At 73.3% G+C, this 53,930-nt stretch carries 56 protein-coding genes and 1 pseudogene (1 of these 57 running past the window's edge); 26 read left to right on the forward strand and 31 right to left on the reverse strand.

Going from position 1 to position 53,930, the window contains the following annotated elements; genetic code table 11:
- From ACZ7JZ_RS00755 to ACZ7JZ_RS00770, 4 genes are all read right to left on the reverse strand, one after another.
- Positions 1-919: the 5' portion of an FG-GAP repeat domain-containing protein gene (locus ACZ7JZ_RS00755; protein ID WP_470931727.1), read on the reverse strand. The gene continues 596 nt to the left of window position 1, outside the view; only the first 919 of its 1,515 coding nucleotides appear in the window; it begins with the start codon at positions 917-919; its stop codon lies off the left edge, out of view.
- A 232-nt stretch (positions 920-1,151) separates the two neighbouring features.
- Complete coding sequence (locus ACZ7JZ_RS00760; protein WP_470931729.1) at positions 1,152-1,403, reverse strand: hypothetical protein; 252 nt, start codon at positions 1,401-1,403, stop codon at positions 1,152-1,154.
- Positions 1,400-1,897 carry a sigma factor-like helix-turn-helix DNA-binding protein gene (locus tag ACZ7JZ_RS00765; protein ID WP_470931731.1) on the reverse strand — a complete coding sequence of 166 codons (498 nt, stop codon included), beginning with the start codon at positions 1,895-1,897 and terminating at the stop codon, positions 1,400-1,402. Before ACZ7JZ_RS00765 ends, ACZ7JZ_RS00760 begins: the two co-directional genes overlap by 4 nt.
- Before the next feature lie 78 nt (positions 1,898-1,975).
- Positions 1,976-2,497, reverse strand: coding sequence for a MarR family winged helix-turn-helix transcriptional regulator (locus ACZ7JZ_RS00770; RefSeq protein ID WP_470931733.1), 522 nt, complete (start codon positions 2,495-2,497; stop codon positions 1,976-1,978).
- 267 nt (positions 2,498-2,764) lie between these two features.
- On the opposite strand from ACZ7JZ_RS00770, the gene ilvA reads away from it, so the two are divergent.
- From ilvA to ACZ7JZ_RS00785, 3 genes are all read left to right on the forward strand, one after another.
- Positions 2,765-3,997, forward strand: a complete 1,233-nt coding sequence (ilvA, locus tag ACZ7JZ_RS00775; protein ID WP_470931735.1) for a threonine ammonia-lyase — start codon at positions 2,765-2,767, stop codon at positions 3,995-3,997.
- Positions 3,998-4,157: 160 nt separating this feature from the next.
- Entirely contained in the window at positions 4,158-5,153 is a 996-nt protein-coding gene (locus ACZ7JZ_RS00780) for an ATP-binding cassette domain-containing protein (RefSeq protein ID WP_470931737.1), read from the forward strand.
- A complete protein-coding gene (locus ACZ7JZ_RS00785) occupies positions 5,150-6,010 on the forward strand; it encodes an ABC transporter permease (RefSeq protein WP_470931739.1) in 861 nt (286 codons plus the stop codon). Before ACZ7JZ_RS00780 ends, ACZ7JZ_RS00785 begins: the two co-directional genes overlap by 4 nt.
- Before the next feature lie 93 nt (positions 6,011-6,103).
- Here the strand turns inward: ACZ7JZ_RS00785 and greA are convergent, their stop codons facing one another.
- The 3 genes from greA to ACZ7JZ_RS00800 all read right to left on the reverse strand — a co-directional run bounded on the left by greA (position 6,104) and on the right by ACZ7JZ_RS00800 (position 8,632).
- Positions 6,104-6,601 (reverse strand): transcription elongation factor GreA, encoded by a 498-nt coding sequence (gene greA / locus ACZ7JZ_RS00790; protein ID WP_470931741.1) that lies wholly within the window; start codon positions 6,599-6,601, stop codon positions 6,104-6,106.
- Positions 6,602-6,764: 163 nt separating this feature from the next.
- The gene (locus ACZ7JZ_RS00795) at positions 6,765-7,913 is read right to left on the reverse strand and encodes a cystathionine gamma-synthase (RefSeq protein ID WP_470931743.1); all 1,149 of its coding nucleotides are present in this window, start codon (positions 7,911-7,913) and stop codon (positions 6,765-6,767) included.
- A 41-nt stretch (positions 7,914-7,954) separates the two neighbouring features.
- Positions 7,955-8,632 carry a hypothetical protein gene (locus ACZ7JZ_RS00800; RefSeq protein ID WP_470931745.1) on the reverse strand — a complete coding sequence of 226 codons (678 nt, stop codon included), beginning with the start codon at positions 8,630-8,632 and terminating at the stop codon, positions 7,955-7,957.
- 159 nt (positions 8,633-8,791) lie between these two features.
- On the opposite strand from ACZ7JZ_RS00800, the gene ACZ7JZ_RS00805 reads away from it, so the two are divergent.
- Together ACZ7JZ_RS00805 and msrA are read left to right on the forward strand one after the other, a co-directional pair.
- Positions 8,792-9,898: a hypothetical protein gene (locus ACZ7JZ_RS00805; RefSeq protein ID WP_470931747.1), complete on the forward strand. Its 1,107-nt coding sequence runs from the start codon at positions 8,792-8,794 to the stop codon at positions 9,896-9,898.
- Positions 9,899-10,017: 119 nt separating this feature from the next.
- Positions 10,018-10,689, forward strand: coding sequence for a peptide-methionine (S)-S-oxide reductase MsrA (gene msrA / locus ACZ7JZ_RS00810; protein WP_470931749.1), 672 nt, complete (start codon positions 10,018-10,020; stop codon positions 10,687-10,689).
- A gap of 151 nt (positions 10,690-10,840) precedes the next feature.
- Here msrA and ACZ7JZ_RS00815 read toward each other — a convergent pair whose 3' ends face one another.
- The gene (locus tag ACZ7JZ_RS00815; RefSeq protein WP_470931751.1) at positions 10,841-12,325 is read right to left on the reverse strand and encodes a recombinase family protein; all 1,485 of its coding nucleotides are present in this window, start codon (positions 12,323-12,325) and stop codon (positions 10,841-10,843) included.
- 57 nt (positions 12,326-12,382) lie between these two features.
- Between ACZ7JZ_RS00815 and ACZ7JZ_RS00820 the strand changes: the two are divergent.
- A pseudogene (locus ACZ7JZ_RS00820) lies at positions 12,383-12,484 on the forward strand (peptide-methionine (S)-S-oxide reductase MsrA); the annotation flags it as partial.
- Between the two features lie 52 nt (positions 12,485-12,536).
- On the opposite strand, the gene ACZ7JZ_RS00825 reads toward ACZ7JZ_RS00820, so the two are convergent.
- Positions 12,537-13,583 carry an NAD(P)-dependent alcohol dehydrogenase gene (locus tag ACZ7JZ_RS00825; RefSeq protein WP_470931753.1) on the reverse strand — a complete coding sequence of 349 codons (1,047 nt, stop codon included), beginning with the start codon at positions 13,581-13,583 and terminating at the stop codon, positions 12,537-12,539.
- A gap of 174 nt (positions 13,584-13,757) precedes the next feature.
- Between ACZ7JZ_RS00825 and ACZ7JZ_RS00830 the strand changes: the two genes are divergently transcribed.
- Together ACZ7JZ_RS00830 and ACZ7JZ_RS00835 are read left to right on the forward strand one after the other, a co-directional pair.
- A complete protein-coding gene (locus tag ACZ7JZ_RS00830) occupies positions 13,758-14,612 on the forward strand; it encodes a helix-turn-helix transcriptional regulator (protein WP_470931755.1) in 855 nt (284 codons plus the stop codon).
- Complete coding sequence (locus ACZ7JZ_RS00835; protein ID WP_470931757.1) at positions 14,609-15,061, forward strand: GNAT family N-acetyltransferase; 453 nt, start codon at positions 14,609-14,611, stop codon at positions 15,059-15,061. The genes ACZ7JZ_RS00830 and ACZ7JZ_RS00835 overlap by 4 nt, the downstream gene beginning before the upstream one ends.
- Before the next feature lie 63 nt (positions 15,062-15,124).
- Here ACZ7JZ_RS00835 and ACZ7JZ_RS00840 read toward each other — a convergent pair whose 3' ends face one another.
- The 3 genes from ACZ7JZ_RS00840 to ACZ7JZ_RS00850 all read right to left on the reverse strand — a co-directional run bounded on the left by ACZ7JZ_RS00840 (position 15,125) and on the right by ACZ7JZ_RS00850 (position 18,039).
- The gene (locus ACZ7JZ_RS00840; protein WP_470931759.1) at positions 15,125-16,156 is read right to left on the reverse strand and encodes a GNAT family N-acetyltransferase; all 1,032 of its coding nucleotides are present in this window, start codon (positions 16,154-16,156) and stop codon (positions 15,125-15,127) included.
- A gap of 190 nt (positions 16,157-16,346) precedes the next feature.
- Positions 16,347-17,615 carry a L,D-transpeptidase gene (locus ACZ7JZ_RS00845; protein ID WP_470931761.1) on the reverse strand — a complete coding sequence of 423 codons (1,269 nt, stop codon included), beginning with the start codon at positions 17,613-17,615 and terminating at the stop codon, positions 16,347-16,349.
- 133 nt (positions 17,616-17,748) lie between these two features.
- Entirely contained in the window at positions 17,749-18,039 is a 291-nt protein-coding gene (locus ACZ7JZ_RS00850; protein WP_470931763.1) for a hypothetical protein, read from the reverse strand.
- Positions 18,040-18,194: 155 nt separating this feature from the next.
- Between ACZ7JZ_RS00850 and ACZ7JZ_RS00855 the strand changes: the two genes are divergently transcribed.
- The gene (locus ACZ7JZ_RS00855) at positions 18,195-18,476 is read left to right on the forward strand and encodes an LPXTG cell wall anchor domain-containing protein (protein WP_470931765.1); all 282 of its coding nucleotides are present in this window, start codon (positions 18,195-18,197) and stop codon (positions 18,474-18,476) included.
- Positions 18,477-18,694: 218 nt separating this feature from the next.
- Here the strand turns inward: ACZ7JZ_RS00855 and hutH are convergent, their stop codons facing one another.
- The 5 genes from hutH to ACZ7JZ_RS00880 all read right to left on the reverse strand — a co-directional run bounded on the left by hutH (position 18,695) and on the right by ACZ7JZ_RS00880 (position 24,672).
- A complete protein-coding gene (gene hutH, locus ACZ7JZ_RS00860; RefSeq protein WP_470932423.1) occupies positions 18,695-20,236 on the reverse strand; it encodes a histidine ammonia-lyase in 1,542 nt (513 codons plus the stop codon).
- Between the two features lie 186 nt (positions 20,237-20,422).
- The gene (locus tag ACZ7JZ_RS00865; protein ID WP_470931767.1) at positions 20,423-21,526 is read right to left on the reverse strand and encodes a GGDEF domain-containing protein; all 1,104 of its coding nucleotides are present in this window, start codon (positions 21,524-21,526) and stop codon (positions 20,423-20,425) included.
- A 94-nt stretch (positions 21,527-21,620) separates the two neighbouring features.
- Positions 21,621-22,481, reverse strand: coding sequence for an enoyl-CoA hydratase/isomerase family protein (locus ACZ7JZ_RS00870; protein WP_470931769.1), 861 nt, complete (start codon positions 22,479-22,481; stop codon positions 21,621-21,623).
- Between the two features lie 25 nt (positions 22,482-22,506).
- The gene (locus ACZ7JZ_RS00875; RefSeq protein ID WP_470931771.1) at positions 22,507-23,673 is read right to left on the reverse strand and encodes an adenylate/guanylate cyclase domain-containing protein; all 1,167 of its coding nucleotides are present in this window, start codon (positions 23,671-23,673) and stop codon (positions 22,507-22,509) included.
- A gap of 120 nt (positions 23,674-23,793) precedes the next feature.
- Positions 23,794-24,672, reverse strand: a complete 879-nt coding sequence (locus ACZ7JZ_RS00880) for a biotin--[acetyl-CoA-carboxylase] ligase (protein ID WP_470931773.1) — start codon at positions 24,670-24,672, stop codon at positions 23,794-23,796.
- A 120-nt stretch (positions 24,673-24,792) separates the two neighbouring features.
- Here ACZ7JZ_RS00880 and ACZ7JZ_RS00885 point away from each other — a divergent pair, with 120 nt between their 5' ends.
- The 4 genes from ACZ7JZ_RS00885 (at position 24,793) to ACZ7JZ_RS00900 (ending at position 27,533) form a co-directional block, all read left to right on the forward strand.
- Positions 24,793-26,403 (forward strand): acyl-CoA carboxylase subunit beta, encoded by a 1,611-nt coding sequence (locus ACZ7JZ_RS00885; RefSeq protein ID WP_470931775.1) that lies wholly within the window; start codon positions 24,793-24,795, stop codon positions 26,401-26,403.
- 16 nt (positions 26,404-26,419) lie between these two features.
- Complete coding sequence (locus ACZ7JZ_RS00890) at positions 26,420-26,626, forward strand: acyl-CoA carboxylase subunit epsilon (protein WP_470931777.1); 207 nt, start codon at positions 26,420-26,422, stop codon at positions 26,624-26,626.
- A gap of 140 nt (positions 26,627-26,766) precedes the next feature.
- Entirely contained in the window at positions 26,767-26,892 is a 126-nt protein-coding gene (gene mmpB, locus ACZ7JZ_RS00895) for a morphogenic membrane protein MmpB (protein ID WP_470931779.1), read from the forward strand.
- A gap of 32 nt (positions 26,893-26,924) precedes the next feature.
- On the forward strand, positions 26,925-27,533 hold the full coding sequence (locus tag ACZ7JZ_RS00900) for a nucleoside triphosphate pyrophosphatase (protein WP_470931781.1): 609 nt from the start codon (positions 26,925-26,927) through the stop codon (positions 27,531-27,533).
- A gap of 92 nt (positions 27,534-27,625) precedes the next feature.
- On the opposite strand, the gene ACZ7JZ_RS00905 is transcribed toward ACZ7JZ_RS00900, so the two are convergent.
- Complete coding sequence (locus ACZ7JZ_RS00905) at positions 27,626-28,093, reverse strand: hypothetical protein (RefSeq protein ID WP_470931783.1); 468 nt, start codon at positions 28,091-28,093, stop codon at positions 27,626-27,628.
- A gap of 375 nt (positions 28,094-28,468) precedes the next feature.
- Between ACZ7JZ_RS00905 and ACZ7JZ_RS00910 the strand changes: the two genes are divergently transcribed.
- Positions 28,469-30,232, forward strand: a complete 1,764-nt coding sequence (locus tag ACZ7JZ_RS00910; protein WP_470931785.1) for an acetyl/propionyl/methylcrotonyl-CoA carboxylase subunit alpha — start codon at positions 28,469-28,471, stop codon at positions 30,230-30,232.
- A 106-nt stretch (positions 30,233-30,338) separates the two neighbouring features.
- On the opposite strand, the gene ACZ7JZ_RS00915 is transcribed toward ACZ7JZ_RS00910, so the two are convergent.
- Together ACZ7JZ_RS00915 and ACZ7JZ_RS00920 are read right to left on the reverse strand one after the other, a co-directional pair.
- Positions 30,339-31,289, reverse strand: coding sequence for a DeoR/GlpR family DNA-binding transcription regulator (locus tag ACZ7JZ_RS00915; protein ID WP_470931787.1), 951 nt, complete (start codon positions 31,287-31,289; stop codon positions 30,339-30,341).
- A gap of 187 nt (positions 31,290-31,476) precedes the next feature.
- Positions 31,477-32,904, reverse strand: a complete 1,428-nt coding sequence (locus tag ACZ7JZ_RS00920; RefSeq protein WP_470931789.1) for an NAD(P)H-quinone dehydrogenase — start codon at positions 32,902-32,904, stop codon at positions 31,477-31,479.
- A gap of 173 nt (positions 32,905-33,077) precedes the next feature.
- Here ACZ7JZ_RS00920 and ACZ7JZ_RS00925 point away from each other — a divergent pair, with 173 nt between their 5' ends.
- From ACZ7JZ_RS00925 to ACZ7JZ_RS00940, 4 genes are all read left to right on the forward strand, one after another.
- On the forward strand, positions 33,078-33,515 hold the full coding sequence (locus ACZ7JZ_RS00925; protein ID WP_470931791.1) for a gamma-glutamylcyclotransferase family protein: 438 nt from the start codon (positions 33,078-33,080) through the stop codon (positions 33,513-33,515).
- A 139-nt stretch (positions 33,516-33,654) separates the two neighbouring features.
- A complete protein-coding gene (locus ACZ7JZ_RS00930; RefSeq protein ID WP_470931793.1) occupies positions 33,655-34,461 on the forward strand; it encodes a purine-nucleoside phosphorylase in 807 nt (268 codons plus the stop codon).
- 47 nt (positions 34,462-34,508) lie between these two features.
- Positions 34,509-36,176, forward strand: coding sequence for a phospho-sugar mutase (locus ACZ7JZ_RS00935; protein WP_470931795.1), 1,668 nt, complete (start codon positions 34,509-34,511; stop codon positions 36,174-36,176).
- A gap of 140 nt (positions 36,177-36,316) precedes the next feature.
- Positions 36,317-36,751 (forward strand): CBS domain-containing protein, encoded by a 435-nt coding sequence (locus tag ACZ7JZ_RS00940; protein WP_470931797.1) that lies wholly within the window; start codon positions 36,317-36,319, stop codon positions 36,749-36,751.
- 104 nt (positions 36,752-36,855) lie between these two features.
- Here the strand turns inward: ACZ7JZ_RS00940 and ACZ7JZ_RS00945 are convergent, their stop codons facing one another.
- Genes ACZ7JZ_RS00945 through afsQ1 form a run of 3 tightly spaced genes read right to left on the reverse strand, consistent with a single transcriptional unit; the run spans position 36,856 to position 39,661 of the window.
- The gene (locus tag ACZ7JZ_RS00945; protein ID WP_470931799.1) at positions 36,856-37,512 is read right to left on the reverse strand and encodes a hypothetical protein; all 657 of its coding nucleotides are present in this window, start codon (positions 37,510-37,512) and stop codon (positions 36,856-36,858) included.
- The gene (locus ACZ7JZ_RS00950) at positions 37,509-38,987 is read right to left on the reverse strand and encodes a sensor histidine kinase (protein ID WP_470931801.1); all 1,479 of its coding nucleotides are present in this window, start codon (positions 38,985-38,987) and stop codon (positions 37,509-37,511) included. Before ACZ7JZ_RS00950 ends, ACZ7JZ_RS00945 begins: the two co-directional genes overlap by 4 nt.
- Positions 38,984-39,661 carry a two-component system response regulator AfsQ1 gene (gene afsQ1, locus ACZ7JZ_RS00955; RefSeq protein ID WP_470931803.1) on the reverse strand — a complete coding sequence of 226 codons (678 nt, stop codon included), beginning with the start codon at positions 39,659-39,661 and terminating at the stop codon, positions 38,984-38,986. Before afsQ1 ends, ACZ7JZ_RS00950 begins: the two co-directional genes overlap by 4 nt.
- A gap of 166 nt (positions 39,662-39,827) precedes the next feature.
- Here afsQ1 and ACZ7JZ_RS00960 point away from each other — a divergent pair, with 166 nt between their 5' ends.
- A complete protein-coding gene (locus ACZ7JZ_RS00960; RefSeq protein WP_470931805.1) occupies positions 39,828-40,553 on the forward strand; it encodes a SigE family RNA polymerase sigma factor in 726 nt (241 codons plus the stop codon).
- Between the two features lie 141 nt (positions 40,554-40,694).
- On the opposite strand, the gene ACZ7JZ_RS00965 is transcribed toward ACZ7JZ_RS00960, so the two are convergent.
- The gene (locus ACZ7JZ_RS00965; protein WP_470931807.1) at positions 40,695-41,417 is read right to left on the reverse strand and encodes a uridine kinase; all 723 of its coding nucleotides are present in this window, start codon (positions 41,415-41,417) and stop codon (positions 40,695-40,697) included.
- A gap of 54 nt (positions 41,418-41,471) precedes the next feature.
- Here ACZ7JZ_RS00965 and ACZ7JZ_RS00970 point away from each other — a divergent pair, with 54 nt between their 5' ends.
- Positions 41,472-41,831 (forward strand): hypothetical protein, encoded by a 360-nt coding sequence (locus ACZ7JZ_RS00970; protein ID WP_470931809.1) that lies wholly within the window; start codon positions 41,472-41,474, stop codon positions 41,829-41,831.
- 86 nt (positions 41,832-41,917) lie between these two features.
- Here ACZ7JZ_RS00970 and ACZ7JZ_RS00975 read toward each other — a convergent pair whose 3' ends face one another.
- The 3 genes from ACZ7JZ_RS00975 to deoC are packed head-to-tail and all read right to left on the reverse strand — an operon-like array spanning position 41,918 to position 45,217.
- Entirely contained in the window at positions 41,918-42,814 is an 897-nt protein-coding gene (locus ACZ7JZ_RS00975) for an aldehyde dehydrogenase family protein (RefSeq protein WP_470931811.1), read from the reverse strand.
- Positions 42,807-44,243 carry an aldehyde dehydrogenase family protein gene (locus tag ACZ7JZ_RS00980; RefSeq protein ID WP_470931813.1) on the reverse strand — a complete coding sequence of 479 codons (1,437 nt, stop codon included), beginning with the start codon at positions 44,241-44,243 and terminating at the stop codon, positions 42,807-42,809. Before ACZ7JZ_RS00980 ends, ACZ7JZ_RS00975 begins: the two co-directional genes overlap by 8 nt.
- Before the next feature lie 5 nt (positions 44,244-44,248).
- The gene (deoC, locus tag ACZ7JZ_RS00985; RefSeq protein ID WP_470931815.1) at positions 44,249-45,217 is read right to left on the reverse strand and encodes a deoxyribose-phosphate aldolase; all 969 of its coding nucleotides are present in this window, start codon (positions 45,215-45,217) and stop codon (positions 44,249-44,251) included.
- Between the two features lie 150 nt (positions 45,218-45,367).
- Between deoC and ACZ7JZ_RS00990 the strand changes: the two genes are divergently transcribed.
- The 4 genes from ACZ7JZ_RS00990 to ACZ7JZ_RS01005 all read left to right on the forward strand — a co-directional run bounded on the left by ACZ7JZ_RS00990 (position 45,368) and on the right by ACZ7JZ_RS01005 (position 47,814).
- A complete protein-coding gene (locus ACZ7JZ_RS00990; protein WP_470931817.1) occupies positions 45,368-45,721 on the forward strand; it encodes a hypothetical protein in 354 nt (117 codons plus the stop codon).
- 547 nt (positions 45,722-46,268) lie between these two features.
- Positions 46,269-46,883, forward strand: coding sequence for a PH domain-containing protein (locus ACZ7JZ_RS00995; RefSeq protein WP_470931819.1), 615 nt, complete (start codon positions 46,269-46,271; stop codon positions 46,881-46,883).
- Positions 46,884-46,974: 91 nt separating this feature from the next.
- Entirely contained in the window at positions 46,975-47,568 is a 594-nt protein-coding gene (locus tag ACZ7JZ_RS01000; protein WP_470931821.1) for a VanZ family protein, read from the forward strand.
- Positions 47,569-47,604: 36 nt separating this feature from the next.
- Positions 47,605-47,814 carry a PspC domain-containing protein gene (locus ACZ7JZ_RS01005; RefSeq protein ID WP_470931823.1) on the forward strand — a complete coding sequence of 70 codons (210 nt, stop codon included), beginning with the start codon at positions 47,605-47,607 and terminating at the stop codon, positions 47,812-47,814.
- Between the two features lie 58 nt (positions 47,815-47,872).
- On the opposite strand, the gene ACZ7JZ_RS01010 is transcribed toward ACZ7JZ_RS01005, so the two are convergent.
- The 3 genes from ACZ7JZ_RS01010 to ACZ7JZ_RS01020 all read right to left on the reverse strand — a co-directional run bounded on the left by ACZ7JZ_RS01010 (position 47,873) and on the right by ACZ7JZ_RS01020 (position 50,360).
- Complete coding sequence (locus ACZ7JZ_RS01010) at positions 47,873-48,652, reverse strand: hypothetical protein (protein WP_470931825.1); 780 nt, start codon at positions 48,650-48,652, stop codon at positions 47,873-47,875.
- Between the two features lie 129 nt (positions 48,653-48,781).
- Entirely contained in the window at positions 48,782-49,072 is a 291-nt protein-coding gene (locus tag ACZ7JZ_RS01015) for a hypothetical protein (protein WP_470931827.1), read from the reverse strand.
- A 139-nt stretch (positions 49,073-49,211) separates the two neighbouring features.
- Positions 49,212-50,360: an adenosine deaminase gene (locus ACZ7JZ_RS01020; RefSeq protein WP_470931829.1), complete on the reverse strand. Its 1,149-nt coding sequence runs from the start codon at positions 50,358-50,360 to the stop codon at positions 49,212-49,214.
- A 114-nt stretch (positions 50,361-50,474) separates the two neighbouring features.
- On the opposite strand from ACZ7JZ_RS01020, the gene ACZ7JZ_RS01025 reads away from it, so the two are divergent.
- The gene (locus ACZ7JZ_RS01025; protein WP_470931831.1) at positions 50,475-51,173 is read left to right on the forward strand and encodes an alpha/beta hydrolase; all 699 of its coding nucleotides are present in this window, start codon (positions 50,475-50,477) and stop codon (positions 51,171-51,173) included.
- Between the two features lie 37 nt (positions 51,174-51,210).
- Here the strand turns inward: ACZ7JZ_RS01025 and ACZ7JZ_RS01030 are convergent, their stop codons facing one another.
- Positions 51,211-52,407, reverse strand: a complete 1,197-nt coding sequence (locus ACZ7JZ_RS01030) for an ATP-grasp domain-containing protein (protein ID WP_470931833.1) — start codon at positions 52,405-52,407, stop codon at positions 51,211-51,213.
- A gap of 138 nt (positions 52,408-52,545) precedes the next feature.
- On the opposite strand from ACZ7JZ_RS01030, the gene ACZ7JZ_RS01035 reads away from it, so the two are divergent.
- A complete protein-coding gene (locus ACZ7JZ_RS01035) occupies positions 52,546-53,568 on the forward strand; it encodes a LuxR C-terminal-related transcriptional regulator (RefSeq protein ID WP_470931835.1) in 1,023 nt (340 codons plus the stop codon).
- The last annotated feature ends 362 nt before the right edge of the window (positions 53,569-53,930 follow it).

The following is a 53,930-nucleotide window of genomic DNA, read 5'->3' on the forward strand; positions in this document are numbered from 1 at the left end:
TGCAGGTGGTGGCCCCCTTCACCGCGCATTCGACGGTGAGCAGGTCGCGGCCCTTCGCGTACCCGCTGTCGGTGCGCCGGTCCAGGTCCCCGGGGCTGAGCAGCGCGCTCACCCCGGACCAGCCCGTGGCGAGGTCCCGCCGGGCGTACGACCAGGGGGAGCCCAGGCCGTCGCCCGGGAAGAGGCGGAGCCTGCCGTTGGCGAGGCGGACCACGAAGTCCTCGTAGCCGTCCGGAGCTCCGCCCTTCAGGCCGGTGAAGTCGCCCCCGTGGGCCACGAGCGCGCCGCCCCAGCCGCTGCCGCCGACCGCGACGCCCGCCTTGACCCTGCCGGTCCCGTTGCCCGCGTAGAAGAGCAGCTTCCCGGCCTTGTCGGTGGCGACCAGGTCGGCGAAGCCGTCTCCGTTGAGGTCCCCGTGCAGGTCGCCGTGCGGGCGGCCGTCGGCGGGGGTGCGGCCGGGCGCGTAGACGAACTCGGGGGCCGCGGTGCCGATCCGGAAGTCCTGCTGGGTGCTCGGGACCGGGTTGCCGGCCGTGTCGTACGCGAGCACGCTGAGCGAGTCGCCCGGATAGGACACCGGTGTCACGGTGATCAGGGCGCTGCGCTCGCCAGCCGCGACCGGCGTCCAGGTGCCGCCCTCACAGGGCTTGGCGCCCGTGGGCAGGGGCCGGTTGGTCACCCAGCAGAAGCCGGAGAGCTTCGCGGCCGTGCTGCCCAGCTTGAGCGCGACGGGCTTGCGGGCCGGGTACCGCAGCGCGAGCGCCGAGCCGTCCGCCTCGGTGACGGTGGTGACGGCCGGGTCGGCCGCGGCGGCGGCCGGGGCGACGGCGGTCAGGGCCGCCGCGGGGAAGGCCAGGGCGAGGAGCGCCGTCAGCGGGCGGCGCAGGGCGCCGCGGCGGCGCGGAGTGGGCGTGGTCATGCGGGGCTACCTACCGGGGTGCAACAGCCGCACGGCTGCAAATCGATCAAAGTCAGCCGAGTATGCGGTGCAGGTCCGGACCTTGAACAGGACTTTTCTGCGCCCTATGTGACAGCCCCTGGAGGAACCGATCGCCTATGCGAACGTTTGCCCCGATATCGGGGAGCTCACTCCGGGCGCCTTCACGGCCCCTCACGGCCCCTCACGGCCCCTCACGGCCCCTCACGGCCCCTCACGGCCCCTCGACGGATGGTGCGATCGTGGACGGGGGAAGGGTCCAGGGTTCGGTCAGGGCGGCCCAGACGGTGAAGGCGGTGGCTGCGGCCGCCAGGAGGAGCCACGCCGTGCGGCGCAGGGCGCGGCGGCGGCGCAGGAGGCGGTGGCCGCGGGCTGCGGCCTGGGCGGCGAGGTCCGGGGGGACCGGCGGGTGGGGGCCCTCCATGAGGGCTCTCACCTGGGTTTCGCGGTGGCGTGAGCTGCTCATGCGGCCCGCCTCTGCACGCCGGGTACGGAGGCCAGGGCGCGGGCGTACATCGCGCGGACGCGCTCCGGCGGCAGGCCCAGCTGGGCTGCGGCCGTCTCCTCGGCCACGCCCTCGTAGAGCCGCAGGACCAGGACCAGGCGCAGGCGGGGTGTGAGCCCGGAGAGCGGGCCACCGCGGGGGCGGTGGTGGCGCCAGGCGGCGCGGGCGAAGGCCGTGCACAGCTCCTGGCGGGTGTGGGCGTACGGGTCGTCGCCGCGGAGCCGGTCCCACCGGGAGTACGTGCGGGCCAGGGCGTCGCGCAGGAGGGTGCGGGCGGCCGGGTTGGCCGCGGCGGGCTCGGTGGTCAGCAGGGTCGCGGCGTGCAGCAGCCGGGGGGCGGCGCCGGCGACGAAGGCCGCGAACTCCCCTTCGCGGGCCCTGCGTTCACCGTAGGGGCGGCCCCGGCGCCCCTGGTCCTGCCGGCGGCCCTGGTGGCCGCTCCCCCGTACCGTCACGCCCCCATTGGGCGGGAGCCGGGGAGGGTTGGTCAAGGGTCTGGAGCGAGGGTGATCGGGAGGGCCGTCGACCAGTGGTCAGGAGGGCTGCGGCTGGTCCTGGGGGTCGGAGGGGGCGGCGCCCATGCGCTCGGCCAGGGAGAGGTTGAAGCGGGTGAGGAGCGTGGTGAAGGACTCGCGCTCGTCCTCCGACCAGTCCTCGGTCACCTGGGCCATCAGCGCGCGGCGCGAGGACCGCACCTCCTCCAGGCGGGCCAGTCCGCGCGGGGAGAGCGCGAGGACCACCGCACGGCCGTCCTCCGGGTGCGAGGTGCGCTTGACCAGGCCGGTGTCCACCAGCGGGGCGACCTGCCGGGTCACGGTCGAGGAGTCGATGCCCATGCCCGCGGCCAGCGCCTTCACGCCCATCGGGCCCTCCAGGTCCAGCCGGTTGAGCAGCAGGTACGCGGCGCGGTCCATGGAGTTGCGGGCCTGGCCGACACCGCCCAGCCGGGTCTGCTCGGCACGGCGGGCGAAGACCGCCACCTGGTGCTGGAGTGCGTCGAGGAGGCCGGCTTCGGCGGCCGCAGGCACGTCGGGGTGGGCCGGGGAGGAGGGCATGGCCAGGGGCTCTCTTCATACTGCGGGGGACAAGGTTGGGGGACAGAGTACGCGGCGCGGCTGCGACCCGTACCTCCCGCGGGCAATCCTGTGGAAACTCCGTAGGTACGGCACGTTTTGCCGCACGGGAAGGGGCTGTTGGAGCCTCGTACCGGTACGCGCAGCCGTGCCCGCAACCGGGCACGACCGGGCACGACCGGCCCCTTCCGCACCCGCTCCGCACTCGCGGCGCGCGCCGCGGGGCGGGACGGCTGGGAGACTGGCGGCATGAGCTACGCACGGCCCACCCCCCTCCCTTCGGTGATCATCGACGACGTCCGGGGAGCCCAGAAGATGCTGTCCGGGATCGCCCGGGTGACCCCGATGGAGGGCAGCCGCCACCTCTCCTCGCTCGTCGGCTCCCCGGTGCACCTGAAGTGCGAGAACCTCCAGCGCACCGGGTCCTTCAAGCTGCGCGGCGCGTACGTGCGCATCGCCGGCCTCACGCCGGTGCAGCGGGCCTTCGGGGTGGTCGCGGCCAGTGCGGGCAACCACGCGCAGGGCGTGGCGCTGGCGTCCTCCCTGCTGGGGGTGCGGTCCACCGTGTTCATGCCGGCCGGGGCCCCGCTGCCGAAGGTGGCCGCGACCCGCGACTACGGCGCCGAGGTCCGCCTGCACGGCACGGTCGTCGACGAGACCCTGGCCGCCGCGCAGGAGTACGCGGAGAGCACCGGGGCGGTGTTCATCCACCCCTTCGACCACCACGACATCATCGCGGGCCAGGGCACCGTCGGCCTGGAGGTCCTGGAGCAGTGCCCGGAGGTGCGCACCATCGTCGTGGGCGTGGGCGGGGGCGGCCTGGCCGCCGGGATCGCGGTGGCGGTGAAGGCGCTGCGCCCGGACGTGCGGGTGGTCGGGGTGCAGGCCGCGGGCGCGGCCGCGTACCCGCCCTCGCTGTCCGCGGGCCACCCGGTGTCCGTGGACGCGCCGGCGACCATGGCCGACGGGATCAAGGTCGGCCGGCCCGGGGACGTACCGTTCAAGATCATCTCGGAGCTGCTGGACGAGGTGGTGACCGTCGGCGAGGACGCGCTGTCGACGGCGCTGCTGCTGTGCCTGGAGCGGGCGAAGCTGCTGGTCGAGCCGGCCGGGTGCAGTCCGGTCGCGGCCCTGCTCGCCGAGCCGGAGCGGTTCGGCGGCGGGCCGGTGGTCGCTGTCCTGTCCGGCGGGAACGTGGACCCGCTCCTCCTCCAGCGGATCCTGCGCCACGGCATGGCCTCCGCGGGCCGCTACCTCTCGCTGCGGCTGCGGGTCGCGGACCGGCCCGGGGCCCTGGCGGGGCTGCTGGGGGTGCTGTCGACGGTGGACGCGAACGTCCTCGACGTGAGCCACGTGCGGACCGATCCGCGGCTGGGCCTGACCGAGGTGGAGGTGGAGCTGCACCTGGAGACCAAGGGCCCGGAGCACTGCGCGGAGGTCGCGCGGTCGCTGCACGCGGCGGGATACCAGGTCATGTCCTGACCCGGCCGCCCCGGCCGACCGGATACCCGTCCGACCCGTCCGACCCGTCCGCCTCCTCCACCACTCCCCCGCCTCCTTTCCCGTAAAAGCCGGGCGGGAAAGTAGCGGCGCCCATACGATTTGCCTAGGAAACACCCAATTCACAAGGGGAGGATCCTTTATGCCAGGCGCGATCTACGCCGAGGGACTGGTGAAGACCTTCGGCGAGGTACGGGCGCTGGACGGAGTGGACCTCGACGTCCCCGAGGGCACCGTGCTGGGGCTCCTCGGGCCCAACGGCGCGGGCAAGACCACGACCGTACGCGTCCTGACCACGCTCCTCCAGCCCGACAGCGGCCGCGCGGTCGTCGCCGGGATCGACGTGCTGAAGCAGCCGAACGAGGTCCGCCGCTCCATCGGGCTGTCCGGCCAGTTCGCGGCCGTGGACGAGTACCTCACCGGCCGCGAGAACCTCCAGATGGTCGGCCAGCTCTACCAGATGCGCGCCCGGGAGGCGAAGGTGCGGGCCGGCGAGCTGCTGGAGCGCTTCAACCTCGCCGAGGCCGCCGACCGGCCCGCCAAGACCTACTCGGGCGGCATGCGCCGCCGCCTCGACCTGGCCGCGGCCCTGGTCGTCCGCCCGCCCGTGATGTTCATGGACGAGCCGACCACCGGCCTCGACCCGCGCAACCGGCAGGCCCTCTGGGACGTGATCGAGGAGCTCGTCGCGGGCGGCACCACCCTCCTGCTCACCACCCAGTACCTGGAGGAGGCCGACCGGCTCGCCCACGACATCTGCGTGGTCGACCACGGCAGGGTGATCGCCCGCGGCACGTCCGACCAGCTCAAGGCCCAGACGGGCGGCGAGCGCGTCGAGGTCGTCGTGCACGACCGCGGGCACGTCGCCACCGCCCGCGAGGTGCTGGCCGGCTTCGGCAGGGGCGAGGCCACCCTCGAGGAGCACACCCGCAAGCTGACCGTCCCGGTCGCCGGCGGGGCCAAGCTCCTCGCCGAGGTCATCCGCGAGCTCGACTCCCGCGGGATCGAGATCGACGACATCGGCCTGCGCCGCCCCACCCTGGACGACGTGTTCATCTCCCTCACCGGCCATGCGACCGCCCTCACGGAGGACGAGGACACGGGCCCGGCCGGGAACCGGAAGGAGGACGGCGCGTGACCGCCGCGACCACGACCCCCGCCGAGCCCGCCGCCCCGCGCCCGCGCGGGGGGATCGCCCAGTCCGTAGCGGACTCCCTGGTGATCGCGAAGCGGAACCTGATCCGGATGTCCCGGATCCCCGAGATGATCATCTTCGGCGTGATCCAGCCGGTGATGTTCGTCGTGCTGTTCAGCTACGTGTTCGGCGGCTCGATCAGCGTGGAGGGCAACACCTCCCCGCAGGCCTACCGCGAGTTCCTGATGGCCGGCATCTTCGCCCAGACCGTCACCTTCGCCACCGCCGGCGCCGGCGCGGGCATCGCCGACGATATGCACAAGGGCCTGATCGACCGGTTCCGGTCCCTGCCGATGGCCCGCGGCGCGGTCCTCACCGGCCGCACCCTGGCCGACCTCGTGCAGACCACGCTCACCCTGGTCGTGCTCGCCGTGGTCGCCCTGATCGTGGGCTGGCGCACCCACACCTCCTTCCTGGAGGTGCTGGCCGGCTTCGCCCTGCTGCTCCTGCTCGGGTACGCGTTCTCCTGGATCGGCGCCCTGATCGGGCTGTCCGTGCGGACCCCGGAGGCGGCCACCTCGGGCGGACTGATCTGGCTGTTCCCGCTGACGTTCATCTCGAACGCCTTCGTCCCCTCCGACAACATGCCGACGTTCCTGCGGCACATCGCGGAGTGGAACCCCTTCAGCGCCACCGTGCAGGCCGCCCGCGAGCTCTTCGGGAACCTGCCCCCGGGGTACGAGGCACCGGCCGCGTGGCCCATGCAGCACCCCGTGGCCGCATCCGTCCTGTGGTCGCTGGTGATCATCGTGGTCTTCCGGACCCTGGCCGTCCGCAAGTACCGCTCGGCCACCGTGTGAGGCGTCCGGCGCCCGCCCGCAGCGGGTACGCCGGTGCCCCCGGACCCGCGAGGGGTCCGGGGGCACCGGCATCCGTGCGCGCTGCGGTCCGGCTCAGCCGGTGTACGGCTTCACGTCGAGGATCTTGACCATCGCCGTCTTGCCGTTGGGCAGCTCGTACTGGGCCTCCTCGCCGATCCGCTTGCCGTCCACGCCCTTGCCCAGCGGGGACTGCGGGGAGTACGTGTCGATGTCCGAGGACGCGTACTCGCGGGAGGCCAGCAGGAAGGACATCGTGTCGTCCGGGTCGCCGTCGAAGGCGATGGTGACGACGGTGCCGGGGGCCACGGTGCCGTCGGACTCCGGGGCCTCGCCGACCTTGGCGTTCTCCAGCAGCTGCGTCAGCTGCCGGACCCGCAGCTCCTGCTTGCCCTGCTCCTCCTTGGCGGCGTGGTAACCGCCGTTCTCCCGCAGGTCACCCTCTTCACGGGCCGCCGCGATCTTCGCCGCGATCTCGGTGCGGGCGGGACCAGACAGGTACTCCAGCTCGGCCTTGAGCTGGTCGTAGGCGTCCTGGGTCAGCCAGGTGACGCTCTCGCTCGTCTGGGTCACAGGTGCTCCTCGTCGGTACATGGAATACATAGCCGCCAGCTGTGGGCGAAACCACGAGCCTAACAATCGGCGACGGAAAGGGGGAGCACATAAGCCGTACGAACTACGTCATGGCCATATGCTCCCCCATCCGTCGGCCCGGGGTCCGCCGGGCCGGGACGCGTCAGCCGAGGGCCTGCGTCAGGTCCGCGATCAGGTCGTCGGCGTTCTCGATGCCCACGGACAGGCGCACCAGGTCCGCCGGGACCTCCAGCTCCGAGCCCGCCACCGAGGCGTGCGTCATCCGCCCGGGGTGCTCGATCAGGGATTCGACACCGCCCAGCGACTCGCCGAGGGTGAACAGCTGTGCGCGGTTGCAGACCTCGACCGCCGCCTCCTCGCCGCCCGCGACCCGGAAGGAGACCATCCCGCCGAAGGAGCGCATCTGCTTGGCGGCGACCTCGTGCCCCGGGTGCTCCGGCAGCCCCGGGTAGAGCACGCGGGTCACCTTCGGGTGGCGGGTCAGCATGTCCGCCACGCGCGTGGCGTTCTCGCTGTGGCGGTCCATGCGGACCGCGAGGGTCTTGATGCCGCGCAGCACGATCCACGAGTCGAAGGGGCCGGCCACCGCGCCCATGGCGTTCTGGTGGTAGGCCAGCTCCTCGCCGAGGGCCGCGTCCGCCGTCACCAGCGCGCCGCCGACCACGTCGGAGTGCCCGCCCATGTACTTCGTCAGGGAGTGCACGACCACGTCCGCGCCCAGCGCCAGCGGCTGCTGGAGGTACGGGGAGGCGAAGGTGTTGTCGACGACCAGCTTCGCGCCCGCCGTGCGCGCCACGTCCGCGAGGGCCGCGATATCGCTGATCCCGAGGAGCGGGTTCGAGGGGGTCTCGACCCAGATCGCCTTCGTACGGCCGGTCACCGCGGCCCGTACCGCCGCCGGGTCGGAGGTGTCGGCCACCGACCACTCCACGCCCCAGCGGGCGACGACCTTCGCGAACAGGCGGAAGGTGCCGCCGTAGGCGTCGTTGGGGATGACCACGTGGTCGCCGGGGGCGAGCAGGGTGCGCAGGAGGCAGTCCTCGGCCGCCAGGCCCGAGGCGAAGGCGAGGCCGCGGCGGCCGCCCTCCAGCGCGGCGAGGTTCTCCTCCAGCGCGGTACGGGTGGGGTTGGCGCTGCGGCTGTACTCGTAGCCGCCGCGCAGACCGCCGACACCGTCCTGCTTGTACGTGGAGACCTGGTAGATCGGGGGGACGACCGCACCGGTGAGCGGGTCCGCCGTGTTGCCCGCATGAATGGCGCGGGTCTCGAAACTCTGCTGCTCGTGGCTCATGGTCAGAGCCTATGCCGCCGCGAGCAGCAGGGCCCGCCCCGTCAGCCCCAGGCGTGCAGGAAGTCCGCGGCGGGGGTTGCCCCGAGAACGCGGGCGGCGCGGGCGAGGGCCCGGTCCTCCGCCCCGTCGGCGTAGTCCGCCTCCCCGTCCTCCCCGCTCCCGTCGGCGTCGGCGTCCTGGTCTTCGTAGTCCTCGTCGGAGCCCTCATCCGAGCCCTCGTCGGACTCCTCCTCGGCGTCCGCCTCGTCCGCTTCCTCGGCCTCACCCGGCTCTTCGGCCTCTTCGGCCTCCTCGGCCTCTTCGACGCCCTCGGTCCCCTCCTCCGCCGGCTCCTCCGCCTCCGCGGGCTCCTCCGCCGGCTCCTTCTCGTCGGGGTGCACGAAGCGGACGGACTTGGCCTCCGTGTACTCGTCGAGTTCCGCGGCCTCCTCCGGCGCCAGTTCCAGGACCGCGTCCCCCGTGCACTTCTTCTTCGGGTAGACGAGGGCCGTCATCGCGGTGCGGTTGTGCAGGCGGTCGGCGAACTGCCCGTCCGGGAGCCCGCCGAAGTCGTGGCAGGTGTCCTGGCGGGGGTTGGCGATGCGGACCGCGATGTCCTTGGAGGACCCGGGGTAGCTGTACGTGAAGGTCCCGTTGTCGGCGGCGGAGGCGGCGCCCGGCAGCGCGGCGGCGATCACCAGGGCTCCGAAGGTCGCGGTCACAGCGTGGCGCATGGTCATGGCGCGAAGTTAAGGGCGCATAAGAAAGCAGAAACGATGCTGCGCAGCGCCGCGTCCACGAGTTCCCCCGTTGGGGCCTGACGGCGCCACCGCCGCCCCGCCGCCCGCAGCGCCCCGGGCCCGCCCCGCGGAGCTGCGGGGATGTGGAACGCTTGAGGCATGGAGATTCTGTGGTTCCTGTTCGCGATGGGCATGCTGGCGGCCGTCCTCGTCCCGTACCTCCGCCGCCGGCGCGGCGGGATCCGGCTGGTGTCCCCGGGCGCGCCCGACGCCGCCGACCCGGCCTCCTACGGCTTCGTACGGCAGGAGCTCCTCGACATCCGCGTGCCGGGCCCGGACCAGGACCTGATGGACGTGCTCGGCCTGGTGCAGAGCAGCCGGGACTGGCGGGCGGCCTCCCAGCTGCTGGCCGGCACCCCCAAGGACGGGGAGGTCCGCTGGCAGCGCGTACAGGCCTTCGCGGGCGCCGCGGCCCTGGAGCTGTCGCAGCAGCCCGGCACCGGCGCCGGCTGGCTGCGGGCCTGGCGGCTGGAGTCCCCGAAGGACGCGGGCGGCGCGCAGGTGCACGCCGAGTTCCTGGTGCAGCAGGCCTGGCGGGCCTCGGGCGGCGTGGGCTCCGACGACCACCGGATCATCCTCGAAGAGGCCCGTACGGCCTGCGGTGACGCGGCGCTGCTCGCGCCCGGCGACCCGGTCCCGTACATCACGGAGCTGGCGGTCGCCCGCGGGCTGGCGTACCCGGAGCCGCAGTTCGACGAGCTGTGGGCCAAGATCCTCGACCGCGCCCCGCGGCACATGGGGGCGCACCTGGCGGCCCTGCACTACTGGTGCGAGAAGTGGCACGGCTCGCGCGGGCAGGCCGACGCCTTCGCGCACGCCGCCGCGGCCCGCGCCCCGCAGGGGTCCCTGCTGGCCGCGCTCCCGCTGTTCGCGGTCTTCGAGCACCTGCCGGAGATCACGCTCTCGCAGAACTTCTACCAGAGCGCCGTGGTCACCCGGGCGATGGACGGGGCGCTGTACGCCGCCCAGTCCGCGCGCGCCGACGACCCGGTGCTGGCGCACGTGCGCCACCTGCTGCTGTTCTTCCTGGTGCGGGCCGAGCGGTGGGCGGAGGCCATGGAGCAGCTGAAGCGGGTGGACGGGTACGTCGGCGCCCTGCCCTGGTCGCACAGCCCGGACCCGGCGGCGGAGTACGCCGTGTACCGCGCCCTGGCCGTGGCCGGGTACGAGGCGAACGGCGGCTCCCCGGCGACCCTGTCGCGCTGAGGCGCGGGATACGGGCGGGCGGCCCCCGTCTTCCCGGCGGGCGGGGGCGGGAATCAGCCCCGCCCCCCGCACGTTGTACGACTGCCGCCCGCACCACAGGACCGCCCCGAGGAGCACCCATGCTGTACGGCCGCCGCACCCCCGAGCTGCCCACGCCCGAGCAGGCCCTCAAGGGCCGCCCGTTCCCGGACTTCGAGCTCCCGGCGGCCCACACGGTCCTCGGCAACCCGCTCGCCGGGCCGTACCCGCCCCACCTGGAGACGGCCGACTTCGGCCTGGGCTGCTTCTGGGGCGCCGAGCGCAAGTTCTGGCAGACGCCGGGCGTCTGGACCACCCTGGTCGGCTACCAGGGCGGGTACACGCAGAACCCGTCGTACGAGGAGGTCTGCTCGGGCCTGACCGGGCACACCGAGGTGGTCCGCGTGGTCTTCGACCCCTCGCTCGTCTCCTACGAGGCCCTGCTGAAGGTGTTCTGGGAGAACCACGACCCCACCCAGGGCTTCCGCCAGGGCAACGACGTCGGCACGCAGTACCGCTCGGCCGTCTACACCCACTCCGAGGCCCAGCAGCAGACCGCCGAGGCCTCCCGGGCCGCCTACGGGCAGGCCCTGGCCGCCGCGGGCCACCGGTCCCCCGTGACCACGACGGTCCTCCCGGCCGCCGACCGCCCCTTCTGGCCTGCGGAGCCTTACCACCAGCAGTACCTGGACCGCAACATCAACGGCTACTGCGGCATCGGCGGGACGGGCGTGGCGTGCCCGATCGGCATCGCCGAGGCTCCTGGGGAGTGACCGACGCCCCTCTCCCGACCCGGCGCACGAGCGGCTGACCAGGCACCGGCATGCCCACAGGCGTGCCGGGCCGATGCTGCCGCCGGTGCTGAAAGCGGTCTGCGGGGGGCACCAGCCGGATGACCGTGCCCCTTTCCGTTTCAGCTCCCTGTCAGTCGCGCCACTTCGGGACCAGCAGGTCAGGGTTGAAGGGGCGTCGGCCTCCGCCGCCCACCGGCAGGACGATCACCGCGTGCAGTGCCTCCCTGATCAGGGCTCGCTTCTGCGTGAGGTCCAGCCCGCCGCAGGTCCAGCGCTCGCGTACGTCGCCCGTGACCCGGGCCGCACGCTGCTGGTTGAGGACGTGGCGCGTACGGTCCGCACGTAGTTCCTTGACCAGAGATTCCATCCTCTGGCTCTCAGGGAAGAACAACTCATCCGAGATCTGGTCCTCCTGCCAAGCCTGGAGGAGCTTGCGCTGCTTCCGCGTCAAGCGTTCCAGTTCGTCTTCCCCGGTCCATTTCTCGTCCGCGTGCGTCGTCCTGGCCGCCCGTTCCTCCAGCTTCGCCAGAACCGCCTCCGTGATGAATTCGTCAATCTTGGCACCGTTGCGTCCCGTGCCACCGCACCCGCCCATTTCCTTGCTCGGACACTGGTAGAGATAGCCGCCGGAGAGATCCGGCCGCGCGGTTGCACGGAGGGGCGCGTTACAGATCTGGCCGTCCCCACCGGGCTTTCCGCAACGGAGAATTCCGGTCAGCAGGTACGACGGGGTGCGGTAGTCCGTGACCGTCCCGTCGGACTTCAGGTTGGGACCGACTCGGGCCGAGAAGACGGCATCGATGGCCATCCACTCCTTCGGGGTGATGATCGGCTCCCAGCGACCCACAACCGGCACACCGTTGGCATCGCGGACCAGCTCGCCGTTGTGCTTCCGCCAGCCACACAGCCGCGGGTTCCACAGTGCGAGCTTCAGCGAGCGGCTCGCCCACTCCTTGTCGTTGATCGTGCGGACGCCTGCCTCCCGCCACTCGCGGAGGATCGAGTGCATGGACTTGCCCGCGATCACCTCACGGGCACCCTTCGCCAGCCACGCCGCTTCCTCAGGCTCCAGCGTGAGCTTGTCGTCCTTCCAACCGAACGGACGCTTGCCGCCTACCGGGATGCCCAGCTCCGCGCGGGCGCGGTGAGAGCGGCGCGCACGCCGCTGCATCTTGCGCACCTCCATCTTGGAGATGACGACGCCGAAGAGGCCCATGGACTCCACGTCCTCGCTATAGAGGTTCTTCGACCCCTTGGCGTCGGCGTAGACGCGCCCTTCCTCGTACGTGAGCGCGTCCACGAACCGTTCGTAGTCGCCCGCCCGGCGCGTGAGCCGATCGTCCGCGACCACGATGACGCCGCGTACGGGCTGCCCGTCCGGCATGTGCCCTGACTTGAGCGCCTTCACCATGGCCTCGAAGTCCGGGCGCACCACACCCGCCTTCGCCGCCGACAGGTCGTTGTCGGTGTAGCGGTGGACGATCGTCCAGCCGAGACGGGCCGCAGTCTCCCCGTTCACCTTGTGCTGGTCCTCGACGCCGCGGCCGTCCCCGGCCGTGTCGGCGGAGATACGCGCGTACGAGACCACCGGGATCGCCGGTGCCGCTCCGCTCACTTCCCACCCCTTTACGAAGAGTCACTAATTCTACGCAATGAGAAGTGGAATGACCCGCAGTACTTGGACAAGAACCCCGGCGGCTACTGCGGGATCGGCGGGACGGGCGTCTCCTGCCCGGTAGGCGTGGCCGGGGTGCCCGCGGCCCCGGAGGAGTAGGCCGGGCACCCCGGCCCTGCCGTCGCCTGGCGGGCAGACGGGCGTCAGACGGTCAGATCGTCGAGGCGTCGATCACGAAGCGGTAGCGGACGTCGCTGTTGACGACGCGCTCGTACGCCTCGTTGATCTGGTCGGCGCGGATCAGCTCGATCTCCGAGCCGAGACCGTGCTCCGCACAGAAGTCCAGCATCTCCTGGGTCTCCGCGATCCCGCCGATCATGGATCCGGCGAGGGACTTGCGGCCGCCGATCACCGAGAACAGGTTGAGGGAGACCGGCTCCTCGGGGGCGCCGACGTTGACGAGGACCCCGTCGGCCTTCAGCAGGCCGAGGTAGGCGTCCAGCGCGAGGGGGGCGGAGACGGTGGAGACCACCAGGTCGAAGGCCCCGGCCAGGTCCTCGAAGGTCTTCGGGTCGCTGGTGGCGCGGTAGTCCGAGGCGCCGAGCCGCAGCCCGTCCTCCTTCTTGCGCAGGGACTGCGAGAGGACGGTGACCTCGGCCCCGAGCGCGGCCGCGATCTTCACGCCCATGTGCCCGAGCCCGCCCAGGCCCACGACGGCGACCTTCTTGCCGGGTCCGGCCTTCCAGTGCCGCAGCGGGGAGTACAGGGTGATGCCGGCGCACAGCAGCGGGGCCGCCGTGTCGAGCGGGAGGGCCTCGGGGATGCGGACCGCGTAGTTCTCGTCGACGACGATGTGCGTGGAGTAGCCGCCGTACGTCGGCTCGCCGCTGCGGTCCCGGCCGTTGTACGTACCGGTCATGCCCTCGGTGCAGAACTGCTCCTGCCCGGCGAGGCAGTACGCGCAGGTGCGGCAGGAGTCGACGAAGCAGCCGACGCCGACCCGGTCCCCGGCCGCGTACCGGGTGACCTCCGGGCCGGTGGCCGCGACGATCCCGGCGATCTCGTGGCCGGGCACCATCGGGTAGATGCCCTCGCCCCAGCCGTCGCGGGCCTGGTGGATGTCGGAGTGGCAGATGCCGGAGTACTTGATCTCGATCAGGACGTCGTGCGCACCGAGCGGGCGGCGCGGGACGGTGGTGCGCTCCAGCGGCGCCTTCGGAGCGGGTGCGGCGTAGGCGGCAACGGAGGTGACGGACATTCCGGGGGCTCCTCGTCAGCAGGGCTCGCGGGACTCGGGTGCGAGCTGTCGGAAACGATGCCGCAGGGGCGGGCGCGGGCCCAGACTCCTGCCGCGCGTACGACTGCTGGTCCTACCCCTGGCAGGGTCAGGATCACCCCCGCGCGCCCCGTGCGGCCCGGCGATACTTTCCCCATGGATCAGCGAGCCGAACTGGGTGAGTTCCTCCGCTCCCGCCGCGCCCGCCTGCAGCCGGCGGACGTGGGCCTGCCGGACTTCGGCCGGCACCGGCGCGTGCCGGGGCTGCGCCGCGAGGAGCTGGCCCAGCTCGCCGGGGTGTCGGTGGCGTACTACACGCGCCTCGAGCAGGGGAACGGGCAGAACGTGTCCGCCGAGGTGCTGGACTCGATCGCGCGGGCCCTGCGGCTCGACGGGGCCGAGCGGGACCACCTGACGCACCTGGCGAAGCCGAAGGCCCGGCGCAAGCGGGTCAGCAGCCGCCCGCAGCAGGTGCGTCCGGAGCTGCTGACCCTGCTGGAGGCCATGGAGGGCGTCCCGGCGTACGTGCTGGGGCGGCGGCTGGACGTGATCGGCTGGAACCGCATGGCGCGGGCCGTGTTCGGGGACTTCGCGGCCATGCCCGCCGAGGACCGCAACCTCGCCCGGCTGGTCTTCCTCGATCCGGCCGCTGGCGACCTGTTCGCGGAGTGGGAGTGCCAGGCCTGCTACGTGGTCAGCCATCTGCGGCTGTACGCGGGCTGCCATCCCGACGATCCCCGGCTGTCGGCGCTGGTCGGCGAACTGTCCGTGAAGAACGCCGAGTTCAGGACCCTGTGGGCGGCCCATACGGTGGCCAGCAAGACCCACGGGACAAAGCAGTTGCGCCACCCCCTGGTGGGTGAGCTCTCCTTGTCCTTCGAAACTTTCAACCTGCCCGACGACACCGAGCAGTCGCTGGTCGTCTTCCACGCCGAGCCGGGCTCCCCCTCGGCCGACGCCCTGCGGCTGCTGTCCTCGTGGGGCGTGGACACGGAGGCCCTGAGCCTGTGAGCGGCTTCTCCCTCTCCCCCGCCACCGGTGCGGACGCCGCGGAGCTCGCGGAGGTGTGGCTGCGCGCGTACGGTGCGGCGCTGCCCACCGTGCGCCGGGCGCACTCGGACGAGGAGGTGCACGGCTGGTTCCGGCACGTGGTGGTGCCCTCCGGGAGCGCCTGGACCGCGCGGGACGGGCAGGGCGCGGCCGTCGGGGTGATGGTGCTGGAGGACGGGGTGGTCGAGCAGTTGTACGTGGCGCCGGAGCGGCGCGGGCAGGGGCTGGGCGACCTGTTCGTGGCGCTGGCGAAGGAGCGCTCGCCGCAGGGGCTGGAGCTGTGGACCTTCCAGGTCAACGGTCCGGCGCGGCGGTTCTACGAGCGGCACGGCTTCACGGCGGCGGAGCACACGGACGGCTCGGGCAACGAGGAGCGGGAGCCGGACGTCCGCTACGTGTGGGCCCCGTAGGACCCGTGAGGGCTCTGGGGCCCCGTAACGGACGCCCGGTGCCGGGCAGGCCGACCGGCCGGCTCAGAGGGCGAGCTGGAAGTACCCGCAGGCGCGCTCGCGGACGTATCCGAGGCGCTCGTTGATGGCGAGCATCGCCGTGTTCCCGTCGGCGACGGTGGTGGCGAGGGTGCGGACGCCGGGGTGGCGGTCGGCCAGTTCGGCGGTCATCCGCAGTTTCACGGCCCGGCCGAGGCCGTGGCCGCGGTGGGCGGGGACGACCACGGTGTCGTACTGGACCGCCCGCCCGGTGTCCGGCTCGGGCAGCACCACCTCGGTGTACGCGGCCACGTCGCCGGCCGGGGTGAGCGCGGCCACGGTGTACATGCGGCCGCCGCGGTCGAGGACCAGGCGGGCGGCGGAGCGGAGCCGTTCGGCGTCCCAGCGGACGGTCTGCTCGTCGAGGTCGCCGGTGGGGGCGTCCGCCATGGCCCCGTGGGCCGCCGCCGCCGCGTCGGCGAGCTCGTCGGGGACGATGCCGGGCCAGCCGGTGAAGCGGTAGCCCGCGGGTTCGGCGACGGCGGCCGCGGCCTCGCGCAGTCCCGGCCGGCCGAGGTCCTGCACGTACCAGGCGAGCGGCAGCACGTTCTCGAAGCCGAGGCGGCGGGCGAAGGCCTCGCCGGGGCCGCCGAGGTCCACGAGGGCGGACACGGACGTGCGCCCGTCGGCGGCCAGTTCCTCCCGCAGCCGCTCCCACAGGGCGGTGGCCGCGCCGCGGCGGCGGGCCTGCGGTCGGACGGCGAGGAGGTCCAGGAAGGCGGTGTGGAGGTTGCCCGGGTCGGAGTAGAGCAGCAGGGCCGCCACCGCGTCGTACGCCGTGCCGCCCGCGCCCTCCGCACCGCCCGTGCCCTCGGGGGCCTCGACGGCCAGGCACAGGGCCCGGCCGCGCGCGGGCGGGACCCGCAGCCGGCCGGCGGTCTCGACCCGGCCGGGGGCGGGGAGGCCGGGGAGGTGCCCCAGGTCGTGGGCGTGGGCGGCGGTCGTGACGGCGAGCCAGGCCTCGACCTCGGGGTCGGAGGGCGGTGCACCGAGCACGGTGATCTTCGGATCGCTCATGCACCCGACCCTACGCAGGGCGGGCGCCGGACCGCGCGGCCGGTGCACGCCGGGCGGCCGGATCGCGCCGGGAGGCTCTGGACGGGGGCCGGGCCGCGCCGGAGCGCGCCCCCCGAAACACCGGCGGCGGGACCCCGGCCCGGGTGGGCAGGGGTCCCGCCGGCGGCGGAGTGGCGGGGTGCGGGCCGGATCAGACGGCCGAGCCGGCCTTCCAGGCGGACCAGTCCATGTTCCAGCCGTTGAGGCCGTTGTCCGGCTGGATCTGCTTGTCCGGGGAGTTCTGGACGGTCACCACGTCACCGATGAGGGAGTTCTCGTAGAACCACGCCGCCTCGGTGTTGGGGTCGTTGGCGCCCTTGGTGTCGTTCAGGCCCACGCAGCCGTGGCTGGTGTTGACGCTGCCGAAGATCGAGTCGGATCCCCAGTAGTTGCCGTGGATGAAGGTGCCGGAGGTCGACAGCCGCATCGCGTGGGGCACGTCCTTGATGTCGTACTCGCCCTTGCCGTCGGCGTCGGTGAAGCCGACCGTGGCGCCGTTCATCCGGGTCTCCTTGAACTTCTCGGAGATCACCATCTGGCCGTTGTACGTCGGGGTCTCCGGCGAGCCCGCGGAGATCGGGATGGTCTTGACGACCTGTCCGTCGCGCGTGACCGTCATCTTCTTGGTCTTCGCGTCGACCACGGAGACCTGGCTGCGGCCGATGTTGAAGGTGGCCGTGCGCTCCTGGACCCCGTAGACGCCGGGGGCGCCCTCGACCCCGTCCAGGGACATCTTCATGGTGACGGTGGAGTTGGCCTTCCAGTACTCCTCCGGGCGGAAGTCGAGCCGCTGGGAGTTGAACCAGTGGCCGACGACCTCCTGGCCGCCGGTGGTGTTCACCGTGATCGCGGACTGGACGGCCTTGCGGTCCTTGATCGGCTTGTCGAAGGTGATCGACACGGGCATGCCGACGCCGACCTTGGAGCCGTCCTCCGGCGTGAACGTGCCGATGAAGCTGTTCTCCGGCGAGACGGTGGTGAAGGAGCTGTTCTCGTGGGCCTCGCGGCCCTCGGCGTCCTTGGCGGTGGCGGCCAGCGTGTACTTGGTCGCGCGCTTCAGCTTGTCCTTCGGCTCCCACTTCTTGCCGTCGGCGGAGATCTCGCCCTCGACGGCGGTGCCGTCGGCGGTCTTCATCTCGACCTTGGTGAGGGTGCCCTCCTCGACGGTGACGAGCGCGGAGCTGTTGATGCCCACGTTGGTCTTGCCGTTCTCCGGCTTGATGGCTATTCGGGCCTTCGAGGCGTCCTGGGCCGCCGCCGCATCGGCGTCCGCCTGCGACTTCCTGCCCGGGTCCGATGCCCCGCCCTTCGTGTCACCGTCGCTGCACGCCGTCAGCACCAGTACGCCGCCGAGCAGGGCGGAAGCCGCCGCCAGGGCCCTGCGCCGCCGCTTGCTGTCCGTCCTCACACGCTTCTCCATCGTTGCCGATTCACCCCAAGCATCCCCGGGCAGGGAGTCGCAAGACCTCCCTGCCTCGTTGTGACAACGCACGTGCGCACGGTTTCGGTTCCACGTCCGGACGGATGTGGGCCATCCCACGGCCGCTCCGCGGCTACCGGTCGTCCTCCGCGCTGTCTCCCCCATCTTCCTCGTCGAGGTCCCACTCCATCGACTCGGGGTCGTATTCGACGGGCTCGGTGCTCCAGGAGGCCTGGGCCAGTTCCACACCGGGGACCTCGGAGACCAGGTCGAAGGGGTCGACCAGGTAGGCGAGGGCTTCCGCTTCGTCTTCCCGTACGGCCGCCTCGGCGTGCCCCCGCTCCTCGTCCGGCATGAACTCGTCGGCGGCGATGTGCGCCAGTGCGGCCCCGGTCAGCTCCTCGGGTCCCGACACCTCCAGCACCAAATCAACCCTAAGACGTACGTATCGTGATGACTCAGAAGTGCTCATGGCACGGAGCGTACGGCCGCGGACCCCCTGGCTTTCCCACGACCCGCCCCTTTCATTAGCATCGGCGCACACGGCCAATTCGCTGCTGCCACAAGGGGGATCGCTCCGTGTCCGCACGTCGCCCGCTGCTCACCGCCATCGGTGCGGGAACCCTCCTCGCCGCCCTCTGGTTCGTCCCCTCGGCGAACGCCACCACGGACCGGGCCGGCTCCGCCCCGCAAGGCCGCGCCGTGCTGTCCGCACCCGGCCCGGAACCGGCCGCACAGCAGGTCAGCCTGGCTGACACCGGCAGTGCGGACACCACTCCGTACCTGCTCGGAGGGATGCTCTGCCTGGGCATCGGGGCCGGTTTCGTCACCTTCTCGGCCACCCGCCGGCAGGGCTCCTGAGCCCCGCCGGCCCGCCGGCCCGCGGTCCTGCCGGCGGCTGCCGGCCGGGCCCGCGGGGAGACCCCGAAACGCCCGGAGGGCCGCCCCCGGTCGATCCGGCGGCGGCCCTCCGGCCGTACTGAGTGCTCCCTGCGGGTGTTTCCCGCGCGTGTTCCGCTTTCCGTTCCGGATGGGCCGGACCCACGGACCGGCCGGACCCGCCGGGCGGCCCGTACGGGTCAGGCCAGCGGGCCGGTGACCGGCTCCACGGCGGCGACGAGGCCGCCCGCGCGGACGAACGCGTCCGCCGCCGCCAGGTCGGGGGCGAGGAAGCGGTCCGGACCCGGGCCCTCGACGCCCGCGGCCCGGGTGGCCGCGATGGCGGCGCTGCTGGCGGGGGCCGGGGTGAGCCCGCGGCGCAGCTCGATCGCGCGGGTGGCGGCGTACAGCTCGATGGCGACGATCCGGGAGAGGTTGTCGACGGCCGTGCGCAGCTTGCGGGCCGCGGACCAGCCCATGGAGACGTGGTCCTCCTGCATGGCGGAGGAGGGGATGGAGTCGGCGGAGGCCGGTACGGCCAGCCGCTTCATCTCGCTGACCAGGGCGGCCTGGGTGTACTGGGCGATCATCAGGCCCGAGTCCACGCCGGCGTCGTCGGCGAGGAAGGCCGGCAGGCCGTGGCTGCGGTTCTTGTCGAGGAGCCGGTCGGTGCGGCGCTCGCAGATGGAGCCGAGGTCGGCGGCGACGATGGCCAGGAAGTCCAGGACGTAGGCGACCGGGGCGCCGTGGAAGTTGCCGTTCGACTCGACGCGGCCGTCCGGGAGGACGACGGGGTTGTCGACGGCGGCGGCCAGCTCGCGGGAGGCGACCAGGGCGGCGTGCGCGAGGGTGTCGCGGCCGGCGCCGGCCACCTGCGGGGCGCAGCGCACGGAGTAGGCGTCCTGCACGCGGGGCGCGGACTCCTCCTGGAAGTGCCGGACGAGCCCGGAGTCCTTGAGGACGGCGGCCATGTTGGCCGCGGAGGCGCCCTGGCCGGGGTGCGGGCGGATGGCGTGCAGCTCGGGGGCGAGGACCTTCTCGGTGCCGAGGAGGGCCTCCAGGGACAGCGCGGCGGTGATGTCGGCGCTGGTGTAGAGGGTGCCCAGGTCGGCGATGGCCATGACGAGCATGCCGAGCATGCCGTCGGTGCCGTTGAGGAGGGCGAGGCCCTCCTTCTCGCGGAGCTCGACGGGGGTGATGCCGGCCTCGGCGAGGAGTTCGCCGGCGGGGCGCACGGTGCCGTCGGGGCCCTCGGCGTCGCCCTCGCCCATGAGGGTGAGCGCGCAGTGCGAGAGCGGGGCGAGGTCCCCGGAGCAGCCGAGGGAGCCGTACTCGTGGACGACGGGGGTGATGCCCGCGTTGAGCACGTCGGCCATGGTCTGGGCGACCTCGGGGCGGACCCCGGTGTGGCCGGAGGCCACGGTCTTGAGCCGCAGGAACATCAGGGCGCGGACGACCTCGCGCTCGACGCGCGGGCCGAGGCCGGCCGCGTGGCTGCGGACGATGTTGCGCTGGAGCTGGGCGCGCAGCTCGGGGCTGATGTGGCGGGTGGCGAGGGCGCCGAAGCCGGTCGAGACCCCGTAGACGGGATCGGGCTTGGCGGCGAGGGCGTCCACGATCTCCCGGGCGCGGGCGAGGGCGTCCAGGGCCTCGGCGGACAGCTCGATCCGTGCGTTGCCGCGGGCGACGGCGATCACGTCCTCGGCGGTGGTGCCGGAGGTCCCCAGCACGACAGTGTGCATATCCATATTCAGCACCCTACGGATTGAATCCCTACATGTCACTAGTGAGTTCGGAGGGTGCCCCTTACCGGCCGCCGCGAGGCCCTTCCCGGCCCGGGGAGGCGGCAGGGGGCGGGTCGCACGCCGGCGCCGGGGGCCCCGCCCGCCGGCCCGCAGGCGGCGCGTGCCGGGCGCCGGGGAGCCCGCCTACCGCCCCCGGAAGCGCCGCCGCTCCCCCGTCCCGGGCTGCGCGCTGTCCGCGAGCGGTACGACGGCGTGGTCGCGGCCCGCGACCACCGGTTCGGCGGAGCGGGCCGCCTTGGCCCGGTACTGCGCCGCGTCGGCGAGGCGGAACAGCCGCCGGGAGGACTTCACCTGCCCGATGGGGTCGCCGGTGGAGGCGATCCCGCAGGCCACCCCCTCGCCGAGCTCCAGGGCGGCGGCCCGGGTGCACAGCTCCGCGGCGACGGCCACCACCTCGTCGGCCGCCGGACCCACCGCCACCAGGCAGAACTCGTCCCCGCCGAGCCGGGCGGCCAGCGCCCCGGGCAGCCGCGCCCCGCAGCGGCTCAGCACCGAGCCGAACCGTTCCAGCAGCCGGTCGCCGGTGGCGTGCCCGAGGGTGTCGTTGACCTTCTTCAGGCCGTTCAGGTCGCAGACGACCAGGCTGACGACCGTGCCGTCCGCGCGGTGCCGCTCCAGGGCCCCGTCCAGGCTCACGTCCACGGCCCGGCGGTTGGCCAGCCCGGTCAGCGGGTCGGTGAAGGCCAGTCTGCGGGCCTCCTCCAGCCGCTCGTTCTGCGCCAGCCCCGCCGCGACCACCGCGGCCAGCACCGCCGCGAACTCCGCGTCCCCGGGCCCGAAGGGCGGCTCCCCGGCCTCCCGGGCCACGTACAGCTCGCCCCACGCGCGCCCGCGCAGGACCACCGGCGCCACCACGCAGCTGCCGCGCCCGCGCCGCCGCAGGGAGGCCGACCTGCGGCCCGTACCGCCCGCCTCCTCCACCCAGGCGTGCGGACCGCCGCCGCCGGCCCAGCGCTCGTGCAGGACCTCGGTGATCTCGGGGAAGTCGTGCACGGGGTACGACTCGTCGGCGGGGAACTCCTCCTCGCCGGGCCGCCGCTCCCCCTCGTTCACCAGCACCCGGAGCCGGCCGCGCTCGCGCTCCCAGGCGGAGACGGCGGCGAAGGAGCCGCCCATCGCCACCCGCGCACCGCCCGCGGCCGCCCGCACGCTCTCCTGCGGCGTGTGCGCCGCGGCCATGGCCTGGGCGAGGCCCACGACGGCCCGCAGCCGCTCGTCAAGTCCCATCACTCAAGGCTAAACACCGCTGAGAAGTTTTGTCCGAATTCATCAGGACAAATGCGGCAGTCGGTCGACCCGCCGCCGCATCCGCCCCGCCGCCCTACTCGCCGGGCCAGTTCGGCCGGCGCTTCTCGTTGAAGGCCGCCACGCCCTCCGCCCGGTCCCCGGAGAAGGCCACCGAGCGCCAGGCCGCGTCCTCGACCTCCAGCCCGGCCCGCAGGTCCATCCCGTGCCCCAGCCGCAGCGCCCGCTTCGCGGCCCGCAGCCCCACGGGCGAGTTGCCCGCGATGGCCCGCGCCAGCTCCAGGGCGGCCGTACGGGCCTCCCCGGCGGCCACCAGGGAGTCCACCAGCCCCAGCGACAGGGCCTCGGCGGCCTCCACCCGGCGGGCGGAGAAGATCAGCTCGGCGGCCCGCGCGGCCCCGACCCGGCGCGGCAGCAGCTGCGTACCGCCGCCGCCCGGGATCACGCCGACCGAGACCTCCGGCAGGCCCACCAGGGCGTTCCCGTCCGCCACGATCAGGTCGCAGGACAGCGCCAGCTCGAAGCCGCCGCCCAGGGCGAAGCCCCCGACCGCCGCGATCGAGGGCATCGGGAGCTCCAGTACGCCGGTGTAGGCGGCCCGCGCGGTCGGCCGCTGGCGCACGAGGTCCGCGTCCGTGAAGGAGTTGCGCTCCTTGAGGTCCGCGCCCACGCAGAAGGCCCGCTCGTGGGTGGAGGTCAGCACGACCACCCGCGCCGAGGGGTCCGCCGACAGGGCGGCGCAGGCGGCCGCGATGGAGCGCGCCATCTCGGTCGAGACGGCGTTCATGGCCTTGGGGCGGTCCAGCACCAGCTCGGCCACGTGCCCGCCGTCCCCGTGCCGGCGCACCTCCACGAACTCCCCGAAGCGCTCCCCCGCGCTCCGCCCCGCCGCGTCGGATGCGGATGCGGCGGCCTGCTCGTGCGGTGCGGACGTCATGGCGAACCCTCCCGGTTAACGATCGTTACCCGGGGAGCTTAGGGGCTCGGCGCGTGAGCAGCCAGGGCTCCACGATCCCGAGCCCGCGCACCGGCCGCTGCCACATCGGCTGGAGTGCGAAGCGGTACGGCTTCGAGGTGCCCGGGGCGGTGTCGCCCGCGAGCTCGGCGTCCTTCTCCGACAGCGGGGACTCGCCGGTGCGGCCGAGCTCCTCCGCGAGCGCACCGTCCACCAGCACGGTGTTCTTCGGGGCTATCGAGGTCAGCCGGCTGGCCAGGTTCACCGTGGTGCCGAAGACGTCGCCCATGCGCGTGGTGACCGTGCCGAAGGCGATGCCCACGCGCAGCTCGGGCATGGACTCGTCGCTGTCCATGGTCTCGATGAGCCGCAGCGCGATCTCGGCGGCGGTCCCGGCGTCGTCGGCCGCGTACAGCACCTCGTCGCCGAGGGTCTTGATCAGCCGGCCGCCGTGCGCGGCCACCAGGTCCGCGGCCGTGGTCTCGAAGGTCTCGACGAGCTCGCCGAGCTCCTCCTCCTCCAGCCGCCGGGTCAGGCGGGTGAAGCCGACCAGGTCGGCGAAGCCCACCGCGAGCCGCCGGTCCACCATCTCCTCGTCGTCGGCGACCTGCACCACGCGCCCGGTGGCCGCGGCCAGCTGCCGCCGCCACACGTAGACGAGGAACTCCTCCAGCTCCGGCAGCAGCAGCTCCACCAGCGGGTACGTCACCTCGGTACGGGTCATCCCCGGCTCGGGCGGCTCGGTCAGCCCCTCCAGGAAGGAGTCGATCTGCCACTCCGCGAGCCGGGCCGTGGTCTGCCCCGTGGACCGCGCGACCTGCACCGCCATCGGCTCGCTGAGCAGCCCGGCCTCCACCAGGCCCGCCAGCCGCCGCAGCGCCAGCACGTCCGCCTCGGTCAGCGCCCGCGCCTGCCCGATGTCCGCGAAGCCCATCGCGCGCCAGAAGCGCGAGGCGAGCTCCATCGACACCCCGGCACTGCGGGCCGCCTGGAAGGGGGTGTACCGGCGCTCGGCGCCGAGGATGAGCTGCTCCAGCCGGATGGCGAGCGGGTCCGCGGTCGGTTCGGCCGTGTGGTCGACCTCGTGCATCGGGGTGTGCTGGTCCCGCCCGATCGGCGTGGCCGGGGCGGATCCGGGTCCGGGCGCGCTGGAGCCGGTGTCGTCGACGGTCAAGGGCCGCCTCCTGTCCATTCCGCGCGCTCTGGCCTGCCGATCCAGGTGATCACCGACGGGACCGGCGATCGCCTAAACCATACGGCAGGTGTGCCGTAGCTCACTCCCCACCGGCCGTACCTACTGACCGGCGCGCAGGTGAACCACGTCGCCGGCCCCGACCCGCTCCCGCTCCCCGTCCGCCGTACGGACCACGAGCCGGCCGTCCGCGTCCACCGCCTCGGCCGTCCCGGTGAGCTCCCGGCCGCCGGGCAGCTCGGCCCGCACGTGCCGCCCGAGGGTGGCGCAGCCGGCCGCGTACGTCTCCTGGAGCCCGCTCTCGGAGGGGTCGCCCCCGGCCTCCTGCCAGCGCCCGTACCACTCCTCCAGGGAGCGCAGCACGGCCTTGAGGAGGGGTGCGCGGTCCGTGACGGCGGCCTTGGCGAGGGCCAGGGAGCCGGCGGTGGGGACGGGGAGCTCGTCCTCGGTCAGCGTGACGTTCAGCCCGATGCCGACGACCACGCCCTCGCCGCCCGGCCCGGCCCGCTCGGCGAGGATCCCGCCGGTCTTGCGCTCGTGGCCGTCGACGGTGACCAGCAGGTCGTTGGGCCACTTGAGGGCGGTGTCCACCCCGGCCGCACGGGACAGGGCGGTGGCGGCGGCGACCCCGGCCAGCAGGGTCAGCCAGCCCCAGCGCTCGGCGGGCACCCGTGCCGGGTCGGGCTTGAGCAGCACGGAGAAGAACAGCCCGGAGCGGGCGGGGGCGCTCCAGGTGCGGTCGAGGCGGCCGCGGCCGGCGGTCTGCTCCTCGGCGACCAGGACGGCGCCCTCGGGGAGTTCCGCGGCGCGGGCGGCCAGGTCGGTGTTGGTGGACCCCGTGCGCTCGACGAGCTCGACGGAGGTCCACAGGCCGCCGGGGGTGAGCAGCGAGCGCCGGAGCGCGGCGAGGGCGAGGGGCGGCCGGTCGAGGCTGGACCAGCGGCCGGACGGTGCGGGGGATGGGGCATCCGATGGCGTCATGCAAGCCACATTAGGTGTGGGAAACGCCGCACTGCCGCGCGCCATGCGCGCCGTTACGCTACGTGCCAGTAGCCATCAGTAGTCATGAGAGTTGACCCAGTGCAGGGAGCCGCGACGCCGATGTCACACCCCTCCGAGCCGTCCTCCGGGACGCAGATCGACATCCACACCACCGCGGGGAAGATCGCCGATTTCCGGCGCCGCACCGAGGAGGCCGTGCACGCCGGCTCGGCGCGGGCCGTGGAGAAGCAGCACGCCAAGGGCAAGCTGACGGCGCGTGAGCGGGTCGAGCTGCTGCTGGACGAGGGCTCCTTCGTGGAGCTGGACGAGTTCGCCCGGCACCGCTCCACCGATTTCGGCATGGAGAAGAACCGCCCGTACGGCGACGGGGTCGTCACCGGGTACGGCACCGTGGACGGCCGCCCGGTCGCGGTGTTCTCCCAGGACTTCACCGTCCTCGGCGGCTCCCTCGGCGAGGTCTTCGGCCAGAAGATCATGAAGGTCATGGACTTCGCGCTGAAGACCGGCTGCCCGGTCGTCGGCATCAACGACTCCGGCGGCGCCCGCATCCAGGAGGGCGTCATGGCCCTCGGCATGTACGGGGAGATCTTCCGCCGCAACACCCACGCCTCCGGCGTGATCCCGCAGATCTCGCTGGTCGTGGGCCCGTGCGCGGGCGGTGCGGTGTACTCCCCCGCGATCACCGACTTCACGGTGATGGTCGACCAGACCTCGCACATGTTCATCACCGGCCCCGACGTCATCAAGACGGTCACCGGCGAGGACGTGGGCTTCGAGGAGCTGGGCGGCGCGCGCACCCACAACTCGACCTCCGGCGTGGCCCACCACCTGGCCGGGGACGAGAAGGACGCCATCGAGTACGTCAAGTCGCTGCTGTCCTACCTGCCCTCGAACAACCTGTCCGAGCCGCCGGCCTTCCCGGAGGAGGCCGACCTCGCGGTCACCGATTCGGACCTGGAGCTCGACACCCTCATCCCGGACAGCGCCAACCAGCCGTACGACATGCACACCGTGCTGGAGCACGTGCTCGACGACGGCGAGTTCCTGGAGACCCAGGCGCTGTTCGCCCCGAACATCGTCACCGGCTTCGGCCGGGTCGAGGGCCACCCGGTGGGCGTGGTCGCCAACCAGCCCATGCAGTTCGCCGGCTGCCTGGACATCAACGCCTCCGAGAAGGCCGCGCGCTTCGTGCGCACCTGCGACGCCTTCAACGTGCCCGTCCTGACCTTCGTCGACGTCCCGGGCTTCCTGCCGGGCACCGACCAGGAGTACAACGGCATCATCCGCCGCGGCGCCAAGCTCATCTACGCGTACGCCGAGGCGACCGTCCCGCTGATCACCGTCATCACCCGCAAGGCCTTCGGCGGCGCGTACGACGTCATGGGCTCCAAGCACCTGGGCGCGGACCTCAACCTGGCCTGGCCCACCGCGCAGATCGCCGTGATGGGCGCCCAGGGCGCGGTCAACATCCTGCACCGCCGCACCATCGCCGAGGCCGGCGACGCCCAGGCCCAGGAGGCCGTGCGCGCCGAGCTGATCGCCGACTACGAGGACACCCTCCTCAACCCGTACGTGGCGGCCGAGCGCGGCTACGTCGACGCCGTCGTCCTGCCGTCGGACACCCGCGGGCACATCGTGCGGGGCCTGCGGCAGCTGCGCACCAAGCGCGAGTCCCTGCCTCCGAAGAAGCACGGCAACATCCCGCTGTAGCAGAAGGGCTGTTCGCATGATCAAGGTCGTCAAGGGCAACCCGACCCCCGAGGAGCTGGCCGCCGCCCTGGCGGTGGTCCAAGCGCGCGCCGCGGCGCTGGCCGCGGCGCCGCAGGGCGCCTCCCGGACCCCGGACGGGTGGTCGGACCCGGCGCGCGTGGCCCGCCGCCGGCCCCCGCACCCCGGCCCGGGCTCCTGGGCCCGCACGTACTGGCCCGGATAGGCCCCGGCACCGGGGCCGCACCCGTACGGGTCCCCACCCGTACGGGACCTTCGGCCCGGGTGGAGATGATCCTCCGGGACGGTGGCGCCTGAGTACCCGTACTCAGGCGCCACCGGCGTCCCGCGGGCCAGGATCGGCACATGCTCTGGTCCGACCCGAAGAACGAACCCCCCGAGGACATGCGCGAGGCCCAGGCGATGATCCGCCGGATGACCGTGGTCCTGGTGATCGCCATGCTGGTGGTCGTCTACCTGCTGGGGGTCTGACACGCCCCCGCGCCGCTCCCTACGATGGCCGCATGACCAACCAGCCCGCGCGCTCCCTGGTGCTCGCCTCCGCCTCCCCCGCCCGCCTCAACCTGCTCCGGCAGGCCGGACTCGCCCCGCACGTGATCGTGAGCGGGTTCGACGAGGACTCCGTCACCGCGGACAGCCCCGCCGAGCTGGCCCTCGCCCTCGCCGAGGCCAAGGCCGGCGTGGTCGCCGCCCTGGCGGAGGCCGCGGGCGCCCTGGTGGTGGGCTGCGACTCGGTGCTGGAGCTCGACGGCGAGGCCCTCGGCAAGCCCGCGGACGCCGAGGAGGCCACGGCCCGCTGGAAGGCCATGCGGGGCCGCAGCGGGGTGCTGCGCACCGGGCACTGCGTGATCGACACGGCGACCGGCCGGCAGGTCTCGGCGACCGCCTCCACCACGGTCCGCTTCGGCGAGCCGACGGACGCGGAGGTCGCGGCGTACGTGGCCAGCGGCGAACCCCTGCACGTGGCGGGCGCGTTCACCCTGGACGGCCTCTCGTCCCCGTTCATCGACGGCATCGACGGCGACCCCGGCAACGTCATCGGCATCTCGATGCCGCTGCTGCGCTCGCTCCTGGGCGAACTGGGCGTGTCCGTCACGGACCTGTGGGCCTGAGGGGTTCCTGAGGCCTGAGGGGCCTGAGGGGCCCCGGCCTCCCGCCACGGCCCGCCAAGGCCCGTACGCCCCTCCCAGAGCCCCCGGGGCGGCTAAGCGGCGGCGGGCGGGGGCACCCCGTCCGCCACCGCGTCCCCGGGCCCGGCACCGTCCCCGCCCCCGGCGGGCGGCCCGGCGGGGGCGTACAGCGTGAGGCCCAGGACGAGCAGGGTGAGGACGAGCGCCATGAAGAGGAAGCCTCCCCAGCCCACGAGCCCGACGGAGAGCGCGCCGAGGACCGCGTGGGTGACCGCGCAGGCGATGAGCAGGATCCGGCCGGCGCGGCCCGGGGGCCGGTCGCGCAGGGCCGCGCGCAGCAGGACCGCACCACAGCAGGCGAGGTAGCCGCCCAGGGCCGCCCCGAGCACGTATGTTGTCGTGGTCATGACATCCGGATCGATACCGGCGATCGACATCGACTGGCGCCGGGTGACCGTGCCGAGCACGTGGTGGACGAGGACGGAGCCGAGCGCCTCGGCGAAGAGCAGGAGGGCGGCCGCCCCGGCCGTGAGTCTGCGCACCCCAACGCCCCCATCCCCGCCCGACGACACGTCCGCAGTGTGTTCGACCCGGAGGCTACTGCCGGGTACCCCCGACGACAAGAAGAGTGACGGCGGCCGTGCCCGCGGCCGCCCCGGCGCAAAGAAACATTCGCCCGTTCGTAGGGACTCCACAAAGGATCCCCCCGGGGCGGTGACCCCGTGGACAGAGACCTTGACCACAGGACGGGGTTACTGTGCAGTCGGGGATTCCCCTGGTCCCGGGCGCCACAAGGGTTTTCGAAACTGGAGCGGCACTCGCATCACGCTGTGTGTGGGCAAGGTCACCTCCGGGGACGGGTCGAAAGGCCGTGTCGGCTGTCCCTAAACTCAGCTTGTTTCAAGGAGGGAGCCATCGTGCGCAAGGTGCTCATCGCCAACCGTGGCGAAATCGCTGTCCGCGTTGCCCGGGCCTGCCGGGATGCCGGGATCGCGAGCGTAGCCGTCTACGCAGATCCGGACCGGGACGCTCTGCACGTCCGCGCGGCAGACGAGGCATTCGCCCTGGGCGGTGACACCCCGGCCGCGAGCTACCTGGACATCTCCAAGGTGCTCCAGGCCGCCGCCGATTCCGGTGCCGACGCCATCCACCCGGGTTACGGCTTTCTCTCCGAGAACGCCGAATTCGCCCAGGCCGTCATCGACGCGGGCCTGACCTGGATCGGCCCGCCCCCGCAGGCCATCCGCGACCTCGGCGACAAGGTGGCGGCCCGTCACATCGCCCAGCGCGCCGGTGCCCCGCTGGTCGCCGGCACCCCGGACCCGGTCTCGGGCGCCGAGGAGGTCGTCGCCTTCGCCGAGGAGCACGGCCTGCCGATCGCCATCAAGGCGGCCTTCGGCGGCGGCGGCCGCGGCCTGAAGGTCGCCCGCACCCTCGAAGAGGTGCCCGAGCTCTACGAGTCCGCCGTGCGCGAGGCCGTGGCCGCCTTCGGCCGCGGCGAGTGCTTCGTCGAGCGCTACCTCGACCGGCCCCGCCACGTCGAGACCCAGTGCCTGGCGGACAGCCACGGCAACGTGGTCGTGGTCTCGACCCGCGACTGCTCGCTCCAGCGCCGCCACCAGAAGCTCGTCGAGGAGGCCCCGGCCCCCTTCCTGAGCGAGGAGCAGAACGCCGAGCTGTACCGCGCCTCCAAGGCCATCCTCAAGGAGGCCGGCTACGTGGGCGCCGGCACCGTCGAGTTCCTCGTCGCCGCCGACGGCACGATCTCCTTCCTCGAGGTCAACACCCGCCTCCAGGTCGAGCACCCGGTCACCGAAGAGGTCACCGGCATCGACCTGGTCCGCGAGATGTTCCGCATCGCCGACGGCGAGGAGCTCGGCTACGGGGACCCCGAGCTGCGCGGCCACTCCTTCGAGTTCCGCATCAACGGCGAGGACCCGGGCCGCAACTTCCTGCCCGCCCCCGGCACCGTGACCCTCTTCAGCCCGCCCACCGGCCCCGGCGTCCGCCTGGACGCGGGCGTCGAGACCGGCTCGGTCATCGGCCCCGCCTGGGACTCCCTGCTGGCGAAGCTGGTCGTCACCGGCGCCACCCGCGAGCAGGCCCTCCAGCGCGCCGCCCGCGCCCTGGCGGAGTTCAAGGTGGAGGGCATGGCCACGGCCATCCCGTTCCACCGCGCGGTCGTCGTCGACCCGGCCTTCGCGCCCGCGGACGGTACGCCGTTCACGGTGCACACCCGCTGGATCGAGACCGGTTTCGTCAACGAGATCCCGGCGTTCGCGGCCCCCGCGGCCGAGGAGACCGAGGACGAGCCGGGCCGCGAGACCGTCGTGGTCGAGGTCGGCGGCAAGCGCCTGGAGGTCTCGCTGCCCTCCTCGCTCGGCATGACCCTGGCCCGCACGGCCGCCGCGGGCGGTGCCAAGCCCAAGCGCCGCGTGGCCAAGAAGTCCGGCCCGGCCGCCTCCGGCGACACCCTGGCCTCCCCGATGCAGGGCACGATCGTCAAGGTCGCGGTCGAAGAGGGCCAGCGGGTCGAGGAGGGCGAGCTGGTCGTCGTCCTGGAGGCCATGAAGATGGAGCAGCCGCTCAACGCGCACCGCTCCGGCACCGTCGTCGGCCTGACGGCCGAGGTCGGCGCCTCCCTCACCTCCGGCGCCACGATCTGCGAGATCAAGGACTGAGGCCGTACGGTCCGGCGGGCGCACCCCGCCGGACCGTACGCACCCGAAGGCCCCGCCCGGTTCGGAACCGGACGGGGCCTTCGGGCTTCCCGCGTGCGTACGGTGCTCAGCGCCTGCGCAGGTCCGCGACCCGGGCCCGCTCCCCCGGGTCCACGAGGGCGGCGGCCCGCAGCGGGGCTGCGGTACCGGCCCGGCGCTGGACCGGCAGCGGCGACTCCCGGCGCTGCGGGCGGCGCCCGCCGCCCAGCCCGTCGCCCCCGGCGGCGCCCGGCAGCCCCGAACCGGCGACCGTGATCTGCACCCCCTGGTCCGCGAGGGCCTGGAGCTCGGTCTGCGAGCGGTCGTCGTGCGGCGGCGGCTCGTCGGTGACCAGACGGGTGATCACATCGGTGGGCACGGTCTGGAACATGGTGTCCGTACCGAGCTTGGTGTGGTCCGCGAGGACCACGACCTCCGCCGCCGCCTGGACGAGCGCCCGGTCCACGCTCGCGGAGAGCATGTTGGACGTGGACAGCCCGCGCTCGGCGGTCAGGCCGCTGCCCGACAGGAAGGCCCGGGAGACCCGCAGCCCCTGGAGGGACTGCTCGGCACCGCTGCCGACCAGCGCGTAGTTCGAACCGCGCAGGGTCCCGCCGGTCATCACGACCTCGACGCGGTTGGCGTGGGCCAGGGCCTGGGCGACCAGGAGGGAGTTGGTGACGACGGTCAGGCCGGGCACCCGCGCGAGCCGGCGGGCCAGCTCCTGGGTGGTGGTGCCCGCGCCGACGACGATGGCCTCGCCCTCTTCGACGAGTCCGGCGGCGACATCGGCAATGGCGGTCTTCTCCGCCGTCGCGAGATGGGACTTTTGCGGAAAGCCGGACTCCCGCGTGAAACCGCCCGGCAAGACCGCACCGCCGTGCCGGCGGTCGAGGAGTCCTTCTGCCTCCAGCGCCCGCACGTCCCGCCGTACGGTCACTTCGGAGGTCTGGACGACGCGGGCGAGCTCACGGAGCGAGACGGCTCCGTTGGCGCGCACCATTTCGAGGATCAACTGGCGACGTTCTGCAGCGAACACGAAACCGACAGTAACGCCAACGACCGTCTGCTTTCAGCTCCTTGCGCCGGATTTCCGAAGTTGTCCGCACCGTGGGGCGAGTAGTGGTATACGCGCGGCCCGGACCCCGCGGTCCGGGCCGAACGTTTCGGCAGGGCGCCCCAAAACCCCTTCCACCAGTGGCGGTTGGCGGTGCGGACGGTCCCCGCTAGGCCTTGCGGGTGTGCAGCTGGCGGGCCACTTCGGCGATCGAACCCGACAGAGAGGGGTACACCGTGAACGCGTTTGCGATCTGCTCCACGGTCAGGTTGTTGTCGACCGCGATCGAGATCGGGTGGATCAGCTCGCTCGCGCGCGGGGAGACCACGACGCCGCCGACGACGATCCCGGTGCCCGGGCGGCAGAACAGCTTCACGAAGCCGTCCCGGATGCCCTGCATCTTCGCGCGCGGGTTGCGCAGCAGCGGGAGCTTCACGACCCGGGCGTCGATCTTGCCCGCGTCCACGTCCGCCTGCGTGTAGCCGACGGTCGCGATCTCCGGGTCGGTGAAGACGTTGGACGAGACCGTCTTCAGGTTCAGCGGGGTCACCGCGTCGCCGAGGAAGTGGTACATCGCGATCCGGCCCTGCATCGCCGCCACCGAGGCGAGGGCGAAGACGCCGGTCACGTCACCGGCCGCGTACACGCCCGGGGTGCTGGTCCGGGAGACCTTGTCGGTCCAGATGTGGCCCGACTCCTTCAGCTTGACCCCGGACTCCTCCAGGTTCATGTCGCGGGTGTTCGGGACCGCGCCGACCGCCATCAGGCAGTGCGTGCCGGAGATCACGCGGCCGTCGGCGAGGGTGACCTCCACCCGGTCGCCCACGCGCTTCGCGGACTCCGCGCGGGCGCGGGAGATCACGTTCATGCCGCGGCGCCGGAACACGTCCTCCAGGACCGCCGCTGCGTCCGGGTCCTCGCCCGGGAGCACCCGGTCGCGGGAGGAGACCAGCGTGACCCGCGAGCCCAGGGCCTGGTAGGCGCCGGCGAACTCGGCACCGGTGACGCCGGAGCCGACCACGATGAGCTCCTCGGGGAGCTCGTCCAGGTCGTAGACCTGGGTCCAGTTCAGGATGCGCTCGCCGTCGGGCTGGGCGTCGGGGATCTCGCGGGGGGTGCCGCCGGTGGCGATCAGCACCGCCTCGGCGGTCAGGATCGTCTCGGTGCCGTCCGCAGCGGTGACGATCACGTCGCGGGTGCCGTCGATGCCCTGCGGGCCGCCCAGCTTGGCGCGGCCGCGCATCACGCGGGCGCCGGCCCGGGTCACGGAGGCGGTGATGTCGTGCGACTGGGCCAGCGCCAGCCGCTTCACGCGCCGGTTGACCTTGCCGAGGTCCACGCCGACCACGCGGGCCGACTGCTCCAGCGGCGGGGTGTCGTCGGCGACGATGATCCCCAGCTCCTCGTACGAGCTGTCGAAGTTGGTCATCACCTCGGCGGTCGCGATGAGGGTCTTGGAGGGCACGCAGTCGGTGAGCACCGACGCCCCGCCCAGACCGTCGCAGTCGACGACGGTCACCTCCGCGCCGAGCTGCGCACCTACGAGCGCCGCCTCATAGCCGCCGGGTCCACCGCCGATGATCACGATCCGGGTCACGAAAAGCCCACCTCACGTCTACCCGGCCGGCTGCCGCCCCGGCCGGCGGTCCGGGGGGTGTCCCCGGGGGATGCATTCCGTACGCCATTGTCCCGCACGCGCCAAGGTGCTTCACTCCAGGCCCGGCCATCCGGTAGGTCCACCACGGCCGACCCTCCCGTACCCTCGATCCCATGTCGCTCTACGCCGCGTACGCCGGCAACCTCGACCCGCGGCTGATGACGCGCCGCGCCCCGCATTCCCCGCTGCGCGGCACGGGCTGGATCAACGACTGGCGGCTCACCTTCGGCGGCGAGCAGATGGGCTGGGAGGGCGCCCTCGCCACGGTCGTCGAAGCCCCGCGCTCCCAGGTCTTCGTCGCCCTCTACGACATCGCGCCCCTCGACGAGGACTCGATGGACCGCTGGGAGGGGGTCGGGCTCGACATCTACCGCCGCATGAGGATCAGGGTGCACACGCTCGACGGCGAGGAGGCGGCCTGGTGCTACGTCCTCAACGGCTACGAGGGTGGTCTGCCCTCGGCCCGGTACCTCGGCGAGATCGCCGACGCCGCCGAGTCCGCCGGCGCCCCCCACGACTACGTGATGGAACTGCGCAAGCGCCCCTGCTGAGCACCGCCCCGGCGGGCCGGTCCGCCGGGGTCCATCCACGGCATTCGCAGCCGTTCGTCGGAAACGACAACGCAACGATCTGAAGTACGTAAGCCTGGTCATCTACGCGCGTAGGACTCGAGCGGTTACCCTCATCCGCGTGAACGCATCTGCTACCGACCCCCACGCCTCCGCCGCTGCCGCCGCGGCCCGCCTGCGTGAGCTCACCGGCGCCGAAACCCACGACGTCGCGCTCGTGATGGGCTCCGGCTGGGCCCCCGCCGCCGAGGCCCTCGGCGCCCCCGAGGCCGAGTTCCTCATCACCGACCTCCCCGGCTTCCCGCCCGCGGCCGTCCAGGGCCACGGCGGCAAGGTCCGCTCGTACAAGATCGGCGACAAGCGCGCCCTGGTCTTCCTCGGCCGCACGCACTACTACGAGGGCCGCGGCGTCGCCGCCGTCGCCCACGGCGTGCGCACCGCCGTCGCGGCCGGCTGCAAGACCGTCGTGCTGACCAACGGCTGCGGCGGCCTCCGCGAGGGCATGCGCCCCGGCCAGCCGGTCCTGATCAGCGACCACATCAACCTCACGGCCACCTCGCCGATCGTCGGCGCGAACTTCGTGGACCTCACCGACCTGTACTCGCCGCGGCTGCGCGCGATGTGCAAGGAGATCGACGAGACCCTCGAAGAGGGCGTCTACGTGCAGTTCCCCGGCCCCCACTACGAGACCCCGGCCGAGATCAACATGATCCGCGTCATGGGCGCCGACCTGGTCGGCATGTCCACGGTCCTGGAGGCCATCGCGGCCCGCGAGGCCGGCGCCGAGGTCCTGGGCATCTCCCTGGTCACCAACCTGGCCGCGGGCCTGTCCGGCGAGCCGCTGAACCACGAAGAGGTCCTGCAGGCGGGCCGCGACTCCGCCGCCCGCATGGGCGAGCTGCTGACCCGGGTCCTCGACCGGATCTGAGCGGGACCGGCAAGACCAGTGGGACCACCCGTACGGAAGGGGAACCAGTGCAGGACGATCTGATCGCACGCGCCGAGGCCTGGCGGGCCGAGGACCCGGACGCGGAGACCGCGGCCGAGCTCGCCGCGCTCATCGCGTCCGCGGACGCGGGCGACGCCGCGGCCGGGACGGAGCTCGCGGACCGCTTCTCGGGCACGCTCCAGTTCGGCACCGCCGGACTGCGCGGCGAGCTGGGCGCGGGCCCGATGCGGATGAACCGCTCCGTGGTCATCCGCGCCGCGGCCGGCCTCGCGGCCCACCTCAGGGCCGAGGGCCACGGGGGCGGGCTCGTCGTGGTCGGGTACGACGCGCGCTACAAGTCGGCGGACTTCGCCCGCGACACGGCCGCCGTCATGACCGGCGCCGGGCTGCGCGCCGCCGTCCTGCCGCGCCCCCTGCCCACGCCCGTCCTCGCCTTCGCGATAAGGCACCTGGGCGCCGTCGCGGGCGTGGAGGTCACGGCCAGCCACAACCCGCCCCGGGACAACGGCTACAAGGTCTACCTGGGCGACGGCTCGCAGATCGTCTCCCCCGTGGACGCGAAGATCGCGGCGCAGATCGCGGCGGTGGGCGACCTGGCCGGCGTACCGCGCCCGTCCGAGGGCTGGCAGGAGCTCGGCGACGAGGTCCTGGAGGCCTACCTGGCGCGTACGGACGCCGTCCTGACCGCCGGGTCCCCGCGCGGGGTGCGGACCGTCTACACGGCCATGCACGGCGTCGGCAAGGACGTGGTCCTGGCCGCCTTCGCGCGGGCCGGGTTCCCCGAGCCGGTGCTGGTGGCCGAGCAGGCCGAGCCGGACCCGGCCTTCCCGACGGTCGCGTTCCCGAACCCGGAGGAGCCGGGGGCCATGGACCTGGCCTTCGCGAAGGCCGCCGAGGCCGCCCCGGACATCGTGATCGCGAACGACCCCGACGCGGACCGCTGCGCCGTGGCCGTCCCGGACGACTCCGCGGCGGGCGGCTGGCGGATGCTGCGCGGGGACGAGGTGGGCGCCCTGCTGGCCGCGCACCTGGTCCACAAGGGCGTCTCCGGGGTGTTCGCGGAGTCGATCGTGTCCTCCTCGCTGCTGGGCCGGATCGCCGAGGCGGCCGGGCTGGGCTACGAGGAGACCCTGACGGGCTTCAAGTGGATCGCCCGCGTCGAGGGCCTGCGCTACGGCTACGAGGAGGCCCTCGGCTACTGCGTGGACCCCGAGGGCGTCCGCGACAAGGACGGGGTCACCGCCGCCCTGCTGGTGGCCGAGCTGGCCTCCGAGCTCAAGGAGCAGGGCCGCACCCTCACCGACCTGCTGGACGACCTGGCGATGGCCCACGGCCTGCACGCCACCGACCAGCTGTCGGTCCGGGTGCAGGACCTGTCCGTGATCGCCGACGCGATGCGGGCGCTGCGCGAGCAGCCGCCGGTCTCGCTGGCGGGCCTGCGCGTGGTCTCGGCCGAGGACCTCTCCGAGGGCACCCCGGCCCTGCCGCCCACCGACGGGCTGCGCTACTACCTGGACGGCGACTTCAAGGCCCGGGTGATCGTCCGCCCGAGCGGCACCGAGCCCAAGCTCAAGTGCTACCTGGAGGTCGTGGTCCCGGTGGCGCACGCCTCGGAGCTCGCGTCCGCGCGGGCCCGCGGCCAGGAGGTCCTGGACGCGGTGAAGAAGGACCTGGCCGCCGCCGCGGGGATCTGACCCCCGGCCCGCGGCGCACCGGCCTCCCCGAGGGCCCCCGGACCGAGTGGTCCGGGGGCCCTTCCCGTGGTGTCCTCGTTAGGGGGGTCTGGGGGCCGGTTCACGGGCGCGGTGAGCGCCGCACGGACGGAGGCAGGGCCATGACCAAGGACATGCGGGCCCGGGACATGATGACCGCCGGGGTGCAGTGCGTGGGCGAGCACCAGTCCCTGCTGGAGGCCGCGCGCATGATGCGCGACCTGGGCGTGGGCTGTCTGCCGATCTGCGGTGACGACGAGCGCCTGAAGGGCATGGTCACCGACCGCGACATCGTGGTGAAGTGCTGCGCGGAGGGCATGGACCCGGCCGCGGTGGAGGCCGGGTCGCTGGGCGGCACCCTGCACTGGGTGGACGCCGAGGCCCCCGCGCGCGAGGCCGTGGACACGATGGAGGTCCACCAGATCAAGCGGCTCCCGGTGATCGACGTGGTCAACGGCCACCGCCTGATCGGCATGATCACCGAGGCGAACCTCGCGAAGAACCTCAGCGACGAGGACATCGCCGAGTTCGCCGTCCGCGTCTACGCCGCCAACTGACCCTCACCGCGGGGCTGCGGGGGCTCCGGCCTGAGGACCCCGCCGCCGCGCCGGGGAGCCCGTACGGGAACCGCCCCGGGCCCGCGGCAGGCCGTACGGGAGCCTCAGGAGGCCGCCGGCGAGGGGGTGGGCGTGACCCGGACGATCTCCCCGAGGGTCGGGACGGCCTCGGGGCGGTTGCGGACGGCGTCCGTGCACTCCCAGGCCCGCGGCGGGTCCGCGTCCGGGCCGCCCAGCACCACCGGGCCCGCCGGCCCCGCCGGGGTGACCGCGGCGCTCCCGGCGAGGGTGCACACGGTCTGTGCGAGCGCCAGCGGCGGCAGGTCCTCCGGCTTGCGGCTCAGCCGCAGCGTGCCGGCCGGGTCCCGGGGCCGCGGCCGGGACACGTCGAGGTCGTCGGGGACCACGGAGGAGAAGCCCGCGTCCCGCTCGGCCTGCGGCAGCGGCCGGGCCAGGGCGTCGAGGAGGGCCTGCGCGACCGCGGTCCGCTGCTGTCCGGCGGGCCGCTTCTCCGACAGCGGCACGATCCGCTCCACCCCGACGAGTTCGGAGCCGCACACCATCTCGACGGTGGCCCGGAAGCCCTCCACGAGGTCCGGCGACGGCTTGTCCGGCGTATCGCAGGACACCCGCGAGGGGGCCGGGCCCACGTCCACGGGAACGGTGGTCGCCCGGATTCCGCAGCCGGCCGACAGGGCCGCTGCGAGGGGTGCGATCAGGGCGGCGGCGGCCAGCCGCCGCAGCCCGCCGGCCGGGTTCACGCGCTGGTCTCCTCGGCGGTGAGGTCGGTGGGCAGGCGCAGGGTGAACAGCGCCCCGCCCTCCGGGGAGTTCTCGGCGGTGATGTCCCCGCCGTGGATGTGCGCGTTCTCCATAGCGATGGACAGGCCCAGGCCGCTGCCGTCCGACTTCGGCCGGGAGGCGCTGGCCTTGTAGAACCGGTCGAAGACGTGCGGCAGGACCTCCTCGGGGATGCCGGGGCCGTTGTCCTTGACCGCGAGGACCAGCGTCGGGCCCTCCGTGCGCACGGAGACCCGCACCGGCGAGCCGCCGTGCTTGAGGGCGTTGCCGATGAGGTTGGCGAGGATGACGTCGAGTCGGCGCGGGTCGAGGCGGGCCACGATCCCGCGCTCGGCGTCCAGTTCGACGGCGTCGAGCCAGGCGCGGGCGTCGATGCAGGCCGTGACCTGGTCGGCGACGTCCACGTCGTCGAGGACCAGCCGGGCGGTCCCCGCGTCGAAGCGGGTGACCTCCATCAGGTTCTCGACGAGGTTGTTGAGCCGGCGGGTCTCGCTGACGACCAGCTCCACCGCCGGGGCGATCATCGGGTCCAGCCCGTCGATCTCCTCCTCCAGCACCTCCGTGACCGCGGTCAGCGCGGTCAGCGGGGTCCGCAGCTCGTGCGACATGTCGGCGACGAAGCGGCGGCTGGACTCCTCGCGGGCGCTCATGTCCGCGACCTTCTTCTCCAGCGCCTCGGCCGTCATGTTGAACGTGTGGGAGAGGTCGGCCAGTTCGTCCGTACCCGATACGTCGAGGCGGGTGTCGAGCTTGCCCTCCCCGAGCCGCCGCGCGGCCTCCCCGAGCCGCTGTACGGGCCGCAGCACCGTGGTGGCCGCGGCCTGCGCGAGCAGCGCCGAGCCCAGCAGCGCGAGCGCGGTGGCGATGCACAGCGACCAGGCCAGGGCGTTGAGGTCGTCCCGCTCGGTGGCCAGGGACTTGTACATGTAGCCGGTGGGCCCGCCGCCGACGATCCGGGTGCCGCCCACGAGGTACGGCTCGCCGCCGGGCTTCGTGCGCTGCCAGTACACGTGGTACTCGGAGTCGTTGGCCGCGGTGACCTTCTGCCGGTCGTTGACGGCCCGCTGGAGGGACTGCGGCACGTCGGACAGCTTGAAGGCGCCCGGCCCGTCGGAGCCGAAGACCGTGCGGCCGTCCGGCTTCTCGTCCACGAGCAGCACGCTGTACCCGGGGCTGCTGCCCGCCATCAGCTCGGCGGTGCGCTGGAGCTCCTCGGGGGTCGGGTCGCCGGGCAGGGCCGCGGCCCGGTTCTGCATCTCCTGCCGGAAGTCCCGCAGCGCCGCGTCCTGGGTGCGGCTGAGCACGGCCTCCCGGTTGAGCCAGTACGCGATCCCCGAGGCGGAGACCGCCGCGGTCAGCGCGACCAGGCCGAAGACGACTATGAGGCGCAGCCGCAGGCTGGTCCAGCGCCGGCCACCGGGGTGCGAACGCCTCACTGCGGGGAGTCCAGGCGGTAGCCGACGCCGCGCACGGTGCGGATCAGGGTCGGCGAGGAGGGCACGTCCTCGACCTTCGCGCGCAGCCGCTGGACGCAGGCGTCCACGAGCCGCGAGTCACCGAGGTAGTCGTGCTCCCACACCAGCCGCAGCAGCTGCTGGCGCGACAGGGCCTGGCCGGGCCGGCGGCTGAGCTCCAGCAGCAGGCGCAGCTCGGTCGGGGTGAGCTGGAGGTCCTCGCCGTTCTTGGTGACCGTCATGGCCGAGCGGTCGATGACCAGGGAGCCGAAGGTCGCGGAATCGCTGGCCTCGCGCTCCCCGCGGCGCAGCACGGCCCGGATGCGGGCGTCCAGGACCCGGCCCTGGACGGGCTTGACCACGTAGTCGTCGGCGCCGGACTCCAGGCCGACGACCACGTCGATGTCGTCGCTGCGCGCGGTCAGCAGGATGATCGGCAGCTGGTCGGTGCGGCGGATGCGGCGGCACACCTCGAAGCCGTCGATGCCGGGCAGCATCACGTCCAGCACGATCAGGTCCGGGCGCTGTTCCTTGAGCAGCTTGAGCCCGTCCTCGCCCGATGCCGCCGCGGCCACACGGTGGCCCTGGCGGGACAGGGAGAGTTCGAGCGCCGTACGGATGGCGTCGTCGTCCTCGATCAGCAACAGGAAAGGCACGCGCACATTCTGTCCCATGCCCGGCCCGGCGGGGACCGGCGCGGGCCCGTCCCGTTGCCACAGGCCGCTGTGACAGGGCTGTGACAGTCGGCGGACACCCCGGTTAAGTGCGGCGGGCAGTCTTCTTCACAACGGCAACACCACACTCCACGACGGGGGGCGCGAGATGAACACGCTGCACAGCACCAGCACCAGCGCGGTTGTCACGCGGCTGCACGAGATGAACCGCCACGCGGGCGTCCGCAGCACCACCGTCGCCCGGGCGCGGGCCGCGCACCTGGTGGCCGTGGACGCCGCCGCGTACACCGTTCCCGCCCAGCGCACGCCCGCCGCCCTCCCGGAGTCCGCTCCGGCGGGCCCGTCGGCCGCCTCGGAGGCGGAGTTCACCGCGTACGTCCGGGAGCGCCGCGCCTCGCTGTTCGCCACGGCGTACCACCTGACCGGTGACCGGTACGAGGCCGAGGACCTGCTCCAGAGCGCGCTGTTCTCCACGTACCGTGCCTGGGACCGGATCAGCGACAAGGCGGCCGTGGGCGGCTACCTGCGCCGCACGATGACCAATCTGCACATCAGCGCCTGGCGCCGGCGCAAGCTGAACGAGTACCCGACCGAGGAGCTGCCGGAGACGGTCGGCGAGACGGACGCGATGCGCGGCACCGAGCTGCGCGCGGTGCTGTGGCAGGCGCTGGCGAAGCTGCCCGAGCCGCAGCGCACGATGCTGGTGCTCCGCTACTACGAGGGTCGCACCGACCCCGAGATCGCCGACATCCTGGACATCAGCGTCGGCACGGTGAAGTCGAGCATCTGGCGTTCGCTGCGCCGGCTGCGCGACGACGAGTCCCTGAGCTTCGGCGAGACCGGGGCGGACTCCTTCGGCGAGCTGGTCGCGTAGTCGCACACGCGGCCGGCCTTGACCAACAGGGCCAAGGGGGCCCGTCCTGCGGGGGTGGGACGGGGGCCATGGGGGAAGGAAGCGGGATCAGACGGCCGGGGGTCCGTCTGGTCCCGCTTTCGCGTGCCCGGTGGCCGCGGCTCAGGCCGCGGCGGCCTCGCGGGAGGGGGCGGGGGCGCGGTGGCGGCCGGCGGCCGCGGCGGCCAGCCGGCCGAGGGCCTCGTCGCGGGCGCAGGGGTACGCGCCCAGGGCGGTGTGCCGGGCCACGATGCCGCGCTCGGCCCGCATCAGCCGCCAGCCGCGGCGGACCAGGACGAACACGGACTTGCGGCCCTCGCGCAGGTCGCGCAGCAGGCGGCGGCGGAAGGTCGTGGACGGCCGGCCGCGCAGGCACAGGGCGTCGGCGAGCAGGCCGAGCTCCTGGCAGCGGGCGGCGATGTCCGCGGCGAAGATGCCCTCCGCGATGAACAGCGGGGTGCGGGCGGCGGAGATGTCCAGGGTCTCGCTGCCCGTGCGGGAGCTGGTGGCGATGTCGTACACCGGCACCTCGGCCCGGCCGGTGCGGCACAGGGAGGCGACGGCCGCGACGGCCGTGTCGGCGTCCCAGGACTGCGGGGAGTCCCAGTCGGTGTCGGAGCTGCCCTCGACCCGCGGCAGGGAGGGGTCGCCCTGCTCCTTGTAGAAGTCGTCGAGGCGCAGGACGGGCAGGCCGCTGCGGGCGGCGAGCGAGGACTTGCCGGAACCCGACGGACCCGTCAGCAGGACGACGCGGGTGGGAAGGGGAGATGAACTGCTCACGGAACACCAGTGTGAGGCATTACCCCGCGTAGGGGACCCCCGGGGACGCCCGTTGGTATTCAGCATCACATGTCAACTACGCTGCGTGCCCATCCGGTTACCCGACCAGGTGGGATTCCCATGGCACGTCATTCAGCAGCCGGCAGCACCCGTCGCACGCTCCTCGTCCTGCGCAAGGCCGGCCTGACGGCCACGCTGGCGGGGGCCGCCCTGGCCGCGGCCGCCTCGGGGGCGCAGGCGGGCGAGGTCTCCATCCCGCACGCCCTGGGCGGCGCCCTGGGGCCCGTACAGAACCTGCACCCGTACCCGCTGGCCAATACGGGCGTGGACCCGCTGGACAACGGGGTGGCGACGAAGGTGTCGGACCTGCCGTCGGTGAGCACCACCGCCGTCACGGACACCGTGACCCGCGGCCCGAGGGTCGCGGAGCTGCCGGGCGTCTCCCTGGTCGCCCCGCTGCTGCCGAAGCTTCCGCAGTAGGGGCAGGGCGGAGCCCCCGGTCGTACGCGGTGCGGTGGCGTACGGCCGGGGGCTCGGTGTGCCCGGACGGCGGGTCCGGGGCGGGCTCAGTAGGAGGAGCCGGAGGCGCCCAGGGAGCCCGTGGGGTGCCAGACGGTCTTCGTCTCCAGGAACGCCGTCATGCGGTGGGTGCCCGGGTCGGCGCTCCAGTCGTCCACAGGCTGTGGACGCAGGACCCGCTTGAGGTTGTCGGCCGCGGCGATCTCCAGCTCCCTGGCCAGGTCCGCGCCGGCGCCGGCCAGGTCGATCGCGTTGACGTCCTGGTGGGCCGCGAGGTGCGGGCCCATTTCCGCAGCCTTGCCGGAGAGGATGTTGACCACGCCGCCCGGCAGGTCGGAGGTGGCCAGCACCTCGCCCAGGGACAGCGCGGGCAGCGGGGCCCGCTCGCTGGCGATGACGACCGCGGTGTTGCCCGTGGCGATCACCGGGGCGATCACCGAGACCAGGCCCAGGAAGGACGAGTCCTGCGGGGCGACGACGGTGACGACGCCCGTCGGCTCCGGGGTGGACAGGTTGAAGAACGGGCCCGCGACCGGGTTGGCCCCGCCCGCGACCTGGGCGATCTTGTCCGTCCAGCCCGCGTACCAGACCCAGCGGTCGATGGCCGCGTCCACGACGGCGGCCGCCTTGGACTTGGACAGGCCCTCGGCCTCGCCGACCTCGCGGACGAACTGCTCGCGGCGGCCCTCCAGCATCTCGGCGATGCGGTAGAGGACCTGGCCGCGGTTGTACGCGGTCGCGCCGGACCAGCCGCCGAAGGCCTTGCGGGCCGCCACGACGGCGTCGCGGGCGTCCTTGCGTGAGGACAGCGGGGCGTTGGCCAGCCACTTGCCCTTGGAGTCGCTCACCTCGTACACCCGGCCGCTCTCGGAGCGGGGGAACTTGCCCCCGACGTACAGCTTGTAGGTCTTGAAGACGTTCAGGCGGTTGGTCGACTCAGACATCGAGGTAGGCCTCCAGACCGTGGCGGCCGCCCTCACGGCCGAAGCCCGACTCCTTGTAGCCGCCGAAGGGCGAGGTCGGGTCGAACTTGTTGAACGTGTTGGCCCAGACGACGCCGGCGCGGAGCTTGGAGGCGACCGCGAGGATGCGGGAGCCCTTCTCCGTCCAGATGCCGGCCGACAGGCCGTACTGGCTGTTGTTGGCCTTGGCGACGGCCTCGTCCGGGGTGCGGAACGTCAGCACGGACAGCACCGGGCCGAAGATCTCGTCGCGGGCGATGGTGTGCGCCTGGGTGACGTTCGTGAACAGCGTCGGGGCGAACCAGTAGCCGGACGAGGGCAGCTCGCAGGCCGGGGACCAGCGCTCGGCGCCCTCCGCCTCGCCCTGCTCGGCGAGGGCGGTGATACGGGCCAGCTGCTCGGCGGAGTTGATCGCGCCGATGTCGGTGTTCTTGTCGAGCGGGTCGCCCAGCCGCAGCGTCGACAGGCGGCGCTTGAGGGAGTCGAGCAGCTCGTCGTGGATCGACTCCTGGACCAGCAGGCGCGAGCCCGCGCAGCAGACCTGGCCCTGGTTGAAGAAGATGCCGCCGACGATGCCCTCGACGGCCTGGTCGATGGGCGCGTCGTCGAAGACGATGTTGGCGCCCTTGCCGCCCAGCTCCAGGGTGACCTTCTTGCCGGTGCCCGCGACCTGGCGGGCGATGGCCTTGCCGACCGCGGTCGAGCCGGTGAAGGCGACCTTGTTGACGTCCGGGTGCTCGACCAGGGCCGCGCCCGCGTCCCCGTACCCGGGGATGATGTTGACGACGCCCTTGGGCAGCCCGGCCTGGCGGCAGATGTCCGCGAAGAACAGCGCCGACAGCGGGGTGGTCTCGGCGGGCTTGAGGACCACGGTGTTGCCCGCGGCGAGCGCCGGGGCGATCTTCCACGCGAGCATCAGCAGCGGGAAGTTCCACGGGATGACCTGGCCGGCCACGCCGAGCGGGCGCGGGTCGGCGCCGTAGCCCGCGTGGTCGAGCTTGTCGGCCCAGCCCGCGTAGTAGAAGAAGTGCGCGGCGACCAGCGGGAGGTCCGCGTCGCGGGTCTCCTTGATCGGCTTGCCGTTGTCCAGGGTCTCCAGGACGGCCAGCTCGCGGCTGCGCTCCTGGATGATCCGGGCGATGCGGAAGAGGTACTTGGCGCGCTCGGAGCCGGGCAGCGCGGACCACTTCTCGAAGGCCCTGCGGGCGGCCTGCACGGCGCGGTCCACATCGGCGGCACCGGCCTGGGCGACCTCGGCGAGCACCTCCTCGGAGGAGGGCGAGACGGTCTTGAAGACCCGGCCGTCGGCGGCGTCGGTGAACTCGCCGTCGACGAAGAGGCCGTACGACGGCGCGATGTCGACGACCGAGCGGGACTCGGGCGCCGGCGCGTACTCGAAAAGGGAAGCCATGATGATCAGTCCACCGTCACGTAGTCGGGACCGGAGTAACGCCCGGTGCTCAGCTTCTGGCGCTGCATGAGCAGGTCGTTCAGCAGGCTGGAGGCGCCGAACCGGAACCACTCGTTGGTCAGCCACTCCTCGCCCGCGGTCTCGTTGACCAGGACCAGGAACTTGATCGCGTCCTTGGTGGTCCGGATGCCGCCGGCCGGCTTCACTCCCACCTGGACTCCAGTCTGCGCCTTGAAGTCGCGGACGGCCTCGAGCATCAGCAGGGTGTTCGCCGGGGTGGCGTTCACCCCGACCTTGCCGGTGGAGGTCTTGATGAAGTCGGCGCCGGCCAGCATGCCGATCCAGGAGGCGCGGCGGATGTTGTCGTACGTCGACAGCTCGCCGGTCTCGAAGATGACCTTCAGGCGGGCGGCCGTGCCGTCCTCGCGGACGCAGGCCTCCTTCACCGAGCGGATCAGCTCGTACGTCTCCAGGTAGCGGCCCGCGAGGAAGGCGCCACGGTCGATGACCATGTCGATCTCGTCGGCGCCCGCGGCGACGGCGTCGCGGGTGTCGGCCAGCTTGACCGGGAGGGCCGCGCGGCCCGCCGGGAAGGCGGTGGCGACGGAGGCGACCTTGACGTCGGCGCCGTTCAGCCCGGCCTTGGCGGTGGCCACCATGTCCGGGTAGACGCAGACGGCCGCGGTCATCGGCGTCGTGCGGTCGGTCGGGTCGGGGTTGACGGCCTTGGCGGCGAGCGCCCGGACCTTGCCCGGGGTGTCCGCGCCTTCCAGCGTCGTCAGGTCGATCATGGAGATGGCCAGGTCGATGGCGAAGGCCTTGGACGTGGTCTTGACCGAGCGGGTGCCGAGCGCGGCTGCGCGGGCCTCCAGGCCGACGGCGTCGACGCCGGGCAGCCCGTGGAGGAAGCGGCGCAGTGCGCTGTCGGACGTCGTCACGTCAGCGAATGCGGGGGATGTGGTGGGCATGGTCACCAGATGAGCATATCTACGCGCGTAGCTGCCTGTCACCCCCCTGCGCTCGACCGAGCCGGCCGTGACACATCTGTGACGGGAGGCGCATGGTCCGGTCGTACGGGATCCGTACGTTCGCACGTACGACACCCCACCTCTCAGGGAGACCCAGTGCGCAGCGCCGTCCGGACCAGCCTCGTCACCGCCGTACTGGCGGGCGCCCTGCTCGCGCCTGCGGCGGGCACGGTCTTCGGCGCGGCGGACGCGGCGGCGGACACGACCGCGACGACGTCCGTGTACGGCACGGTCACGGGCCCGGCGCCGTCCTCCCCGACGGTGGTGACCGTACGCCCTCCCGCCTCCGCGGACCCGGCGGCCCGCCCCGGCTCCGCGGCCACGGCTGCCGGCGACGCCCCCGGCCGGGACGGCAACGGCACCACCAAGGCCGCAGGCGCCGGCCTCCTCGCGGTCTTCGCCCTCCTGGGCGCAGGCGCCGTCCACCACGGCCGCCGCCCCACCACCTGACCCGCCTCCCGTCCCGGGCGCTCCGCGCCCGGTGCGCTCAATCGCCGCGCAGGCTTGATTTCGCTGCCCTGCGCCGACACAGTGCCGCGGCGATTTCCAGCCACCCGCCTCGCCAGGGGCCGGCATATCCAGCCCCGCCGGCGCTTGAGGCGCGGGGTCCGGGGCGGAGCCCCGAAACCAGGCCGACACCGGCCAGCCCCCATGCCATCCCGGCCGGCAAAATCCAGCCTCGCCGGCGCTTGAGGCGCGGGGTCCGGGGCGGAGCCCCGAAACCAGGGCGACACCGGCCAGCCCCCCAAGCCACCCAGGCCCGCAAAATCCAGCCCCGCCGGCGCTTGAGGCGCGGGGTCCGGGGCGGAGCCCCGGAATCAGGGCGATACCGGCCGGTTCCGCGGACGGCCCGGGCCCGCGGAATCCAGCTCCGCCGGCGTTTGAGGCGAAGGGGGCGGGGCGGAGGACCGGGGGCAGGCGGTCGGCGCCCGGGGCGGGACGCACCGGGGCGGCTCCGGTCCCGGAGCCCGTCAGGGCGTGAGGCAGAATCGTCCGCATGACGAGCCCCCAGCAGCCCTCCGAGGAACCGGTCTACGCCGACCGGGTCTACCGCTCGACCGCCTCGCTGGTCTCCGGCGCGCTGCTGATGGCCCTGCTGCTGTGGGTCTGCGGGGACGCCGTGGTCCGCGGCACCGGCCGCACCCCCTGGTTCGCGCTGGCCGCCCTCCTGACCGCGGCCCCCCTGGTCTGCGCGTACACCCTGCGCCCCGCCGTGTACGCGAACGACGACCGGCTGCGGATCCGCAACCCCTTCCGCACGATCGAGCTGCCCTGGGCCCGGGTGGACGCCCTGCGGGCGGGTTTCTCGGCCGAGGCGCTGTCCGGGGGCAGCACGTACCAGCTGTGGTCGATCCCCGTCTCGCTGCGCCAGCGCAAGTCCGCGAACCGCCGCAACTCCCGGGCGCAGGCCACCGGCGGCACCGGCGAGCCCGCGGTGACCCGCTCGGACGCCGACCAGAAGATCGCGGAGCTGACCGAGCTCCAGGAGCGGGCCGTCGCCGATGCGCGGCCGGGCGCGCAGGGCGAGGTCTCGGTGCGCTGGTCGTACGAGCTGATCGCCCCGGCCGTCGCCGGAGCCGTCCTCCTGATCGTGCTCTTCGCCACCCGCTGACCCGGACCCGGTGACCGGCACCCCGGCCCGGGTCGCCTCCGTCACACCGGCGGCCGGAACCGCCGCCGCCGGGCGGGGCGTCCCTGGTGGTGTGCAACAGCGTCATGACGTGGGCGGCAGCGCCGCCGTACGACTCCGGGCCGTGAGCGCCGTCCTGCTCTTCGCGCATCTCGCACTCGTCGGCTGGTTCACCCTGCGGCCCCTGGACGTCCCGTGGGCCGCCGCCGCCAATTTCACCCCCCTGGAGGGGATCCGGGCCGATCTCGCGTACGGGCCCCTGGAGGCCGCCCGCCGGATCGGCTCGGCGCTGGTCCTGCTGGCCCCGCTCGGGGTGCTCCTGCCGCTCGCGGGCGGGCGGCTGACCGTGTCCCCGCTGGCCTCCCTGGTCCGTACGACCGGTGTCGGCGCCGCGGTGTCCCTGGCCATCGAGATGCTCCAGGCGGGCATCCCGGGGCAGGTGGTGGACGTGGACTCGCTGCTGCTGAACTCCGCCGGCGTCGCCCTCGCGCACCTGGCCGTCGTACCGGCGCTGCGGGCGAAGCTGCGCCGCGGCCGGGCCGCGGACCCCGCGCCCCCGGCGTCTCCTGCCTCCGCCGCGGGTTCTCAGGGGTCGACCCCGAGGATTCCCAGGGTCGGGATCGCCCCGTGGAGCGAGGTCCTGTCCGCGGTGCCGCGGGAGTATTGAGGCATCGCAGAAAGCGACCCGACGAAGGAGAAAGCCATGGCCGCCGCTCTTACTCGCCCCCGTGACGGACGGATGATCGGCGGAGTCTGCGCCGGGCTGGCGCGCCGGTTCGGGATCTCCGCCGCGACGATGCGGGTGATCTTCGCGGTCTCCTGCATCCTCCCGGGGCCGCAGTTCCTGGTCTACATCGCGCTGTGGGCGCTGCTGCCGGAGGACCGGACCGCGACCGCGAAGACCTCCTGGTAGAGACGGGCCGGGACGGGCAGGGCCCGTCAGGTCCCAGCCCTCCCCGCTCAGCCCCGGCTCAGCCCCGGCTCTGCGCCAGTTTGGCGAGCTGCTTGTCGGCCAGTTCCTTCGGGACCAGCGCCGGCTCCCGGGAGGCCACGTTCAGGGCCATGAGCCGGACGATCGTCGCCCCCTCGCGGACGACGACCACGTGCACCGGCGCGGAGACCCCCTCGGCCGCCGCGGTGGTGGTCCAGCTGACGGTCTCGTCGCCGGAGGTCTCGTACGGGACGGTGCGGACGTCCTTGTAGGTGCCGGTGTGCTTCTCGACGGTCGCGGCGAAGCCGTCCCCGCAGGCCGCGAGGGCCGCGCGCAGCCCGGCGAGCAGCCGCTGCGCGTCCTGGGTGGCGTACGAGCTGACCGAGGCGGAGACGGCGAGGCCGACCTGCTTGCGGGAGCCCACGCCCCGGTTCACGGTCTCGCGGGCCGCGGGGTCGGGCTCGTCGCCCATGATGTCGGCGAGCGGCTGGCAGGGCTTGCGGTCCGCCTGGGGCTGGCCGTCGGGGGCGGAGGGGTTCTTCGCCTGGGCGGAGATCTCGTAACCGTCGAGGTCGCCGCGGGCGAGCGCAGCCCTCTCCAGGGGGGTGCCGGCGGCGGACCCGGGACCGGGGGCCCCGGAGGCGCCGGGGGCCGGCGCGGCGCTCCCGGACGGGGGTGCGCCCGCGGACTGCTGCGCGCTCTTGCCCTCCTCCGCCTTCGCGCCCGCCGCGCCGTCCGCGGAGCAGCCGGCGGCGAGCAGCAGGACGGGGGCGGCCAGCAGTGCGAGCACGGCCCTTGCCTCGGCGGCCTTCACAAGCATGATCGTCGCAACCTCACAGCCCGTACGTGTTCCGGCAGTTGGGGGCGATGCTGGCACAGCGCACGACAAGGCGCACACCCGGTCGAAGGGGTGTGCGCCCGTCGCGCCCGCGTACGGAACGGGGCGATGTCAGCCGCCGAGCGGCAGGCCACCGGTGGGCAGGCCGCCGTTCAGCGGCAGGCCGCCGAGCAGACCGGAGACCGGGTCGGAGGACTCGCTCTGACCCTCGGCCGGGGCGGCCTGGTTGGTGACCTTGCCGAGCGTGTCCGCGACCGGGGCCGCGCTGGCCACGCCGGTGACGGTGCTGAGCGCGTCCGCGACACCCACGGCGGGGGTGGCCGAGGCGGTGCCGGCGGCGGCTGCGGCGAAGGCGGCACCGAGAGCGGCGACACCGAGGGTCTTGGCAGCTGACTGCTTCATGAAATCTCGTCCTTGCGACGGGGAATTGAGCGGCTCCGCAAACTAGCCACCTCAAACACCCTCCCGCAAACATCCTTAAATACGAGAAAGCGTCCGGGGATTCACGCTCCCGGACGCTTTCCGTTGGTGACGCTCTGGCCTAGGCGGAGACAGAACCGCTGGTAGAGGCGGTCTGCTTGAACAGCCACTCCGACTTCAGCTCGGCGTAACCGGGCTTGATCACGTCGTTGATCATGGCCAGTCGTTCATCGAAAGGAATGAACGCGGACTTCATCGCATTGACGGTGAACCACTGCATGTCGTCGAGCGAGTAGCCGAAGGTGTCGACCAGGTGCTCGAATTCGCGGCTCATGCTGGTGCCGCTCATCAGCCGGTTGTCGGTGTTGACCGTGAGGCGGAAGTGCAGGCGGCGCAGCAGGCCGATCGGGTGCTCGGCGTACGAGGCGGCGGCCCCGGTCTGCAGGTTCGAGGTGGGGCACATCTCCAGGGGGACGCGCTTGTCCCGCACGTACGAGGCCAGGCGACCCAGCTTCACGCTGCCGTCCGCGGCGACCTCGATGTCGTCGATGATCTTCACGCCGTGGCCGAGGCGGTCGGCGCCGCACCACTGGAGGGCCTGCCAGATCGACGGCAGGCCGAAGGCCTCGCCCGCGTGGATCGTGAAGTGGTTGTTCTCGCGCTTCAGGTACTCGAAGGCGTCGAGGTGGCGGGTGGGGGGGAACCCGGCCTCGGCGCCGGCGATGTCGAAGCCGACGACGCCGTTGTCGCGGTAGCGGTTGGCCAGCTCGGCGATCTCCAGCGCGCGGGCGGCGTGGCGCATCGCGGTGAGCAGGGCGCCGACGCGGATGCGGTGGCCGTTGGCCTTCGCGCGGCGCTCGCCCTCGCGGAAGCCGTCGTTGACGGCCTCGACGACCTCTTCGAGGGTCAGGCCGGCCTCGAGGTGCTGCTCGGGGGCGTAGCGGATCTCCGCGTACACCACGCCGTCCTCGGCGAGGTCCTCGGCGCACTCGGCGGCGACCCGGAAGAGCGCCTCCTTCGTCTGCATGACGGCACAGGTGTGCGCGAAGGTCTCCAGGTAGCGCGGCAGCGAACCGGAGTCGGCGGCGTCGCGGAACCAGACGCCGAGCTTGTCGGCGTCGGCCTCCGGGAGCTTGTCGTAGCCGACCTCGGCCGCCAGCTCGATGATCGTCCCGGGGCGCAGGCCGCCGTCCAGGTGATCGTGCAGCAGCACCTTCGGGGAGCGGCGGATCTGATCGGGCGTGGGCAGGTTGGGGGTCTCGCTCGTCATTTCCGCACTCTAGCCCCTACGCGCGTAGAACGCCCGGGTGGGCCTCGCGGTCGATACCTAACGGTGACCGTGCGGACGGGTGGCGTACACCCGGCCGTCTGAGACTGTTTGGCCATGGCACAGCATGCGCAGCCGGCGCGCGGGGCCCGCCTGGGACGGGCGGCCCGCGCCAGCGGCTCCGAGGTGGTCAGCGGCGTCGTCCTCTTAATCCCCGGCTCCTCTCGGCTCTCCCCCGGACCGGTGCGCCGCCTCGGCCGGGCCCTGGCCAGGGCGGGAGCGGCGGAGGGGCTGGCCGCACACCTGGTGCACGGCGGCTCCGCCGAGTGGGCCGCCGACGAGTCCGTACGGCGCTACGGGGACGTGCCCGTCTGCCTGGCCGGGTACGGGGCCGGGGGGCTGGACGCCCTGCGCGCCGGGGGCCATCCGGCCGTCAACTCCGTTCTGGCACTGGCCCCTTGCCTGCCGGAGCCCGCCGCGGCCGCCTCCCCCGAACCGGTGAAACAGCTCGCCGGGCGCCAGGTGTTGATCGTGCACGGCACCAACGACGCGCGTACGGACCCGGAGTTGTCGTTCCGGCTCGCGGAGCGGGCGAAGAAGGCGAACCGCTCCACCTGCCGCTTCGAGGTCCACTCCGACGGCCACTCGCTGCGCGAGCACCGTTCCGAAGTCGTCTCCCTCTCCGTGGACTTCGTCCTCGGCGCCCTGTTCTCCGGCCGCTACTCCCGCCCGGTCGCCGACGCCCTCGCCGCCCCGCCGCCGCTGGGGCTGCGGATGCCGCTGGCCTCGGGGTTCGGGAAGTCGCTGCGGGGGTGAGGGGGGCGGGCCCGGTGTGCCGTGCGTCCAGGCGGGCTCAGCCGGGGACCGAGACCGCCTCCAGCAGGCCCGCGGCCCGGTCCAGGGTCCAGGTCAGCTCCCGCGGGTCGGACGCGGTGGCCAGGACGTACCCGTGGTGGAAGGCGCCGGTCGGGGGGCGGTGCACCGTCGTGCCCAGCGGGACCTGTACGCGGATGCGCAGGACCCCCGGCAGGGCGCGGGCCTCGGCGAGTCCGGCGACGGCGTCGAGGCGGCCGGGCGGGAAGTCCACGTACCGCAGTCCCGCGTGCGCGATCCGCGGGGTGCGGACCGGCTCGGGCAGGCCCAGCCCGGCCGCCAGGGCGAGGCCGAGCACATCGGTGCCGAGCGCGAGTCCCAGCAGCTGCGCCAGCTCCGGCGGAGCGGGGCGGGCCTGCGCCTCGACGAGCCGGGGGCCGCGGTCCGTCAGGACCACCTCCGTCTGGCCGGGGCCGTCCCGGTGCCCGGCCAGGTCCAGCACCCGGCGGACCAGGGCCCGTACGGACTCGGCGGCGGCCGGGTCGAGGGCGGCGGGCAGCTCGTGTCCGGCGGCCGCGAGGCCCGGGTCGCCGGGGCGGGGCAGCCGGCGGGTCCAGCCGAGGATCCGGTGGCGGCCTGCGCGGGAGAGGGTGGCCACGGCCAGTTCCGGGCCCTCCAGGAACTCCTCCACGATCAGGTCCGTGACCTCCGGGTAGGCGCGGACGGCCCGTGAGGCCGCCGCCGCGTCCACCACCTTCCGCACCCCCTCCCCGTCCGAGCCCGACCGGGGCTTGATGACGCAGGGGTAGCCGATGAGGGTGGTGAGGAAGGGGAGCAGGGAGGCCCGGCCGCAGCGGGCGAAGGAGACCGTACGGCCTTCGGCGGCGTTGACGCGGGCGCGCAGCGCGGCCTTGTCGGCCAGGGCCGCCACGGCGGCGCCGGGGGTCCCGCGCAGGCCTAACTCCTCGTTGGCGCGGGCGGCCGGGAGGGCGCTGGCCGCGGCGAATCCGAAGACGGAGGCGTTCCCCTCCCGCACCTCCTCCAGCCGGGCCAGCGCCGCCACCAGACGGCGGTGATCGCGCCAGTCCGCGCGTACCAGCCGTACCGCCCCCTCACGGTCGGTTGGCTCCGCCGGACCGGGCGCGACCACCACGGTGTGCGCGCCCGCCCTGCGGGCGGCGGCCACCACGGCGGGGTGCGGGCTCAGCAGAACGGCCACGGGCTTCCCCTGTCGCATCCCGCGCTCCCCCCTCACGCCGTGGGATCCACTCTGCCCCGCGGGGATTGGTCCGGACCGCGTACTTAGGCTTCCTGTTCGTGCCGTGCGGGAACACGAGGGGTTTATAAAGCGCCACAGACAGGGACGAATAGGCACATGCCTGCCGACTATGTGAGCCCGGCGGCCGGGCGCCTCTACGCGTACGCCGCCGACCGGCACGCGTTCCGGGCCGAGGAGGCCCTCGATGCGCTGGGCCCCGAGGCGGACCAGGCCCTGGCCGAGCTGGTCGCCCTCCACCTGCTGCAGCGCGCGGCCGGCACCGAGGACGCGTGGAGCGCGGTGGCACCGCGGGCCGCGGCCGCCCGGGCCCTCGCGCCGCTCGCCCTGCGGATGCGGGACACCCAGGAGGAGATGGACCGGCTGCGCTGCCGGCTCGACTCGCTCACCCCCGCGTACGAGGCGGGGGCCGCACAGCGCGACCCGGAGCGCTCGGGCAGCCTCGAACTCGTCACCGACCTGGGCGCCGTACGCGCGATCATCGCCGAACTCGCCGCCGGCTGCACCGAGGAGCTCCTCACCTCCCAGCCGGGCGGCGGACGGCCCGTCGAAACCCTGGAGGAGGCCATCGGGCGCGACGAGTCCATGCTGGCCCGCGGGGTCCGCATCCGCACGATCTACCAGCACACCGCCCGCTACAACCGCCCCACCGCCGCCTACGTCGAACGGGTGACCGCCCTCGGGGCCCAGGTCCGCACCCTCGGCGACGGCCTGATGCGGATGCTGGTCTTCGACGGGCACACCGGCCTGATGGCCGTACGGGGCTCCAACGGCACCCCCCTGAACGGCGCCGCCCTCGTCGTCCGCGAACCGAACGTCGTCGGCTTCATGACCGCCGCCTTCGAGCGCTCCTGGCTCGGCGCCCAGCCGTTCCCCACCTCCGTCGGCCCCGACCTGGCGCGCTCGATCTCCGAGGAACTCCGCCAGACCATCGTGCAGTTGCTCTCCGAGGGCACGGAGGACAAGGTCATCGCCCGCCGCCTCGGCATGTCGGAACGCACCTGCGCCCGCCACATCGCCGAGATCATGCGCGCCGCAGGCGCCAGAAGCCGCTTCCAGGCCGGCTGGCTCCTCTCCCCGGACCGGCCCCACGCCTGCCCGTCCGCCTCCGCCGACGGCTGACGCAGACGCCTACGCCCGCCCCGGCACGAGGAACCCCCGCGCACCGCACCGACGGCGCGCCGCGGCCACCGCCGCCACCGCCCCCGGCGTGACGTCCCGCCGGGTGGCGGGGTCACTCCCGTCGAACACCAGTCAGTCCCCACAGCCCCTTCCCGAAACTGGGGCTCCGCCCCGGACCCCGCGCCTCAAACTCCCCCAGACTTCGTCCGGGGGACCCCCTGGCGAGGCTGGGTAGACGGGGTCGGAAGGCAATTCGGGGGTGGGCCGACCGCGCGCCGTGACACAGACCGCCCACCCAACCCCGTACGGGAGCTGAGCACCGTACCCCGGCCCACCCCGGGGGCGGTGGGCAAAGACGGGTC

Source organism: Streptomyces sp. NPDC038213, assembly GCF_055600495.1.

Excerpts from the sequence above, each read along its gene's own strand:
- ACZ7JZ_RS00830 (WP_470931755.1), top strand. The coding sequence starts at position 13,758 with ATGGATCAGCGAGCCGAACTGGGTGAGTTCCTCCGCTCCCGCCGCGCC.
- ACZ7JZ_RS00975 (WP_470931811.1), bottom strand. The coding sequence starts at position 42,814 with ATGTCTGAGTCGACCAACCGCCTGAACGTCTTCAAGACCTACAAGCTG.
- ACZ7JZ_RS00940 (WP_470931797.1), top strand. The coding sequence starts at position 36,317 with ATGACCAAGGACATGCGGGCCCGGGACATGATGACCGCCGGGGTGCAG.
- ACZ7JZ_RS00760 (WP_470931729.1), bottom strand. The coding sequence starts at position 1,403 with ATGAGCAGCTCACGCCACCGCGAAACCCAGGTGAGAGCCCTCATGGAG.
- ACZ7JZ_RS01015 (WP_470931827.1), bottom strand. The coding sequence starts at position 49,072 with ATGAAGCAGTCAGCTGCCAAGACCCTCGGTGTCGCCGCTCTCGGTGCC.
- ACZ7JZ_RS00970 (WP_470931809.1), top strand. The coding sequence starts at position 41,472 with ATGGCACGTCATTCAGCAGCCGGCAGCACCCGTCGCACGCTCCTCGTC.
- ACZ7JZ_RS00780 (WP_470931737.1), top strand. The coding sequence starts at position 4,158 with ATGCCAGGCGCGATCTACGCCGAGGGACTGGTGAAGACCTTCGGCGAG.
- ACZ7JZ_RS00900 (WP_470931781.1), top strand. The coding sequence starts at position 26,925 with ATGACCAACCAGCCCGCGCGCTCCCTGGTGCTCGCCTCCGCCTCCCCC.
- ACZ7JZ_RS00795 (WP_470931743.1), bottom strand. The coding sequence starts at position 7,913 with ATGAGCCACGAGCAGCAGAGTTTCGAGACCCGCGCCATTCATGCGGGC.
- ACZ7JZ_RS01020 (WP_470931829.1), bottom strand. The coding sequence starts at position 50,360 with ATGACGAGCGAGACCCCCAACCTGCCCACGCCCGATCAGATCCGCCGC.
- ACZ7JZ_RS00805 (WP_470931747.1), top strand. The coding sequence starts at position 8,792 with ATGGAGATTCTGTGGTTCCTGTTCGCGATGGGCATGCTGGCGGCCGTC.
- ACZ7JZ_RS00890 (WP_470931777.1), top strand. The coding sequence starts at position 26,420 with ATGATCAAGGTCGTCAAGGGCAACCCGACCCCCGAGGAGCTGGCCGCC.
- ACZ7JZ_RS00870 (WP_470931769.1), bottom strand. The coding sequence starts at position 22,481 with ATGACGTCCGCACCGCACGAGCAGGCCGCCGCATCCGCATCCGACGCG.
- ACZ7JZ_RS01005 (WP_470931823.1), top strand. The coding sequence starts at position 47,605 with ATGGCCGCCGCTCTTACTCGCCCCCGTGACGGACGGATGATCGGCGGA.
- ACZ7JZ_RS00995 (WP_470931819.1), top strand. The coding sequence starts at position 46,269 with ATGACGAGCCCCCAGCAGCCCTCCGAGGAACCGGTCTACGCCGACCGG.
- ACZ7JZ_RS01025 (WP_470931831.1), top strand. The coding sequence starts at position 50,475 with ATGGCACAGCATGCGCAGCCGGCGCGCGGGGCCCGCCTGGGACGGGCG.
- ACZ7JZ_RS00980 (WP_470931813.1), bottom strand. The coding sequence starts at position 44,243 with ATGGCTTCCCTTTTCGAGTACGCGCCGGCGCCCGAGTCCCGCTCGGTC.
- ACZ7JZ_RS00880 (WP_470931773.1), bottom strand. The coding sequence starts at position 24,672 with ATGACGCCATCGGATGCCCCATCCCCCGCACCGTCCGGCCGCTGGTCC.
- ACZ7JZ_RS00925 (WP_470931791.1), top strand. The coding sequence starts at position 33,078 with ATGTCGCTCTACGCCGCGTACGCCGGCAACCTCGACCCGCGGCTGATG.
- ACZ7JZ_RS00800 (WP_470931745.1), bottom strand. The coding sequence starts at position 8,632 with ATGACCATGCGCCACGCTGTGACCGCGACCTTCGGAGCCCTGGTGATC.
- ACZ7JZ_RS00865 (WP_470931767.1), bottom strand. The coding sequence starts at position 21,526 with ATGGGACTTGACGAGCGGCTGCGGGCCGTCGTGGGCCTCGCCCAGGCC.
- ACZ7JZ_RS00885 (WP_470931775.1), top strand. The coding sequence starts at position 24,793 with ATGTCACACCCCTCCGAGCCGTCCTCCGGGACGCAGATCGACATCCAC.
- ACZ7JZ_RS00960 (WP_470931805.1), top strand. The coding sequence starts at position 39,828 with ATGAACACGCTGCACAGCACCAGCACCAGCGCGGTTGTCACGCGGCTG.
- hutH (WP_470932423.1), bottom strand. The coding sequence starts at position 20,236 with ATGCACACTGTCGTGCTGGGGACCTCCGGCACCACCGCCGAGGACGTG.
- ACZ7JZ_RS00840 (WP_470931759.1), bottom strand. The coding sequence starts at position 16,156 with ATGAGCGATCCGAAGATCACCGTGCTCGGTGCACCGCCCTCCGACCCC.
- mmpB (WP_470931779.1), top strand. The coding sequence starts at position 26,767 with ATGCTCTGGTCCGACCCGAAGAACGAACCCCCCGAGGACATGCGCGAG.
- msrA (WP_470931749.1), top strand. The coding sequence starts at position 10,018 with ATGCTGTACGGCCGCCGCACCCCCGAGCTGCCCACGCCCGAGCAGGCC.
- ACZ7JZ_RS00845 (WP_470931761.1), bottom strand. The coding sequence starts at position 17,615 with ATGGAGAAGCGTGTGAGGACGGACAGCAAGCGGCGGCGCAGGGCCCTG.
- ilvA (WP_470931735.1), top strand. The coding sequence starts at position 2,765 with ATGAGCTACGCACGGCCCACCCCCCTCCCTTCGGTGATCATCGACGAC.
- ACZ7JZ_RS00965 (WP_470931807.1), bottom strand. The coding sequence starts at position 41,417 with ATGCTGAATACCAACGGGCGTCCCCGGGGGTCCCCTACGCGGGGTAAT.
- ACZ7JZ_RS01035 (WP_470931835.1), top strand. The coding sequence starts at position 52,546 with ATGCCTGCCGACTATGTGAGCCCGGCGGCCGGGCGCCTCTACGCGTAC.
- ACZ7JZ_RS00825 (WP_470931753.1), bottom strand. The coding sequence starts at position 13,583 with ATGTCCGTCACCTCCGTTGCCGCCTACGCCGCACCCGCTCCGAAGGCG.
- ACZ7JZ_RS00770 (WP_470931733.1), bottom strand. The coding sequence starts at position 2,497 with ATGCCCTCCTCCCCGGCCCACCCCGACGTGCCTGCGGCCGCCGAAGCC.
- ACZ7JZ_RS01010 (WP_470931825.1), bottom strand. The coding sequence starts at position 48,652 with ATGCTTGTGAAGGCCGCCGAGGCAAGGGCCGTGCTCGCACTGCTGGCC.
- ACZ7JZ_RS01030 (WP_470931833.1), bottom strand. The coding sequence starts at position 52,407 with ATGCGACAGGGGAAGCCCGTGGCCGTTCTGCTGAGCCCGCACCCCGCC.